74 protein-coding genes and 2 other annotated features (1 of these 76 only partly in view) are annotated in these 55,437 nt (G+C 40.1%); of the genes, 3 read left to right on the forward strand and 71 right to left on the reverse strand.

The genetic code is table 11. The features are described 5' to 3' along the window. On the forward strand, window positions 1-216 hold a 216-nt coding region (locus AC4BHA_RS17795; protein WP_490559018.1), incomplete at its 5' end, for a hypothetical protein. 8 nt (window positions 217-224) lie between these two features. Here AC4BHA_RS17795 and AC4BHA_RS17800 read toward each other — a convergent pair. Beyond that, window positions 225-467, reverse strand: coding sequence for a hypothetical protein (locus AC4BHA_RS17800; RefSeq protein ID WP_066102874.1), 243 nt, complete (start codon window positions 465-467; stop codon window positions 225-227). 144 nt (window positions 468-611) lie between these two features. Between AC4BHA_RS17800 and AC4BHA_RS17805 the strand changes: the two genes are divergently transcribed. Then, window positions 612-1,424 (forward strand): polysaccharide deacetylase family protein, encoded by an 813-nt coding sequence (locus tag AC4BHA_RS17805; protein ID WP_140462325.1) that lies wholly within the window; start codon window positions 612-614, stop codon window positions 1,422-1,424. A 15-nt stretch (window positions 1,425-1,439) separates the two neighbouring features. Here the strand turns inward: AC4BHA_RS17805 and AC4BHA_RS17810 are convergent, their stop codons facing one another. After that, window positions 1,440-2,081 (reverse strand): KinB-signaling pathway activation protein, encoded by a 642-nt coding sequence (locus tag AC4BHA_RS17810; RefSeq protein WP_066102880.1) that lies wholly within the window; start codon window positions 2,079-2,081, stop codon window positions 1,440-1,442. Window positions 2,082-2,220: 139 nt separating this feature from the next. On the opposite strand from AC4BHA_RS17810, the gene gerD reads away from it, so the two are divergent. Beyond that, on the forward strand, window positions 2,221-2,811 hold the full coding sequence (gene gerD, locus AC4BHA_RS17815; RefSeq protein WP_490553513.1) for a spore germination lipoprotein GerD: 591 nt from the start codon (window positions 2,221-2,223) through the stop codon (window positions 2,809-2,811). A gap of 32 nt (window positions 2,812-2,843) precedes the next feature. Here gerD and AC4BHA_RS17820 read toward each other — a convergent pair whose 3' ends face one another. From AC4BHA_RS17820 to radA, 69 genes are all read right to left on the reverse strand, one after another. After that, window positions 2,844-3,893 (reverse strand): Mrp/NBP35 family ATP-binding protein, encoded by a 1,050-nt coding sequence (locus tag AC4BHA_RS17820; RefSeq protein WP_066102886.1) that lies wholly within the window; start codon window positions 3,891-3,893, stop codon window positions 2,844-2,846. 86 nt (window positions 3,894-3,979) lie between these two features. After that, window positions 3,980-4,696 carry an N-acetylmuramoyl-L-alanine amidase CwlD gene (gene cwlD, locus AC4BHA_RS17825; RefSeq protein ID WP_066102889.1) on the reverse strand — a complete coding sequence of 239 codons (717 nt, stop codon included), beginning with the start codon at window positions 4,694-4,696 and terminating at the stop codon, window positions 3,980-3,982. 76 nt (window positions 4,697-4,772) lie between these two features. Then, window positions 4,773-5,213, reverse strand: coding sequence for a DUF2521 family protein (locus AC4BHA_RS17830; protein ID WP_066102892.1), 441 nt, complete (start codon window positions 5,211-5,213; stop codon window positions 4,773-4,775). Window positions 5,214-5,688: 475 nt separating this feature from the next. Further along, a complete protein-coding gene (gene rpsI, locus AC4BHA_RS17835) occupies window positions 5,689-6,081 on the reverse strand; it encodes a 30S ribosomal protein S9 (RefSeq protein WP_066102893.1) in 393 nt (130 codons plus the stop codon). A gap of 20 nt (window positions 6,082-6,101) precedes the next feature. Further along, complete coding sequence (rplM, locus tag AC4BHA_RS17840; protein WP_066102895.1) at window positions 6,102-6,539, reverse strand: 50S ribosomal protein L13; 438 nt, start codon at window positions 6,537-6,539, stop codon at window positions 6,102-6,104. A 186-nt stretch (window positions 6,540-6,725) separates the two neighbouring features. Next, a complete protein-coding gene (gene truA, locus AC4BHA_RS17845; RefSeq protein ID WP_066102898.1) occupies window positions 6,726-7,466 on the reverse strand; it encodes a tRNA pseudouridine(38-40) synthase TruA in 741 nt (246 codons plus the stop codon). Between the two features lie 17 nt (window positions 7,467-7,483). After that, on the reverse strand, window positions 7,484-8,281 hold the full coding sequence (locus tag AC4BHA_RS17850; protein WP_490553517.1) for an energy-coupling factor transporter transmembrane component T family protein: 798 nt from the start codon (window positions 8,279-8,281) through the stop codon (window positions 7,484-7,486). After that, window positions 8,278-9,144 carry an energy-coupling factor ABC transporter ATP-binding protein gene (locus tag AC4BHA_RS17855; protein ID WP_066102904.1) on the reverse strand — a complete coding sequence of 289 codons (867 nt, stop codon included), beginning with the start codon at window positions 9,142-9,144 and terminating at the stop codon, window positions 8,278-8,280. Before AC4BHA_RS17855 ends, AC4BHA_RS17850 begins: the two co-directional genes overlap by 4 nt. Further along, entirely contained in the window at window positions 9,120-9,956 is an 837-nt protein-coding gene (locus AC4BHA_RS17860; protein WP_066102907.1) for an energy-coupling factor ABC transporter ATP-binding protein, read from the reverse strand. The genes AC4BHA_RS17855 and AC4BHA_RS17860 overlap by 25 nt, the downstream gene beginning before the upstream one ends. A 371-nt stretch (window positions 9,957-10,327) precedes the next feature. Beyond that, window positions 10,328-10,690 carry a 50S ribosomal protein L17 gene (gene rplQ, locus AC4BHA_RS17865; protein WP_066102910.1) on the reverse strand — a complete coding sequence of 121 codons (363 nt, stop codon included), beginning with the start codon at window positions 10,688-10,690 and terminating at the stop codon, window positions 10,328-10,330. Window positions 10,691-10,738: 48 nt separating this feature from the next. Continuing rightward, on the reverse strand, window positions 10,739-11,683 hold the full coding sequence (locus AC4BHA_RS17870) for a DNA-directed RNA polymerase subunit alpha (protein ID WP_066102914.1): 945 nt from the start codon (window positions 11,681-11,683) through the stop codon (window positions 10,739-10,741). A gap of 182 nt (window positions 11,684-11,865) precedes the next feature. Then, window positions 11,866-12,255 (reverse strand): 30S ribosomal protein S11, encoded by a 390-nt coding sequence (gene rpsK, locus AC4BHA_RS17875; RefSeq protein ID WP_049672521.1) that lies wholly within the window; start codon window positions 12,253-12,255, stop codon window positions 11,866-11,868. A gap of 22 nt (window positions 12,256-12,277) precedes the next feature. After that, a complete protein-coding gene (gene rpsM / locus AC4BHA_RS17880) occupies window positions 12,278-12,643 on the reverse strand; it encodes a 30S ribosomal protein S13 (RefSeq protein WP_066102920.1) in 366 nt (121 codons plus the stop codon). A gap of 22 nt (window positions 12,644-12,665) precedes the next feature. After that, window positions 12,666-12,779, reverse strand: coding sequence for a 50S ribosomal protein L36 (rpmJ, locus tag AC4BHA_RS17885; protein WP_017473641.1), 114 nt, complete (start codon window positions 12,777-12,779; stop codon window positions 12,666-12,668). A gap of 38 nt (window positions 12,780-12,817) precedes the next feature. Then, window positions 12,818-13,036: a translation initiation factor IF-1 gene (infA, locus tag AC4BHA_RS17890; protein ID WP_040372572.1), complete on the reverse strand. Its 219-nt coding sequence runs from the start codon at window positions 13,034-13,036 to the stop codon at window positions 12,818-12,820. Then, a complete protein-coding gene (locus tag AC4BHA_RS17895) occupies window positions 13,036-13,341 on the reverse strand; it encodes a KOW domain-containing RNA-binding protein (protein ID WP_140462330.1) in 306 nt (101 codons plus the stop codon). Before AC4BHA_RS17895 ends, infA begins: the two co-directional genes overlap by 1 nt. Before the next feature lie 16 nt (window positions 13,342-13,357). Next, a complete protein-coding gene (gene map, locus AC4BHA_RS17900) occupies window positions 13,358-14,104 on the reverse strand; it encodes a type I methionyl aminopeptidase (protein WP_475597807.1) in 747 nt (248 codons plus the stop codon). After that, entirely contained in the window at window positions 14,101-14,754 is a 654-nt protein-coding gene (locus tag AC4BHA_RS17905) for an adenylate kinase (protein ID WP_066102927.1), read from the reverse strand. The genes map and AC4BHA_RS17905 overlap by 4 nt, the downstream gene beginning before the upstream one ends. A 56-nt stretch (window positions 14,755-14,810) precedes the next feature. After that, complete coding sequence (gene secY / locus AC4BHA_RS17910) at window positions 14,811-16,103, reverse strand: preprotein translocase subunit SecY (RefSeq protein ID WP_066102930.1); 1,293 nt, start codon at window positions 16,101-16,103, stop codon at window positions 14,811-14,813. Next, window positions 16,103-16,543: a 50S ribosomal protein L15 gene (gene rplO / locus AC4BHA_RS17915; protein WP_066102932.1), complete on the reverse strand. Its 441-nt coding sequence runs from the start codon at window positions 16,541-16,543 to the stop codon at window positions 16,103-16,105. The genes secY and rplO overlap by 1 nt, the downstream gene beginning before the upstream one ends. A 32-nt stretch (window positions 16,544-16,575) precedes the next feature. Then, a complete protein-coding gene (gene rpmD / locus AC4BHA_RS17920) occupies window positions 16,576-16,758 on the reverse strand; it encodes a 50S ribosomal protein L30 (protein ID WP_066102935.1) in 183 nt (60 codons plus the stop codon). A gap of 13 nt (window positions 16,759-16,771) precedes the next feature. Then, on the reverse strand, window positions 16,772-17,272 hold the full coding sequence (gene rpsE / locus AC4BHA_RS17925) for a 30S ribosomal protein S5 (RefSeq protein ID WP_066102939.1): 501 nt from the start codon (window positions 17,270-17,272) through the stop codon (window positions 16,772-16,774). A gap of 23 nt (window positions 17,273-17,295) precedes the next feature. Next, window positions 17,296-17,658 carry a 50S ribosomal protein L18 gene (gene rplR / locus AC4BHA_RS17930; protein ID WP_066102942.1) on the reverse strand — a complete coding sequence of 121 codons (363 nt, stop codon included), beginning with the start codon at window positions 17,656-17,658 and terminating at the stop codon, window positions 17,296-17,298. A gap of 32 nt (window positions 17,659-17,690) precedes the next feature. After that, the gene (gene rplF / locus AC4BHA_RS17935; RefSeq protein ID WP_066102944.1) at window positions 17,691-18,227 is read right to left on the reverse strand and encodes a 50S ribosomal protein L6; all 537 of its coding nucleotides are present in this window, start codon (window positions 18,225-18,227) and stop codon (window positions 17,691-17,693) included. A 33-nt stretch (window positions 18,228-18,260) separates the two neighbouring features. Beyond that, window positions 18,261-18,659: a 30S ribosomal protein S8 gene (rpsH, locus tag AC4BHA_RS17940; RefSeq protein ID WP_066102945.1), complete on the reverse strand. Its 399-nt coding sequence runs from the start codon at window positions 18,657-18,659 to the stop codon at window positions 18,261-18,263. Between the two features lie 29 nt (window positions 18,660-18,688). Then, window positions 18,689-18,874 carry a 30S ribosomal protein S14 gene (gene rpsN / locus AC4BHA_RS17945; RefSeq protein ID WP_490553529.1) on the reverse strand — a complete coding sequence of 62 codons (186 nt, stop codon included), beginning with the start codon at window positions 18,872-18,874 and terminating at the stop codon, window positions 18,689-18,691. Window positions 18,875-18,898: 24 nt separating this feature from the next. Then, window positions 18,899-19,438, reverse strand: coding sequence for a 50S ribosomal protein L5 (gene rplE, locus AC4BHA_RS17950; protein ID WP_066102948.1), 540 nt, complete (start codon window positions 19,436-19,438; stop codon window positions 18,899-18,901). A 26-nt stretch (window positions 19,439-19,464) separates the two neighbouring features. Next, window positions 19,465-19,776, reverse strand: coding sequence for a 50S ribosomal protein L24 (gene rplX, locus AC4BHA_RS17955; RefSeq protein WP_066102951.1), 312 nt, complete (start codon window positions 19,774-19,776; stop codon window positions 19,465-19,467). Window positions 19,777-19,815: 39 nt separating this feature from the next. Continuing rightward, entirely contained in the window at window positions 19,816-20,184 is a 369-nt protein-coding gene (gene rplN / locus AC4BHA_RS17960) for a 50S ribosomal protein L14 (protein WP_066102954.1), read from the reverse strand. A gap of 44 nt (window positions 20,185-20,228) precedes the next feature. Next, window positions 20,229-20,492, reverse strand: a complete 264-nt coding sequence (rpsQ, locus tag AC4BHA_RS17965; protein ID WP_066102957.1) for a 30S ribosomal protein S17 — start codon at window positions 20,490-20,492, stop codon at window positions 20,229-20,231. Window positions 20,493-20,513: 21 nt separating this feature from the next. Then, window positions 20,514-20,714, reverse strand: coding sequence for a 50S ribosomal protein L29 (rpmC, locus tag AC4BHA_RS17970; protein WP_066102959.1), 201 nt, complete (start codon window positions 20,712-20,714; stop codon window positions 20,514-20,516). Next, a complete protein-coding gene (gene rplP / locus AC4BHA_RS17975; protein ID WP_066102961.1) occupies window positions 20,704-21,138 on the reverse strand; it encodes a 50S ribosomal protein L16 in 435 nt (144 codons plus the stop codon). Before rplP ends, rpmC begins: the two co-directional genes overlap by 11 nt. Before the next feature lies 1 nt (window position 21,139). Beyond that, window positions 21,140-21,796, reverse strand: a complete 657-nt coding sequence (rpsC, locus tag AC4BHA_RS17980) for a 30S ribosomal protein S3 (RefSeq protein ID WP_066102964.1) — start codon at window positions 21,794-21,796, stop codon at window positions 21,140-21,142. A gap of 3 nt (window positions 21,797-21,799) precedes the next feature. Continuing rightward, window positions 21,800-22,141, reverse strand: coding sequence for a 50S ribosomal protein L22 (rplV, locus tag AC4BHA_RS17985; protein ID WP_066102967.1), 342 nt, complete (start codon window positions 22,139-22,141; stop codon window positions 21,800-21,802). 20 nt (window positions 22,142-22,161) lie between these two features. Continuing rightward, window positions 22,162-22,440 (reverse strand): 30S ribosomal protein S19, encoded by a 279-nt coding sequence (gene rpsS / locus AC4BHA_RS17990; protein ID WP_066102971.1) that lies wholly within the window; start codon window positions 22,438-22,440, stop codon window positions 22,162-22,164. A 60-nt stretch (window positions 22,441-22,500) separates the two neighbouring features. Beyond that, window positions 22,501-23,331, reverse strand: a complete 831-nt coding sequence (gene rplB / locus AC4BHA_RS17995) for a 50S ribosomal protein L2 (protein ID WP_066102974.1) — start codon at window positions 23,329-23,331, stop codon at window positions 22,501-22,503. 26 nt (window positions 23,332-23,357) lie between these two features. Then, window positions 23,358-23,642, reverse strand: coding sequence for a 50S ribosomal protein L23 (gene rplW, locus AC4BHA_RS18000; RefSeq protein WP_066102977.1), 285 nt, complete (start codon window positions 23,640-23,642; stop codon window positions 23,358-23,360). After that, a complete protein-coding gene (gene rplD / locus AC4BHA_RS18005) occupies window positions 23,642-24,268 on the reverse strand; it encodes a 50S ribosomal protein L4 (RefSeq protein WP_066102980.1) in 627 nt (208 codons plus the stop codon). Before rplD ends, rplW begins: the two co-directional genes overlap by 1 nt. 26 nt (window positions 24,269-24,294) lie before the next feature. Further along, a complete protein-coding gene (gene rplC, locus AC4BHA_RS18010) occupies window positions 24,295-24,924 on the reverse strand; it encodes a 50S ribosomal protein L3 (RefSeq protein ID WP_066102983.1) in 630 nt (209 codons plus the stop codon). Between the two features lie 44 nt (window positions 24,925-24,968). Further along, complete coding sequence (gene rpsJ, locus AC4BHA_RS18015) at window positions 24,969-25,277, reverse strand: 30S ribosomal protein S10 (RefSeq protein ID WP_066102989.1); 309 nt, start codon at window positions 25,275-25,277, stop codon at window positions 24,969-24,971. 324 nt (window positions 25,278-25,601) lie between these two features. Then, a complete protein-coding gene (locus AC4BHA_RS18020; RefSeq protein WP_490553537.1) occupies window positions 25,602-26,852 on the reverse strand; it encodes an efflux RND transporter periplasmic adaptor subunit in 1,251 nt (416 codons plus the stop codon). Continuing rightward, window positions 26,849-27,511, reverse strand: a complete 663-nt coding sequence (locus tag AC4BHA_RS18025; RefSeq protein WP_066102996.1) for a hypothetical protein — start codon at window positions 27,509-27,511, stop codon at window positions 26,849-26,851. The genes AC4BHA_RS18020 and AC4BHA_RS18025 overlap by 4 nt, the downstream gene beginning before the upstream one ends. Before the next feature lie 269 nt (window positions 27,512-27,780). After that, complete coding sequence (tuf, locus tag AC4BHA_RS18030) at window positions 27,781-28,968, reverse strand: elongation factor Tu (RefSeq protein ID WP_066102999.1); 1,188 nt, start codon at window positions 28,966-28,968, stop codon at window positions 27,781-27,783. 123 nt (window positions 28,969-29,091) lie between these two features. Continuing rightward, complete coding sequence (gene fusA / locus AC4BHA_RS18035; RefSeq protein ID WP_066103001.1) at window positions 29,092-31,170, reverse strand: elongation factor G; 2,079 nt, start codon at window positions 31,168-31,170, stop codon at window positions 29,092-29,094. Window positions 31,171-31,218: 48 nt separating this feature from the next. Continuing rightward, window positions 31,219-31,689, reverse strand: a complete 471-nt coding sequence (rpsG, locus tag AC4BHA_RS18040) for a 30S ribosomal protein S7 (RefSeq protein ID WP_066103004.1) — start codon at window positions 31,687-31,689, stop codon at window positions 31,219-31,221. 44 nt (window positions 31,690-31,733) lie between these two features. Next, on the reverse strand, window positions 31,734-32,156 hold the full coding sequence (gene rpsL, locus AC4BHA_RS18045) for a 30S ribosomal protein S12 (protein WP_049672552.1): 423 nt from the start codon (window positions 32,154-32,156) through the stop codon (window positions 31,734-31,736). Between the two features lie 102 nt (window positions 32,157-32,258). Then, window positions 32,259-32,507 carry a 50S ribosomal protein L7ae-like protein gene (locus AC4BHA_RS18050; RefSeq protein ID WP_066103006.1) on the reverse strand — a complete coding sequence of 83 codons (249 nt, stop codon included), beginning with the start codon at window positions 32,505-32,507 and terminating at the stop codon, window positions 32,259-32,261. A 175-nt stretch (window positions 32,508-32,682) separates the two neighbouring features. After that, window positions 32,683-36,279 (reverse strand): DNA-directed RNA polymerase subunit beta', encoded by a 3,597-nt coding sequence (gene rpoC / locus AC4BHA_RS18055; protein WP_066103009.1) that lies wholly within the window; start codon window positions 36,277-36,279, stop codon window positions 32,683-32,685. A 39-nt stretch (window positions 36,280-36,318) separates the two neighbouring features. Beyond that, complete coding sequence (rpoB, locus tag AC4BHA_RS18060; RefSeq protein ID WP_066103012.1) at window positions 36,319-39,882, reverse strand: DNA-directed RNA polymerase subunit beta; 3,564 nt, start codon at window positions 39,880-39,882, stop codon at window positions 36,319-36,321. Window positions 39,883-40,132: 250 nt separating this feature from the next. Next, window positions 40,133-40,741, reverse strand: coding sequence for a class I SAM-dependent methyltransferase (locus tag AC4BHA_RS18065; protein WP_490553541.1), 609 nt, complete (start codon window positions 40,739-40,741; stop codon window positions 40,133-40,135). A gap of 114 nt (window positions 40,742-40,855) precedes the next feature. Continuing rightward, window positions 40,856-41,218 carry a 50S ribosomal protein L7/L12 gene (rplL, locus tag AC4BHA_RS18070; RefSeq protein ID WP_066103019.1) on the reverse strand — a complete coding sequence of 121 codons (363 nt, stop codon included), beginning with the start codon at window positions 41,216-41,218 and terminating at the stop codon, window positions 40,856-40,858. A gap of 60 nt (window positions 41,219-41,278) precedes the next feature. Continuing rightward, the gene (rplJ, locus tag AC4BHA_RS18075) at window positions 41,279-41,785 is read right to left on the reverse strand and encodes a 50S ribosomal protein L10 (RefSeq protein ID WP_066103022.1); all 507 of its coding nucleotides are present in this window, start codon (window positions 41,783-41,785) and stop codon (window positions 41,279-41,281) included. Between the two features lie 30 nt (window positions 41,786-41,815). Next, window positions 41,816-41,960, reverse strand: a sequence feature (ribosomal protein L10 leader region). 60 nt (window positions 41,961-42,020) lie between these two features. Further along, window positions 42,021-42,710: a 50S ribosomal protein L1 gene (rplA, locus tag AC4BHA_RS18080; RefSeq protein WP_066103025.1), complete on the reverse strand. Its 690-nt coding sequence runs from the start codon at window positions 42,708-42,710 to the stop codon at window positions 42,021-42,023. Between the two features lie 93 nt (window positions 42,711-42,803). Further along, on the reverse strand, window positions 42,804-43,229 hold the full coding sequence (gene rplK, locus AC4BHA_RS18085) for a 50S ribosomal protein L11 (RefSeq protein WP_066103028.1): 426 nt from the start codon (window positions 43,227-43,229) through the stop codon (window positions 42,804-42,806). A 178-nt stretch (window positions 43,230-43,407) separates the two neighbouring features. Then, window positions 43,408-43,941: a transcription termination/antitermination protein NusG gene (gene nusG, locus AC4BHA_RS18090; protein WP_066103031.1), complete on the reverse strand. Its 534-nt coding sequence runs from the start codon at window positions 43,939-43,941 to the stop codon at window positions 43,408-43,410. 219 nt (window positions 43,942-44,160) lie between these two features. Then, window positions 44,161-44,343: a preprotein translocase subunit SecE gene (gene secE / locus AC4BHA_RS18095; protein ID WP_066103034.1), complete on the reverse strand. Its 183-nt coding sequence runs from the start codon at window positions 44,341-44,343 to the stop codon at window positions 44,161-44,163. A gap of 43 nt (window positions 44,344-44,386) precedes the next feature. Further along, on the reverse strand, window positions 44,387-44,539 hold the full coding sequence (gene rpmG, locus AC4BHA_RS18100) for a 50S ribosomal protein L33 (RefSeq protein WP_077248002.1): 153 nt from the start codon (window positions 44,537-44,539) through the stop codon (window positions 44,387-44,389). A 105-nt stretch (window positions 44,540-44,644) separates the two neighbouring features. Further along, window positions 44,645-45,262, reverse strand: a complete 618-nt coding sequence (gene sigH / locus AC4BHA_RS18105) for an RNA polymerase sporulation sigma factor SigH (RefSeq protein ID WP_066103081.1) — start codon at window positions 45,260-45,262, stop codon at window positions 44,645-44,647. Window positions 45,263-45,352: 90 nt separating this feature from the next. Further along, window positions 45,353-45,865, reverse strand: coding sequence for an NYN domain-containing protein (locus AC4BHA_RS18110; protein ID WP_490559019.1), 513 nt, complete (start codon window positions 45,863-45,865; stop codon window positions 45,353-45,355). A 2-nt stretch (window positions 45,866-45,867) separates the two neighbouring features. Continuing rightward, on the reverse strand, window positions 45,868-46,611 hold the full coding sequence (gene rlmB / locus AC4BHA_RS18115; RefSeq protein ID WP_490553546.1) for a 23S rRNA (guanosine(2251)-2'-O)-methyltransferase RlmB: 744 nt from the start codon (window positions 46,609-46,611) through the stop codon (window positions 45,868-45,870). After that, window positions 46,608-47,027 (reverse strand): Mini-ribonuclease 3, encoded by a 420-nt coding sequence (locus AC4BHA_RS18120; protein ID WP_066103044.1) that lies wholly within the window; start codon window positions 47,025-47,027, stop codon window positions 46,608-46,610. The genes rlmB and AC4BHA_RS18120 overlap by 4 nt, the downstream gene beginning before the upstream one ends. 5 nt (window positions 47,028-47,032) lie before the next feature. After that, a complete protein-coding gene (gene cysS / locus AC4BHA_RS18125) occupies window positions 47,033-48,430 on the reverse strand; it encodes a cysteine--tRNA ligase (RefSeq protein ID WP_066103047.1) in 1,398 nt (465 codons plus the stop codon). Beyond that, window positions 48,411-49,076, reverse strand: coding sequence for a serine O-acetyltransferase (gene cysE, locus AC4BHA_RS18130; protein WP_066103049.1), 666 nt, complete (start codon window positions 49,074-49,076; stop codon window positions 48,411-48,413). Before cysE ends, cysS begins: the two co-directional genes overlap by 20 nt. A 181-nt stretch (window positions 49,077-49,257) precedes the next feature. Then, window positions 49,258-49,499: a binding site (T-box leader), on the reverse strand. 42 nt (window positions 49,500-49,541) lie between these two features. After that, window positions 49,542-50,999 carry a glutamate--tRNA ligase gene (gltX, locus tag AC4BHA_RS18135; protein WP_066103052.1) on the reverse strand — a complete coding sequence of 486 codons (1,458 nt, stop codon included), beginning with the start codon at window positions 50,997-50,999 and terminating at the stop codon, window positions 49,542-49,544. Window positions 51,000-51,079: 80 nt separating this feature from the next. Beyond that, complete coding sequence (gene ispF / locus AC4BHA_RS18140) at window positions 51,080-51,556, reverse strand: 2-C-methyl-D-erythritol 2,4-cyclodiphosphate synthase (protein ID WP_066103055.1); 477 nt, start codon at window positions 51,554-51,556, stop codon at window positions 51,080-51,082. Then, on the reverse strand, window positions 51,549-52,250 hold the full coding sequence (gene ispD / locus AC4BHA_RS18145) for a 2-C-methyl-D-erythritol 4-phosphate cytidylyltransferase (RefSeq protein WP_140462333.1): 702 nt from the start codon (window positions 52,248-52,250) through the stop codon (window positions 51,549-51,551). The genes ispF and ispD overlap by 8 nt, the downstream gene beginning before the upstream one ends. Before the next feature lie 33 nt (window positions 52,251-52,283). Then, on the reverse strand, window positions 52,284-53,378 hold the full coding sequence (locus AC4BHA_RS18150) for a PIN/TRAM domain-containing protein (protein WP_066103060.1): 1,095 nt from the start codon (window positions 53,376-53,378) through the stop codon (window positions 52,284-52,286). A gap of 196 nt (window positions 53,379-53,574) precedes the next feature. Then, the gene (gene disA, locus AC4BHA_RS18155) at window positions 53,575-54,645 is read right to left on the reverse strand and encodes a DNA integrity scanning diadenylate cyclase DisA (RefSeq protein WP_066103063.1); all 1,071 of its coding nucleotides are present in this window, start codon (window positions 54,643-54,645) and stop codon (window positions 53,575-53,577) included. 4 nt (window positions 54,646-54,649) lie between these two features. Further along, window positions 54,650-55,437 carry the 3' portion of a DNA repair protein RadA gene (gene radA, locus AC4BHA_RS18160; RefSeq protein WP_066103066.1) on the reverse strand. 592 nt of this gene lie beyond the right edge of the window, so 788 of the gene's 1,380 nt are visible here — the last part of the coding sequence; the start codon falls outside the window, past its right edge; the stop codon is at window positions 54,650-54,652.

Below are 55,437 nucleotides of genomic sequence, written 5' to 3' on the forward strand. Positions count from 1 at the left end.
ATTGACGAGATTTTAAAAATCTCTTGTTTTTTAGACTTGCTTGGCGTTTCGTTTTGTTTAGTTTTCAAAGAACAATCTGTGTTGCTTGTTTCAGCGACTTTTATATATTATCAAATTCGCTTTTTGTTGTCAACAACTTTTTTAAAAGTTTTTTTAGTCGATTTCTTTCGTTTCGACTTCGTTCGTGACAACGTATATAAATATATCAGCATTTAAATTCCAAGTCAACACTTTTTATCAAAATTATTTTCTGTTTTTATAGGTGTATTCAAATACCTTAAATACTCGCTTTTCGGAGCAATTCTAATTAGGAGTTTTAACAAAAGCTTATATCTTTCTTCAATTGCTCTTTGAACAATTGGATGATGGATTTTTATTCTTTCATCCGTACGAATTTCATCCATTTCTCTCTTAATTAAAAACTCTAATTCCATACCTTCTTTTTCCGTCAGTAAAACCCCCAGCACGATATCCCTCCTACCTAATGATCAACAGGGATATGTTACATCATTCCTTTAAATTTTATACAAGCTATTTTTTTAACTGTAATATTTGTCCCACCCAGCAAATACATTACATTAAAAGCTGATTAATTAGATGAGGTGAATAACATGCCCTTTTTTTATGTAACAAATGCACGCAGAGGAAAGCAGCTAATATTATTACTAATTATTACATTCTTCACAGCCCTATTTTTTTATGTGGAATTCCTCGCAGTCTCACCCTCTTTCTCAATCAATGGGAAACCCAAGATTATATACAAAGGAGAAAAAGGAGTAGCTTTGACCTTTAATATAGGCTGGGGCGATGAAAAGGCTGAGGATATTCTAAAAGCTTTAAAACAGGAAAAAATTCATGCTGCCACGTTTTTCTTAGCAGGCTCTTGGGTTGAACGGCATCCCCATATTGTTAAGATGATTAAAGAACAGGGCTACGAGATTGGCCTTCTAGGATATTCCTATATCGATTACACGGAGCTTGAAGAGCCTGGCATCCAAAATGATATATCTAAAGGGCTTGAAGCCTTCCGAAAAGCTGGAATCGAAAAGCCGCTCCTATTACGGACTCCTACTGGGGATGTAGATAGACGAGTATTAAAAATTGCCGAGAAGTCGAACCTTACAATGGTTCATTGGAGTGTCAATTCTATGGATTGGAAAAACCCAGGGACAAAGATTATTGCCCAGAATGTCGCTCAGGCCAAAAAAGGGGATATCATCTTACTTCACGCTTCTGATGCCGCCATACAAACCGCTAAAGCGATCCCCCTCATTAAAGAGGAATTGACTAATAAAAATCTGAAACTACTCTCTGTCTCTGAAATGATATCCAACTCTAAATCAACCAGCCACGAAATTAGCAGGATACCCTATATGGTAAACAGTAGTCATTTAATGATTAGGGAGACTCTTCAATTAAACTAAAAAAGCCGCACTCCTTTACGAGTGTGCGGCTTTTTGCTGCGTGCGTTTCATACGTTCCTTCGCAGCTTCTTTTGATTTCTCATGGTATTTTGGCAAAATCAACAGCTGATAAGTGTTACAGATAAGCAAAGGGATTAACATGAAATACATATAACTTTCATCATTTACCCTAAGCACCGGGAACCATTCTATTACTGTTACTACAACCATAAAAAACAAGGTAGGTATAAAGGCACTTTTATTTGTTTGTTTAACTTTCAGCACACCTACTATTAACGCTACTACTAAAATTAAGATAGGGTACCATATATATGAAAAGGCACCTTCTGTTTTATTTCCAAAAAACACAAACCGTAAATAAGCTAGGTCAACTAATACAAATACAGTAAGCACCAATTGAATGGCATGCCAGACAAAAACAGATCTAAACATTTCCATTCCCAGTCTATGAACGGTTAAATACGCAAAAAAACACATCTGGCTAATAACACTGAATATTAACCCAACTCCAGCCATCCACAAAAAGCCAACTAGTAATTCAACTGGTGTCTTAAGTGAAAACTCATTCCATTTTGCAAATAAACCAACGACCCCCGCTGTAACACCACCTATCAGCAAGGTATTCATAAATAGCTTCACCCAATATCGACTGCTCATTTTTCCCCACCCTCTATGTATGTTCTACTAAATTGTACCAACCGTTGTCATGAAAATCTATTAATTCATTTAAACACGTATATTTTTTTATTCTCGATTCATATTATCAATGTAGATTTATTAGAGGAGGATTCAATAGATGACTACTATATTCAAGTGTGCTCTTGGTCTTATCTTATGCCTGTTCACTTTAACCAGCTGCAGTGAAACGAATACAGAATCAAGCGAAGAAAACTATAGTGAAACTAAAAAAATCATTGTAGATGTCTTAAAATCAGATGAAGGAAAGAAAGCAATAGAGGATATCCTTCAAGATGAATCAGTTAAAACCGAATTAATTATGAATCAGGAGGATATTTCAAATACCATTGAGACAGTATTAACTTCTGACAAAGAAAAAAAGTTCTGGGAGAATGCATTCAAGGATCCGAAGTTTGTAAAATCTCTTGCAAATGGACTGGAATCCTCTCATAAACAGATTCTTAAAGATTTAATGACTGATCCGGAATATATGGCATTATTAACAAATGTCCTAAAGGATTCGGATATGAGAAAAGAATTCACAGAAATTATGCAAGGTAAGGACTATCGCAAAGAGCTTCAATCCGTCTTAACAGAGGTCATTGATAGCCCGCTCTATAAGGCAAAGATAGAAGATATCCTACTAAAAGCGGCTGATGAAAAATCTAAAGAGAATAGTTCAAACAATAAGAAAGAAATTCAAACATAAATAAAACGCCTCCATTCAACGGAGGCGTTTACTCATTTATTAACCATTTCAGTTACTTTCTCAGCTATATCTGTAAACATCCTTCCGGTCGGGTGATCTTCTGCGTAGATTGATGGCGCAAACTCCTCATCATTCCAATCAGGCTGTCCAAGAGGAAGTTTGCCTAATAATTCTGTATTAAGCTCTTCCGCTAGCTTTTCTCCGCCACCTTTACCGAAGACGTATTCTCTTTCGCCGGTTGTTTTACTCTCAAAGTAAGACATGTTTTCAACAACACCAATTACCTCATGCTCTGTGCGAATTGCCATAGCACCCGCTCTAGCAGCAACAAACGCAGCTGTAGGGTGCGGAGTGGTAACGATGATTTCTTTACAGGTTGGCAGCATGGAATGAACATCCAAGGCTACATCTCCAGTTCCAGGAGGAAGGTCAAGCAACAAATAATCCAAATCTCCCCACTCTACTTCCTGGAAAAAGTTATTCAGCATCTTTCCAAGCATCGGACCTCTCCATATAATTGGTGCATTATCCTCAACGAACATCCCCATAGAGATCACTTTTACACCGAAACGATCAACTGGGTATATACGTTCCTCTTTAACAGTTGGACGCTTATCAATCCCCATCATATCCGGAACACTAAAACCATAAATATCAGCATCCACCAGGCCAACCTTTTTACCAAGGCGCGCCAAAGCCACTGCCAGATTTACAGAGACTGTAGATTTGCCGACTCCCCCTTTTCCACTCGCAATTGCAATAAAGGTAGTGTCACTATCGAGTAATCCTTTTTCTTCTTTCGGCAAAGACTCACGGAATTTAGCCAAGGCATCCTCTGGCAAGTCAGCAAAACGAATGCCAACTGTATCCGCCCCAGCCTCCTTTAATGTATTTACAACCATTTGTTGGATTTGCAGCTGTTCAGCCGTACCTGTTTTAGCAATGGCAATTTTCACGCTCACATGCCGCTTTTCCTCTTTAATCTTTATCTCTATAATACCGTTTGTTTCTTTAAGGGTTTTATTTAAAAATGGATCTTTTAATTCTTCAAGTAATTCCCGTACCTTTGCTTCTGTAAGCACGAACGACACCTACCTTGTATGTATTTGTAACCGCTATTAGTATAACATATTCAATAGGTATCATTTGCTAAATTGATTCTGTATTTTCAATCTTCTTCATGTTCCTTTAAAAAATATCTAATCACTCCCGTATAGATTGAGAGTGCGATATCATCCTGGTACACTTTGTTTTGTAAATTGCGTCTTTCTTCATCATTTGAAAGAAAGCCTACTTCTACCAGAACTCCCGGTTTATTCGCATGCTTGACTAAATATACACTTTCCATTGGTTTGGCATGCCTTTTCGTATTTTTTAAATTACGAATAAACTCCGCTTGGACCAATTTAGCTGCTTGCTTATTTTCAGAAAACTTAGGCGAATAAAATGTTTGGGCTCCTTTCGAATTTACCTGTGGAAAGGCATTGGCATGCACGCTAATATACAAATCCGCCTCAGAATTGTTTATAAATTTAGTTCGTGTAATTAAATCCGTCCGCTTCCTTTCCCGTATACTCCTGGAGTCAGAACCAGCAAGATCTACATCTTTTTCTCTTGTCATTAAAACAAGGGCACCTTGTTCCTGCAGGTAATCCCTTAGTCTTAACGAAATTGGCAATGTTACATTTTTCTCGATTACACCATTAAAGGTCGCCCCGCCATCTATCCCTCCATGTCCCGGGTCAATGACAATAACTTTTCCAGCCAAGGGCAGATTCCACTGCTGAAATGATACACGCTGGTTCATCCTGTATGACATCATTAAAAACAGAAGAACTACCCCAACCACAAAACAGGTCGTGAGAACCTTCTTATGAACATTCATATCTTATCCCCTTTACCCCATAATCCACTATTACTATATCTTATGGGACAAGGAGTTTAGATAGAACAAGCTAGATCTATTTCATCCTCATTTTATAGCGATTAATTCCTTTTGCGTATCCTTCCATCCACCATGCCGTTACATATTCATCCGTCAAACCGCGCAATGTTTCTTGTATAAAGGGAGAGCCATTTTCCTCCGATTGATAAAGGTAGTAAAACAATTGCTGTGAGAGCATATCAATTTCTTTTTTTGCTCTCTCTTTTATCCGCTCTGGCGACTCTCCATACCGATTAAACTTACTATAATATCCACCTAGAAGGAATCCCTCCACTGCAATATCATAGCAATGCTCTTCAGCAGGCTCAATCGAGTATCCCGGAAAGCATTTTAACCCTTTAGCAAGATGGCGATATTGCCTCCCTAAAAGTTCAAGCGAAAAATCCTTCAGTATCTCACGCTCATATTTCAACCGCTTTTCTTTACGAAAAGCAGCAAGATTTACAACTGTATTCATTAAACCACCTCTAAATCAAAATATAATCATCAATAGAACTTAGTTAAGATATACTCTATTGTTTGATGGATGGCATAGACTCATGCCATGGGATAAATGGGAAATGTAAGGAGAAGTTATAAAATATCGTATATAAGGAGGTGTTAATCGGATCGATATGTGATATCAGGGTCTCTTTTCGAGCCACTTTGTTTAGAATATACTCGTCTTCTTATTTAATTCTGCCAAATATCTAATGAATCCAGCCACTTTCTATTTGATCCGGCCAAACGGATTATTAATCCAGCCGAATTAGCTCATAATCCAGCCAATCCATCCCGAATATTAATCATACGTAACCGAGCTAATCTGGATCACTCCAGCCAAACCAAACTTCGCTTACACAACTAAGCCGTCTGTTGGTCAATATGTCCAAACATAACAAAAAAAGACCCCCAGACAAATGTCTGAGAGTCTTTTGAACGCAATTGTAATATTAACGTTTTGAGAACTGAGGTGCACGACGCGCGCCTTTAAGACCGTATTTTTTACGCTCTTTCATACGTGGGTCACGAGTTAACAATCCTGCACGTTTTAGTCCTGGACGGTATTCTGGATCTACTTCAAGTAATGCACGAGCGATACCGTGACGGATAGCGCCTGCTTGACCTGTGTAGCCTCCACCTTTAACGTTTACTAAAATGTCATAGCTGTTTGTTGTTTCAGTAACAACTAGAGGTTGTCTTACTACTTCACGAAGTGCTGCGAATGGAATGTAGTCATCGATTTGACGATCATTGATAATGATGCGGCCTTCACCTGGAATCAAACGCACACGAGCAACGGAGCTCTTACGTCGACCAGTACCGTAATATTGTACTTGTGCCAATGTTATATCCTCCTTTAATATTAACCGCGAAGCTCAAGAACTTCAGGTTTTTGTGCTTGATGTGGATGCTCAGCTCCAGCATATACGTTTAATTTTTTACCCATTTGACGACCAAGAGATCCTTTTGGAAGCATACCTTTGATAGCTTGCTCCAACATTTTCTCTGGGTAGTTAGTTCTCATTTCAAGAGCAGTTCTTGTTTTCAAACCACCTGGGTGCATGGAGTGACGGTAGTAAATTTTATCAGTTAATTTCTTACCAGTCAGTTCGATTTTAGATGCATTGATAATAATCACATGGTCACCAGTGTCAACATGTGGAGTATAAGTTGGTTTGTGTTTACCTCTAAGAATTGAGGCTACTTGTGATGCTAGACGACCTAAAGTTTGACCTTCGGCATCTACAACGTACCATTTACGTTCTACATCACTAGCTTTCGCCATATACGTCGTACGCATTGATTTACCCTCCTAAAAATAGTTCATTGTTTCATTTTTTTGATAAAATTTGTGGCTCTATCTAAACACGAAATAGTTTCCGGGGCTATTCTCGTGGTTTTAACATACCAAAGGATATGATATACCGTTTTTCGGCCATTGTCAAGAAAATGTTACACCTGGATTAGTTGTCATGGAATTTAGATTTTATTTATAATCTACTTTCCATAAATATAGCCCGTGTCCTGGTGCGGTTCTCCCCGCTTTCGTGCGATCTTGGGCAGCTATGATATCCTTCATATCCTCCGGACGACGTTTACCAATTCCAACGTCCAATAAAGTACCTACCATAATCCGTACCATATTATACAGAAAGCCATCTCCAACAAAACGTATGACCAATTGTTGATCATCTTTAAGAAAATTAATTGACTTGACCGTTCTTACTTTATCCACCACTTCTGTTTTAGCGGAGCAAAAACTGGTAAAATCGTGGGTCCCGGTTAAATACTCTGTCGCTCTCTCCATCATAGCTAAATCGAGTTTATAAGGATAGTGATAGGCATAATTTCGTATAAAGGGATCTTTTACTTCAGCCAACGAAATACTATAACGGTATTCTTTACCAACCGCATTAAACCTGGCATGAAATTCAGGATCTGCCTTCTCGATATCTACGATGGCTATATCTGCAGGCAGCATAGTTCCCAGTGCTTTTTTCCATCTTTCCGCAGGCAGCTCAAGTGGAGAGTCAAAATGAATGACTTGCCCTTTGGCATGAACACCGGCATCTGTACGCCCTGAAGCAGCCACCTTGACCTCTCTTCCCTTATGCATGGTCATTAGGACCTTTTCCAATTCCAATTGAACCGTACGCTTGTCAGGCTGAATTTGGTAGCCGGCAAAATTTGTCCCATCATAAGCTATTGTACATTTGTAACGTATCATTCCAGTACTCTCCCTATTTAGTTTCTAGTGAGGATAAGAGCGATTGATAAGAGGATGAGAGAGATGATTAAGATCATGTCAGGAAATTCCCACTTAAGAGCACGATATTTGGTCCTGCCTTCTCCGCCCCTGTATCCCCTTGCTTCCATCGCTGTAGCCAGCTCCTCAGCACGTTTAAAAGAACCTACAAATAATGGAACAAGGAGCGGGACGACTGCACTCAATCTTTCCTTCAGCGGGCCCGATGAAAAATCGACGCCTCTTGAGGTTTGTGCCTTCATAATTTTATCCGTCTCTTCAATCAACGTTGGAATAAAGCGTAATGAGATAGAAATCATTAATGCAAGCTCATGAACCGGGAATTTAATTTTCCTTAAAGGGTTCAATAGATATTCCATTCCATCCGTTATCTCAATCGGCGTTGTCGTAAGCGTCAGGATAGAAGTAACTAAGATTAATAATGTAAAACGCAAGGATATAAAGATCCCCATCTTAATTCCTTCATCATAAATATCAATACCGGCGAGCGAGAAGACAACCTCTCCTCTTTTTGTGAAAAACAGTTGTATAAGCAATGTTAGAATGATTAAAAAGATTACCGGCTTTAATCCCTGTAATAGGAATAGCGGTTTAATTTTTGTTAATCCTAGCAATACTAAGGTAAAAGTAATTAAAATGGCGTACGATATCCAGTTATTAGCCAGGAATACGATGCATACATAGAAAAAGACTAATAATAATTTTACCCTTGGGTCCATTCTGTGGACAACTGAATCAGTTGGAACATAGCGCCCCATTATAAATTTATCCATCATTGTTGTCCACCTCCCAGGAGATTTGATATCTCGCTAATCAAATCATCCAATGACAGATGCTTCTTGGAGAGGACTAAACCGCTCTTTTGTTCAAATTCCATCTGGAATCGAATGGTATCAGGCACTGCCAGTCCTAAATCCATTAACGCCTCTGGATCAGAGAATACTTCATTTGGAGAGGCTTTTTTGACAATCGTTCCTCTATGCATGATAATCAGTTCGTCTGCGTATCTTGCTGCATCTTCCATGCTATGTGTAACCAATATGGTTGTAAGAGCCTTTTCCTTATGAAGGGCATGAAACATATCCATAATTTCTTTTCGCCCTCTTGGATCCAACCCGGCTGTAGGTTCATCCAGAACAATAACTTCCGGTTCCATGGCCAGTACTCCTGCTATAGCTACTCTTCGCATTTGACCGCCGGATAAATCGAATGGAGAAGACTCCATAATCGAATCGTCCAGACCCACTAATTTGATCGCTGCATACGCACGTTTTTTGGCATCTTCCTCACTCACACCAAAATTCATGGGTCCAAAGCAGATATCTTTTAATACGGTTTCCTCAAAAAGCTGGTGTTCAGGGAACTGAAAGACAATTCCTACTTTTTGACGGATGGCTTTCAAATTCTTTTCTTTCTTATCTGCGGAGATAACTCTTTCTCCAATGGTGACTTTCCCTTTTGTTGGCTTTAACAAGGCATTTAAATGCTGTAAGAGAGTAGATTTGCCTGAGCCAGTATGACCAATTACACCTATAAAAGAATTAGTTGGAAAACGAACATTAATATCATATAAAGCGCGATGCTCAAATGGCGTCCCCAGTTGATAGGTATGCTCTACTTCTTCAAGTGATATTTGCATAGTTCATTCACCAGCCCTTCTTCGGTGATTTGATCAGAAACCTGGATACCATTTTCTCTTAATGATTTAGAAAGTTTTATAGAAAACGGGATATCAAGTCCTAATTTCACAAGTTCTTCCTCTAACTTAAATATCTCAGCCGGACTGCCTTCCGCAAATATTTTCCCCTGATTCAATACAATCATCCGGTCAGCTCGGGCAGCTTCCTCCAAGTCATGAGTGATCGATATTACTGTCAATTGTTTGTCTTCCTTCAATTCTCTAATAATGCCAAGTACTTCTGATCTACCCAAAGGATCAAGCATGGAGGTGGCTTCATCCAGAATAATAATAGATGGGCGCAAGGCCAGTACACCTGCTATTGCAACACGTTGCTTTTGTCCACCTGATAAATGGTGCGGCTCTTGATCGAGAAACTCATCCATGCGAACTTTCCTTAATGCATCCTGGACACGGTTTATCATATCCTCTCTCTCAATGCCGGCGTTTTCTAAACCAAAAGCCACATCATCCTGCACAGTTGTACCTACAAACTGATTATCAGGATTTTGAAAGACCATTCCAATATGCTGTCGGATATCCCAAACAGTGCCTTCGCTCATGACCATATCATTGACCATGATCGTTCCTTCATTAGCAAAATAGAGCCCTATTAATAGCTTGGCCAATGTTGATTTGCCGGAACCATTATGCCCAACAATAGCGAGCCATTCACCTTCCTGGACTTTAAACGATACATTATCCAGAGCTTTATTCGTCTTCGCTTCATATTGAAAGGATATATTACTAACTTCAGCCAACGGTTTACTCATAGCTTCCTCCCTGTGCTGCTCTATTCTCTGCTTAGCTCAACTATTTTTGGATATAAAAAAACGCTGCACCCCTTCCGGATTATCCCAATGGATTTCCTGAATTAAGAGCAGCATTCACTTATCTTAATGTCAGACAACGTACGTTTTGTCTGTACAAGGGGTGCGAGAGCTAGACAAACATCAATTGGATCGTCACCCAATTCATGCCTATCGTAACGCTCTATCGTTTTTTGGATTATTCAGTAAAATAAGAGTAAAGCACATGCGTAAACGCATGATGCTTTAGTTAGCTTATACCAGAATCATTGGATTAAGGTATTTAATATAGGATATGGGTGTCAGATACTCTGTCCACCCCTACCCTTACATCATTAAACTAACTCGATAATTACCATTGGTGCTGCGTCTCCACGACGTGGACCAATTTTCATGATTCTAGTGTATCCACCTTGACGCTCTTCGTAACGAGGCGCGATATCAGCAAATAATTTTTGAACTGCATCTTGCCCAGTTTCAGCGTTTGCTACTTCGTGACGGATGTATGCAGCAGCTTGACGGCGTGCATGTAAATCTCCGCGTTTACCTAAAGTAATCATTTTTTCGACTACGGAACGTAATTCTTTCGCACGAGTTTCAGTCGTTTCGATACGCTCGTTGATAATTAAATCAGTAGCCAAATCGCGAAGCATTGCTTTACGCTGTGCGCTTGTACGTCCTAACTTTCTGTATGCCATGAAAGTTTCCCTCCTTTGTTGAAATAACTGATTCTATCTATTCATTCATTAATCGTCTTTACGTAGGGAAAGACCTAGTTCTTCTAGCTTAGCTTTCACTTCTTCAAGTGATTTACGGCCAAGATTACGAACTTTCATCATATCTTCTTCAGTCTTATTAGCAAGCTCTTGTACTGTATTAATACCAGCACGCTTTAAACAGTTGTAAGAACGAACAGAAAGATCAAGCTCTTCAATTGTCATTTCCAAAACTTTTTCTTTTTGGTCTTCTTCTTTTTCAACCATAATTTCAGCATTTTGAGCTTCGTCTGTTAAACCAACAAAGATATTCAGATGTTCTGTTACAATCTTCGCACCTAAAGCTATAGCTTCTTTTGGACCAGTGCTTCCATCAGTCCATACATCGATTGTAAGTTTATCATAGTTTGTCAGTTGACCTACACGAGTGTTTTCAACTTGATATGTCATCCGAGATACTGGTGTGTAAATGGAATCAATAGGGATTACACCGATTGGTTGATCATCACGTTTGTTTTGATCAGCTGGCGTGTAGCCTCTTCCTCTTCTAGCTACCAAGCGCATACGCAAGTGAGCTTTTTTAGAAAGGTGAGCTATCAGTAAATCCGGGTTTAGGATTTCCACATCGCTATCATGTGTAATATCTGCAGCCGTTACTGCCCCTTCCCCCTGAACATCAATTTCAAGAGTCTTTTCTTCATCAGAATAAATCTTTAATGCGAGTTTCTTAATATTTAGGATAATAGCAGTTACATCTTCTTCTACACCCTCAATAGTAGAGAACTCATGGAGCACACCATCTATTTGAATAGATGTAACGGCAGCACCAGGCAATGAGGATAGTAGGATACGACGTAAGGAGTTACCCAAAGTTGTTCCATATCCACGCTCAAGTGGTTCAACGATGAACTTACCATATTTTCCGTCTTCGCTGATTTGAACCGTTTCAATTTTTGGTTTTTCTATCTCGATCATTCAACAATACCCTCCTTCGTAACGTCGAAACCCCGGCTAGAAGAAGGTAGTGGTTTGCATCTAACCGAAATTCCCCAATATATACTCCCAATGTGCGCAACATATTTGTGATTTCCTTGAGAAAAGAAAAATCACTATATTACCCCATTATAGACAGGGAAATAAATTCTATTCAAACAATATTATACACGACGGCGTTTAGGCGGGCGGCAACCATTATGAGGTACTGGAGTTACGTCTTTAATTGCAGTAACTTCAAGACCAGCTGCTTGTAATGCACGAATAGCTGCTTCACGACCAGATCCTGGGCCTTTAACAGTAACTTCTAAAGTTTTCATACCATGTTCCATAGAAGTTTTAGCTGCAGTTTCTGCTGCCATTTGCGCTGCAAATGGTGTAGATTTACGGGAACCTCTGAAACCAAGTGCACCAGCACTTGACCAAGAAATAGCATTTCCGTGTGCATCAGTAATTGTAACAATTGTGTTGTTGAAAGTAGAACGAATGTGAGCAATACCTGACTCTACATTCTTTTTCACGCGGCGTTTGCGTGTGTTCGTTTTGCGTGCCATATCGACAAAACCTCCTTACTTATTATTTTTTCTTGTTAGCAACAGTTTTACGTGGGCCTTTACGAGTACGTGCGTTGTTTTTAGTGTTTTGTCCACGAACAGGAAGTCCTCTTCTGTGGCGTAATCCACGGTAGCAACCGATTTCCATTAAACGTTTGATGTTTAAGGAAACTTCACGTCGAAGGTCACCTTCTACTTTGTATCCATCGATAATATCACGGATTTTGTTCAATTCATCTTCAGTAAGATCGCGTACGCGAGTATCTTGAGAAACTCCAGCTTCTGCAAGTACTTTTTCAGCAGTTGGTCTACCAATACCGAAAATATAAGTTAAAGAAATAACAACTCGTTTTTCACGAGGAATATCTACACCTGCAATACGTGCCATTTATGTGCACCTCCTTCAAATATTACCCTTGTTTTTGCTTATGTTTTGGGTTTTCACAAATAACCATTACTTTACCGTTTCTACGGATAACTTTACATTTTTCGCAGATTGGTTTTACTGATGGTCTGACTTTCATTGTTTTCCCTCCTTATAAAATGCGGAGTGCAACCGAGATTATTTAAAACGATACGTAATTCTTCCGCGGGTCAAGTCATAAGGAGATAGCTCTACCGTCACTTTATCACCTGGCAGAATACGAATGAAATGCATTCTGATTTTGCCTGATACATGGGCAAGGACAGTATGGCCATTCTCTAATTCAACTTTAAACATAGCGTTTGGTAAAGTCTCAGTAACTGTACCCTCAACTTCAATAACATCATCTTTTGCCATTACAGTTCTTCTCCCTTCTTCTCTTGGCTTTTCATAAAATAAGTCAAAGCGAAACGGAGCTTTCCGTTCGTTACGCGACCTGTTTCCCCTAAACTGCTCTCCACTTCCTGAGACCAGTCTTCGTACAAATGAAGATGAAGTATGTTTTTACGCTTGGCAGAATCAAACTTACGCTTGTCTCCGTCAGCAATACAAACAAACTTTTCATCTATAATTTTTACAATTATGGCATATTGATCGGTATCCCTGCCTTGAGTGACCCGAACAAATTGTCCCAACCGGGGAGATCTATCCTTTTGGACCAATCAAGATCACCTACATTTAAACTAATGTTAAGATTTCATAGCCTTCTTCGGTAATCGCAATGGTATGCTCAAAATGAGCACAGTTCTTCCCATCAACTGTAACAACTGTCCAGTTGTCGGCTAATGTTTGAACATAGCGGCTTCCTGCATTCACCATTGGCTCAACACACAGCACCATTCCCTGCTTCAATCTTGGGCCTTTATTCGGCGGACCAAAGTGAGGCAATTGCGGTGCTTCATGTAAGTCTTGACCGATACCGTGTCCGACATACTCTCTTACTATAGAAAAGCCGTTTTCCTCGACATATGTTTGAATAGCATGTGAGATATTAGAGAGACGTTGGCCTGGCTTTATTTCCGAAATCCCCTTATAGAGGGATGTTTCTGTTACTTGAAGCAGTCTCCTGGTTTCATCATCAATGTCTCCAACTGGATAGGTCCATGCTGAATCGCCGTGATAGCCATTAAGTTGTGCACCAATATCAATGCTGATAATGTCGCCGTTTTTTAATGTCTTATCCCCAGGAATGCCATGTACAAGTTCGTTGTTAACGGATGTACAAACACTGCCACGAAAACCATTATACCCTTTAAAGGACGGAATTGCATTATGTTTGCGTATAAACTTTTCCGCAATAGCATCCAGTTCCTTTGTTGAAACACCGGGTTTAATGTATTTTTGCAGTTCCTGATGTGTCAGAGCAACAATACGCCCAGCTTCACGCATGATTTCAATCTCGCGTTGGGTTTTACAAATGATCATCGAGACAAGCTCCCGAGAAGCTCTTCTATATCCGCGAAGACTTTATCAATCGGTTGTTGTCCGTCAAGATTTCGTAAATATCCTTTTCCTTCATAGAAGGTAATCAGTGGCTGCGACTGTTGAATGTTTACTTCGAGACGGGTTTGCACCGTATCGATGTTATCATCAGCTCTTTGGTACAACTCTCCACCACAGCGGTCGCACACGCCTTCTTTGGCAGGAGGATTAAATACTAGGTGGTAGGTAGCTCCGCAATCTTTACAGATGCGGCGGCCTGTCAATCGTTCTAACAAGCTATCTTTATTGACTTGTATATTAATGACATAGTCTAATTGACGATCCATTTCAGCTAAAAGCTGTTCAAGTGCTTCAGCCTGAGCAACTGTGCGTGGAAATCCATCTAGCAAAAAGCCTTTTTGGCAATCATCTTTAGCTAAACGTTCACGTACGATACCGATTGTAACTGCATCCGGTACCAGTTCACCTTTATCCATATATGATTTAGCTTCTAAACCAAGTGGTGTTTCCTCTTTCATAGCTGCCCGAAACATATCTCCAGTAGAGATATGAGGGATGTTGTATTCTTCTACTATTCTTTCTGCCTGAGTACCTTTACCGGCTCCTGGCAGTCCCATTAATACAAGATTCACACTTTTTCCCCCTAAACAATAATAGGCTTGGGGAGCATAATAGTCCCCGAAACCTTTTATTTAATAAAACCTTTGTAATGTCTTTTTACAAGTTGCGATTCTAATTGCTTCATTGTATCCAAGGCTACCCCAACTATAATCAAGAGACTCGTTCCACCTATTTGGGCAGATGATGGAAGATTGCCTAGCTTGATAAATATTACAGGAAGCACTGCGATGAATGAAAGGAATAGAGCCCCAACAAAAGTCAATCGGTATAATACTCTCGTGAAGTATTCCTGAGTGGCTTTGCCTGGACGTATTCCTGGTACATATCCACCTTGCTTCTTCAGATTTTCAGACAATTGCTCCGGATTAACCTGAATAAAAGCATAGAAATAGGAGAATGCAATAATCAAAGCAACGTAAAGGATCATTCCAACGGGTTGTGTGTAATCAAATGTTTTAGTAATCCATGTTGTTACACTATTCTCACCGAAAAATGATGCAATTGTTGGCGGAGTAATAATAAAGGAAACTGCAAAGATAACCGGAATAACACCAGCAGAGTTTACTTTTAAAGGTAAATGTGTGTTGTGTCCACCGACTGGACTTTTACCTGAAACCTGCTTAGCGTATTGAATAGGTACTTTTCTGTTTGCCTGTTGAATAAATATTACACCAACAACTACAGCGATGATTGCAAGTACAATCAATACAGCAATTGCTATATTAAGGAATAATGCATCTCCAGCATCTTCGAACATGGATGCATAAACCTGGTTGAGCGTAGAAGGAATTGCCGATACGATACCCGCGAAGATAAGGATCGAAATTCCGTTTCCTACTCCCTTAGAAGTGATTTGTTCACCGAGCCACAATAGAAATGCGGTACCGGCTGTTAATACAGTAGCTATTAACAGATATGTCGTAATTCCTGGATTATCAATCAAAGCTCCATTAGCCATGTTATTAAAACCATATGACATTCCAAGTGCTTGAATAAATCCAAGAACTATGGTTCCATAGCGGGTAAACTGAGCTAATTTACGCCTTCCAACTTCACCTTGCTTTGCCCATTCTGCAAATTTAGGAACTACATCCATTTGCAATAGCTGGATGATGATCGAAGCCGTAATATATGGCATGATCCCCATTGCAAGGATAGAGAAGTTACTTAAAGCTCCACCACCGAAGAAGTTCAAAACTCCAAATACACTTAACTCATCGTTCATTGCAAGAATGTCTGCATTCACACCGGGAACAGGTATAAAGCACCCGATGCGATAGATAACCAGCATTGCAAGAGTAAAGAGAATTTTATTCCTGATATCTTTCACTCGCATGAAATTACGCAATGTACGGAACATTAAATCACCTCAGTTTTACCGCCTGCGGCTTCAATCGCTTCTTTAGCAGCTGCAGAGAATTTGTGTGCTTTAACTGTTAATTTTTTCTCTACGTTACCCTTTGCAAGAATTTTGATTCCTGCTTTTTCGCTTTTCACAACACCTGTTTCGATTAACAATTCAGGTGTTACTTCAGTACCATCTTCAAAGCGATTTAATTTTTCAAGGTTAACTGCTGCGTATTCTTTACGATGAATGTTTGTAAATCCGCGTTTAGGTAAACGTCTGAATAAAGGAGTTTGACCCCCTTCAAATCCTGGTCTTACTCCACCGCCGGAACGGGCGTTTTGACCTTTGTGTCCTTTAGTGGCAGTTTTACCATGACCTGAACCAATACCGCGGCCTACGCGTTTGCGTTCTTTACGAGAACCTTCTGCAGGTTTTAATTCATGAAGTTTCATGCTGGCACCTCCTTATATAAACGTTAGTAAGCTTAGATTTCTTTAACAGTAACAAGGTGAGATACCTTGTTAATCATACCGCGAATAGCGTCATTGTCGTTATGCACTACAGTTTGGTGCATTTTTTTAAGACCAAGAGTATTTACTGTTACGCGTTGATCTTCAGGACGACCGATTAAGCTACGCGTGAGGGTAATTTCTAATTTGTTAGCCATTTGATTTCCCTCCTTATCCTAACAGTTCCTCTACAGATTTACCGCGCAATTTTGCAACTTCTTCCGCACTTTTCATTTGTTTAATGCCATCAATAGTAGCACGTACCATATTGATAGGTGTGTTAGAGCCTAGAGATTTGGAAAGGATATCAGCGATACCTGCTAATTCAAGCACGGCACGAACTGGTCCACCAGCGATAACTCCAGTACCTTCAGAAGCTGGCTTCATTAAGATTTCACCAGATCCGAAACGTCCGATTACTTCATGAGGAATTGTAACTCCAACCATTGGTACAGTAACCAGGTTTTTCTTCGCATCCTCAACAGCTTTACGGATTGCATCTGGCACCTCTTGTGCTTTACCAGTACCGAATCCTACATGCCCATTTTTATCTCCGACAACCACTAGCGCTGTGAAACGGAAACGACGTCCGCCTTTAACAACTTTCGCTACGCGGTTGACTGTAACTACGCGTTCTTCAAGTTCTAATTTATTTGGATCAATACGACGCATCTAATATGTCCCTCCTTTGTCTATTAGAATTGTAATCCGTTTTCACGTGCAGCATCTGCAAGTGCTTGTATACGTCCGTGATATAAGTATCCTCCACGGTCAAAAACAACTTCGGAAACACCTTTTTCTACAGCACGTTTAGCGATTACTTCGCCAACTTTTTTAGCTGCATCCACGTTACTAGTGGACTCAAGGCTAATTTCTTTATCAAGTGTTGATGCACTAGCTAAAGTAACACCATTAGCATCATCAATAAGCTGTGCATAAATGTGCTTATTGGATCGGAAAACATTTAAACGCGGACGAGACGGTGTACCCGCTAATTTAGCGCGGACACGTGCATGTCTTTTCTTACGAGTAGCGTTTTTGTTAGCCTTCGTGATCATTTACGACACTCCTTTCCTAAGCTTTAGGGCCTTTACTTACCAGTTTTACCTTCTTTACGACGAACTTGTTCGCCAGCATAACGGATACCTTTACCTTTGTAAGGTTCAGGAGGACGTACATCGCGGATGTTAGCAGCTAAAGCTCCAACGCGCTCCTTGTCAGTACCCTTGATTGTGATTTTTGTGTTAGCAGGAACTTCAATTTCAATTCCTTCTTCTGGTTCGATCTCAACTGGGTGAGAGTATCCTACATTCAATACAAGTTTCTTACCTTGTTTTTGAGCACGATAACCAACCCCGATTAACTCAAGATTTCTTTCGAAGCCTTGGGAGACACCTTCAACCATGTTAGCGATGATAGCGCGTGTAGTACCGTGCAATGAACGATGAAGTTTTTCATCAGTTGGACGGGATACATTTACGATATTATCTTCAACTTTGATTTCGATATCAGAGTGAAAAGTACGAGTCAATTCACCTTTTGGTCCTTTAACAGTTACTGTATTTCCGTTCAAAGTAACTGTAACTCCAGCTGGAATTTCTACAGGTTTTTTACCTACGCGGGACATTTCGTGCACCTCCATTCATCAGTGAAATGTTTATTACCATACGTACGCGATTACTTCTCCGCCAATTTTCTTAGCGCGTGCTTCTTTATCAGAGATAACACCTTGAGAAGTAGATACGATTGCGATTCCAAGACCGTTTAATACGCGAGGAACATCTCCTGCTTTTGCGTATACACGAAGACCTGGTTTACTGATACGTTTGATACCAGTAATTACGCGCTCGTTGTTAGCACCATATTTTAAGAAGATACGCAAGATACCTTGTTTATTATCTTCAATAAATTCTACGTCACGGATGAAACCTTCACGTTTCAAGATATCAGCTACATCCTTTTTCATTTTGGAAGCTGGAACTTCCAATTTATCGTGACGAACCATGTTCGCATTACGAATGCGAGTTAGCAAATCTGCAATTGGATCTGTCATTACCACAATGATAACCTCCTTCCCGTTTTCGGGTTTTACCAGCTAGCTTTTTTAATGCCTGGAATTTGTCCTTTATATGCTAGTTCACGGAAACAAATACGGCAAAGTTTAAATTTGCGGTATACAGAATGCGGACGGCCGCAGCGTTCGCAACGTGTGTACTCTTGTACTTTAAACTTTGGTGTACGTTGTTGTTTCACGATCATTGATTTCTTAGCCACTTTTTCGCCTCCCTTATTTAGCGATTACTTTTGGAATGGCATTCCGAATTGAGTTAGAAGCTCACGAGCTTCTTCGTCAGTATTAGCTGTCGTTACGATAACAATGTCCATGCCGCGGACTTTGTTTACTTTATCGTAGTCGATTTCAGGGAAAATCAACTGTTCCTTAACACCTAATGTGTAGTTACCACGACCGTCGAATGCTTTTTTGGAGATTCCACGGAAGTCACGTACACGTGGTAGGGAAACTGCAATCAATTTATCAAGGAACTCATACATACGCTCTCCGCGTAGAGTTACTTTACAACCGATTGCCATGCCTTCACGAAGACGGAAACCAGCGATAGATTTCTTAGCTTTAGTTACAACTGGTTTTTGACCAGTGATAGTTGCTAATTCTTCTACAGCAGTGTCCAATGCTTTCGCGTTTGAAACGGCATCGCCGACACCCATGTTCACAACGATTTTTTCAAGTTTAGGAACTTGCATTACTGAATTGTATTCAAACTTGCTCATTAGAGCAGGAGTAATTTCTTTTTGATATTTTTCCTTAAGGCGGTTCACTTGTTGTACCTCCCTTCGTTTATGACTTATTTATCTAAAGATTCACCTGATTTTTTTGCTACACGTACTTTTTTGCCGTCGACTGTTTGATAGCCTACACGAGTAGGGTTACCAGTCTTAGGATCAATAATCATAACGTTAGAAACATGAATCGCTGCTTCTTGTTCGAAAATACCACCTTGTGGGTTCGCTTGAGAAGGCTTAGCGTGTTTCTTTACAATATTTACACCTTCAACAAGAACACGATCTTTCTTAGGGAATGCTTCAAGAACTACGCCTTGTTTCCCTTTATCCTTGCCGGAGATGACTACTACTTTATCACCTTTTTTTACATGCACGAGATTCGCACCTCCTTGAAAAGTCTATATCACTGTTTATTAAAGAACTTCAGGAGCTAGTGAAACGATTTTCATGAAGTTGCTGTCGCGAAGTTCACGAGCAACAGGTCCAAAAATACGTGTTCCACGAGGGCTCTTGTCATCACGAATAATCACGCATGCATTTTCGTCGAATCGAATGTATGAACCATCTGTACGACGAACGCCGCGTTTAGTACGAACAACAACTGCCTTCACAACGTCACCTTTTTTAACAACGCCTCCTGGTGTTGCTTGTTTGACCGTACATACGATTACATCACCAATATTAGCTGTTTTTCTACCGGAACCGCCAAGAACTTTGATTGTAAGTACTTCACGAGCACCAGAGTTGTCAGCTACTTTCAAACGAGATTCCTGTTGAATCATCTGCGTAACCTCCCTTCGGAATTACTAAATCCGAAACATTTATATTAAATGATAACCGCTTTTTCTACAACTTCTACTAAACGGAAGCGTTTAGTTGCGGATAATGGGCGAGTTTCCATAATCTTAACGATATCGCCAACTTTTGCTTCATTCATTTCATCATGAGCTTTATATTTTTTGGAGTATTTCACGCGTTTGCCATACAAAGGATGTGTTTTCTTTGTTTCAACGACAACAGAGATTGTTTTATCCATTTTGTCAGAAACAACACGGCCAGTGTATACTTTGCGCTGGTTGCGTTCACTCATTGTGTGAACCTCCTCTCATTATCAATTGTTTACGTTGAGCTCTCTTTCACGTACAACTGTTTTCATACGTGCAATCGCTTTGCGAACTTCACGAATACGTGCAGGATTTTCTAATTGTCCTGTAGCAAGCTGGAAGCGAAGGTTAAAAAGCTCTTCTTTAAGTGCTTTAAGTTTTTGTTCTATTTCGGCAGTGGTTAAATCACGGATCTCATTAGATTTCATTTGCTTCACCACCAATTTCTTCACGTTTTACAAACTTGCATTTTACTGGAAGTTTGTGAGCTGCAAGACGAAGGGCTTCACGTGCTACCTCTTCAGATACTCCAGCGATTTCGAACATAATTTTACCAGGTTTTACTACTGCTACCCAACCTTCAGGTGCCCCTTTACCGGAACCCATACGTACTTCTAAAGGTTTTGCAGTGTATGGTTTGTGAGGGAAAATTTTAATCCAAACTTTACCGCCACGTTTCATATAACGAGTCATTGCGATACGAGCTGCTTCGATTTGACGGTTTGTGATCCAAGAAGCCTCAAGAGCTTGTAGACCGTATTCACCGAATGCTACTTCTGTACCGCCTTTTGCACGGCCTCTCATCTTTCCGCGGTGTTCACGGCGATGTTTTACGCGTTTAGGCAATAACATATTATTTTCCTCCTTCCACAGACTTCTTCTTGGTAGGAAGGACTTCTCCACGATAGATCCATACTTTTACTCCAAGCTTTCCGTAAGTAGTGTCCGCTTCTGCTGTAGCATAGTCGATGTCAGCGCGAAGAGTATGAAGTGGAACAGTTCCTTCACTGTAGTGTTCAGCACGAGCGATATCAGCTCCACCTAAACGTCCAGATACTTGAGTTTTGATACCTTTTGCACCAGCGCGCATTGCACGTTGGATAGTTTGTTTTTGTGCACGACGGAAAGATACACGGTTTTCTAATTGACGCGCGATATTTTCCGCTACTAATTTAGCGTCCAAATCAGCTCTCTTGATTTCAATGATGTTGATGTGAACACGTTTTTCAGTTAATTGATTAAGTGCTTTACGAAGCGCTTCAACTTCTGTACCACCTTTACCGATAACCATACCAGGTTTTGCAGTGTGGATAGAAATGTTCACGCGGTTTGCAGCACGTTCGATTTCGATTTTAGAAACAGATGCATCGTGAAGACGTTTCATAATGTACTCACGTACTTTAATGTCTTCGTGCAAAAGTTTAGCGTAGTCCTTTTCTGCGAACCATTTGGATTCCCAATCACGGATGATCCCGATACGCATACCGACCGGATTTACCTTTTGACCCACGGATTATCCCTCCTTCTTTTCTGATACAACGATTGTGATGTGGCTTGTGCGTTTGTTAATCGCGCTTGCACGACCCATTGCACGTGGACGGAAACGTTTAAGTGTTGGTCCTTCGTTAGCATAGGCTTCAGAAATGACAAGCGAGTTAACGTCCATATCGTAGTTGTGTTCTGCGTTTGCAACAGCAGATTTTAATACTTTTTCGATAACAGGGGAAGCTGCTTTCGGAGTTAAGTTAAGAATAGCAACTGCTTCGCCTACTTGCTTACCTCGGATTAGATCTAATACTAAACGAGCTTTACGAGGAGCAATACGAACTGTTCTAGCAACAGCTTTTGCTTGCATATTTATGCCCTCCTCTCTGATTAACGTCTTGTTTTCTTATCGTCTCCGGCATGACCTTTGTAAGCGCGAGTTGGTGCGAATTCACCGAACTTGTGGCCTACCATGTCTTCCGTTACATAAACTGGTACGTGTTTGCGTCCATCGTATACAGCAACTGTGTGTCCGATGAATTGTGGGAAGATTGTAGAACGTCTTGACCAAGTTTTGATAACTTGTTTCTTGTCAGCTTCATTCAATGCTTCAACCTTCTTGATGAGATGATCGTCAACAAATGGTCCTTTTTTTAGGCTGCGACCCATGTTTGTGCCTCCCTTCGTGATTGCTCTACGGTTCTACACGCGAACCGTAGTACAACCGCGTTATTTTTTACGACGACGAACAATAAATTTGTCTGATTTGTTTTTCTTTTTACGAGTCTTGAATCCAAGAGCTGGTTTGCCCCATGGAGTCATTGGAGACTTACGTCCGATAGGTGCTCTACCTTCACCACCACCGTGTGGGTGATCTACTGGGTTCATTACAGAACCACGTACAGTAGGGCGTTTACCTAACCAACGAGAACGTCCCGCTTTACCGATGTTGATAAGTTCGTGTTGCTCGTTACCAACTTGACCGATTGTTGCACGGCAAGTAGCAAGTATCATACGAACCTCTCCGGAATTAAGACGTACTAGTACGTAGCGTCCTTCTTTACCTAGAACTTGAGCAGAAGTACCTGCAGAACGAACTAATTGTCCTCCCTTGCCAGGTTTCAACTCGATATTGTGGATAACAGTACCCACTGGGATATTAATTAATGGAAGAGCATTACCTACTTTGATATCCGCTTCTGGTCCAGACATGATTTCCATGCCTACCACCAAGTTTTTCGGAGCAAGAATGTAACGTTTTTCCCCATCAACATAATTGATTAGTGCAATGTTAGCAGAACGGTTTGGATCGTACTCGATAGTAGCAACGCGTCCTGGAATGCCATCTTTATCACGTTTGAAATCAATGATACGGTATTGGCGCTTGTGACCGCCACCTTGATGACGAACAGTTAACTTACCTTGGTTGTTACGGCCACCTTTTCTGTGTAAAGGTGCTAATAATGATTTTTCCGGTTGATCCGTTGTAATTTCAGCGAAATCGGAAACAGTCATTCCGCGACGACCATTACTGGTAGGTTTATACTTTTTAATCGCCATGTTGTGTCCCTCCTTTTCTTTAGAAATTATGCTTCAAAGAATTCGATTTCTTTGCTATCAGCAGTTAGTTTAACAATCGCTTTACGGCGTTTGTTTGTATATCCAGCATGTTTACCCATGCGTTTGAATTTACCTTTGTAGTTCATAACGTTAACTTTTTCAACTTTAACTTCAAAGATTTCTTCAACAGCATCTTTGATTTGAGTTTTATTAGCTCTTACGTCAACTTCAAAAGTGTATTTTTTATCGGCCATGATGTCAGCTGAGCTTTCAGTAATGACGGGGCGCTTAATAATATCACGTGCTTCCATTATCCAAGCACCTCCTCTATTTTTTCAACAGCTGTTTTAGTCATGATTAACTTCTCATGCCCTACAACATCCAATACGTTAATAGCGTTAGCTTCAACGATTGTTACTCCCGGAATGTTACGACCGGAAAGTGCAACGTTTTCGTCTACATCCGCAGTTACGATCAACGCTTTTTTGTTTTCAGTATTCAAGCCTTTTAATACAGCTGTGAATTCTTTAGTTTTTGGTGCTTCAAAAGTTAAAGCATCAAGAACGATTACGTTTTCTTCGTTCACTTTAGCGGAAAGTACAGATTTAATAGCTAAACGACGTACTTTCTTAGGAAGTTTGTAAGAGTAGCTTCTTGGTGTTGGTCCGAATACCACACCACCACCACGCCATTGTGGGGAACGGATAGAACCTTGACGAGCACGTCCAGTTCCTTTTTGACGCCATGGTTTACGGCCACCGCCACTTACTTCAGAACGATTTTTAACTTTATGAGTTCCTTGGCGCAAAGACGCTCTTTGCATAAGGATTGCTTCAGTTACAACACTCTCATTTGGTTCAATACCAAATACTGATTCGTTAAGCTCGATATCGCCTACTTGAGAACCAGCTTGGTTTAAAAGAGCAATTTTCGGCATTGCGATTTTCCTCCTTTCTCGATAGATTAGTTCGCTTTAACCGCGCTTTTGATTTTAAGTAAAGCTTTTTTAGGTCCAGGAACGTTACCTTTGATAAGGATTACGTTACGTTCTGCATCAACCTTAACGATTTCAAGGTTTTGTACAGTGATTTGAGTTCCACCCATACGTCCAGCAAGTTTTTTGCCTTTGAATACGCGGTTTGGAGCAACTGGTCCCATTGAACCAGGACGACGATGGTAACGAGATCCGTGAGACATTGGGCCACGAGATTGGTTGTGACGCTTAATTGGTCCTTGGAAACCTTTACCTTTTGAGATTCCTGTTACATCAACGATTTCGCCTTCAGCGAAAAGATCTACCTTGACTTCTTGACCTACCTCATAGTTATTGAGATCTGCATCGCGAATTTCGCGAGCGAAGCGCTTAGGAGCAGTGTTCGCTTTAGCAGCGTGTCCTTGTTGTGGTTTGTTGTAAAGCATTTCGCGAAGATCTTCGTAACCTAGTTGGATAGCTTCGTAGCCATCATTTTCAACAGATTTCTTTTGAAGAACAACGTTTGGTACTGCTTCAACAACTGTTACCGGGATAAGTTCACCGTTCTCAGCGAATACTTGAGTCATACCGATTTTTCTACCTAAGATTCCTTTGGTCATGAGTCACACCTCCTAGTGTTTTCTTTTTTATTTTTATAGAACGATTATAATTTGATTTCGATATCTACGCCAGACGGCAAATCTAAACGCATTAGTGAATCTACAGTTTGTGGTGTAGGATTTACAATGTCGATTAGACGTTTGTGTGTGCGCATTTCGAATTGCTCACGAGAATCTTTGTATTTATGAACCGCACGTAGGATCGTGTACACGTTTTTCTCAGTCGGAAGTGGAATCGGACCGGAAACAGCTGCACCAGAACGTTTTGCAGTTTCTACAATTTTCTCAGCAGATTGATCAAGAATTCTGTGATCATATGCTTTTAAACGAATGCGAATCTTTTGTTTTGCCATTATTTTCCCTCCTTTATCGCCTATTTTGTAATAGACATTCTCCGTGGAAATCTCCTTACACACGCGCCATGGCAAAGCGGCCGGGTGTGTCAGCAACCTTCCACATCATCGCAATGAAAAGACCAACATTGTCTATTATACATTATACTTTCTGGGTATGCAACAGTTAAAAATAATTTCTTCTATCACACGAATATTAGTATACAATCTCACTTCTACTTTTTCAAGTTATCGTTCTTCTTTCCATAAATATACTAGCTTTCTCTTACATGTAAATAACAAAAGAGAGGGAAGCTTGTTCCTCTCTCACCACTCACCAACTGATTATTGTATGAGACCTCGTGCCAGTAACCACAATCTCTCTTCATTATTAAATTGTTTATAAGCCTTCTTATTTATGTGATCAAAGTCCACGAATTTTATGTACCTTGTATCACCCTTAATGCTCGCATCAGCTGCAGGAAGTATACGTTGTTTTTCTTTAAGCCCTTTGGTTACGGCTACCTTTTCATCGAATTCTAATCCTGCCGTAATCTTTTTTTGTTTCAGCTTTCCCTTTTCAAGAAGCACCACATGATTTCCTGCCAAAGTTTTCTTTGGAAGAACTACTACATTGTTAAGTTCCTTCAATGTGATATCAGCAGCCACATGTGATCCGATTAAAATCTGACTCTCTGTACTTTCTTCTGATGATTCACTTAGATTTTCTGGTTGAATCGATATATTATAGAAGCTTTTATCTTTCTTATGATCCTCACTAAACGGAACATCACTTATTTTTATTACCTTGCCAGTAATCAATTTTGAATCCAAATGCTTTGGTTTAATGATGACCTCCTGATCCAGTTTTATTCGCTGGATGTCATCTTCCCCAACCAAAACGTCCACTACTAAAGAGGCTTGATTCATAATAGTCAATAACGGATTATCTGCTGTTCTGCTAAAATCATTCCTATGCACAATAGTTCCATCAATTTTACTTTCTATTGTAATTTGATCTTCAGCACTGTTGGCCATATCTATCTGTGTTTGATTATCCTCAATTTGCAGCTCGATCATCTTAATTTCATATTCTATGTTTTTTATCTCATACTCCAATATTCGTGTGTTATCTAAATCCGGTTCTTTCTCCTCTTCTTCAACAGTCTGCAAGCTTTCATACTCTTGGACTTCTGACTGGAGCACGGATATATCTTCATTTAATTTATCTATTTTCATAGAGAGACGTTTGTTAGCATTTTCTAATTGTTTTATAACATCGCTGCTATCGTTATCTATAATGTAGGTTAGCAATGGCGTTCCTACTTGGACATCCTCTCCCTCTTCCACCAGGATCTCATCGAGCATCCCTCTAGGTTCTTCATAATAAATCTTATATATCTCAGAAGGCTCAGCCTTCCCTTCCGTTTGAAGCGTTTCCTTTAATGTACCTTTTTTCGTGATATAAGGGTCTGTAATAAGGACTGTACGATCAATTTTATCTATTTTGTAAATAATAATGGTATTTGTAAGTATAAATAAAAATACAGCTAAGGATACAAGAGACCATTTTTTCTCCCTAAGGCTAAAATTCATATAATCACCTTCATGATTCTAAATAATGTATCCGTTGCACCATCCAGCAATATATATATTATCCAGGATAATGATACAGTTATAATCACTCTCTTTTTACTATAATCAAGTGACTTGTGGAAAATTCGATATTGAAGATAGCCTGCCAACAGTACAAATATAGTAATATTTGCAGCTAATTCTACCCAAAAGATCTGTGGTGTTAGCATTTGCGTCATGATCCCTAGACTAAATGGTGATGAGTGTTCAGGTACCCTGAGTAACAGCATAAATATTAGTTCTATTGTTTTCGCTATGAGCATCACTATTAAAGGAATAAGCTGAAGCTTCCACACTCCTCGAAATGAGAGGTCCTCAAATACGATCCAAAATAGTACTGTAAAATATAGTGTGAATAATAACGGATATAAGAGACCAGCAGCTAGTTTGCCAATGAAGTATAAAACCTTGGTCATTTCCCATCTGTTTTCTTTTACAGTCTCCATATATACTGACAAGTTTTCGCTGCCCAACCCTAGATATCCATAGACCCCAAATAAAATCGTACTAAATAGAAGTAATCCACCAAACCAAAGTATGTAATGAGTTTTTGTCATTACGCTTCTCATCTCGATGTTTGTTTCTCGAGGGTGAAGCATAGATTTTAACGTTCCTATCATCCTTTGTCCCCCACTAAAAATTTGCATATATCTATTGTATCTGATTTTTTACATCGTAGGAAGTTTATGGGTGTTAAATAATTTCAATTTTTTGTAAACAGCGTGGAGAATTGTGTATATGAGGTTGTATTAATAGATAAGGGTAGATATTTGCTGGGGAATGAATCCTAATATGAACAAATTAACGTATCCAACTTCCCACATTTCGCAGGAAAAAACAAAACAAAAAAACAGGCGGTTGTACACCCGCCTGTTTTAATAAGTAAGAATTATTCAGTAATGCTAGCAACTACGCCTGCGCCTACTGTACGTCCGCCTTCACGAATAGAGAACTTAGTTCCTTCTTCGATCGCAACTGGAGCAATTAGTTCAACAGACATTTCGATGTTGTCTCCAGGCATAACCATTTCAGTTCCTTCTGGAAGGTTTACAACACCAGTTACGTCAGTTGTACGGAAGTAGAATTGTGGACGGTAGTTAGAGAAGAATGGAGTGTGACGTCCGCCTTCTTCTTTAGACAATACGTAAACTTCTGCTTTGAATTTTGTGTGTGGGTTGATAGTACCTGGTTTAGCAAGTACTTGTCCACGTTGGATTTCTTCACGTGCTACACCACGAAGAAGAGCTCCGATGTTGTCACCAGCTTCAGCGTAATCAAGAAGCTTACGGAACATTTCTACACCTGTTACAGTTGTAGATTTTGGTTCTTCAGCAAGACCGATGATTTCGATAACGTCACCAACTTTAACTTGACCACGTTCAACACGGCCAGTAGCAACTGTTCCACGACCAGTGATAGAGAAAACGTCCTCTACTGGCATCATGAATGGTTTGTCAGTGTCACGAGTTGGAGTTGGGATGTATTCGTCAACAGCAGCCATAAGCTCGTTGATTTTTTCTTCCCACTCAGCTTCTCCTTCAAGAGCTTTAAGAGCAGAACCTTTGATTACTGGGATATCATCGCCAGGGAATTCGTATTCAGAAAGAAGGTCACGAATTTCCATTTCAACTAGTTCAAGAAGTTCTTCGTCATCAACCATGTCACATTTGTTCATGAATACAACAAGGTAAGGTACACCTACTTGACGAGAAAGAAGGATGTGCTCACGAGTTTGTGGCATTGGGCCGTCAGCAGCAGATACTACTAAGATACCGCCGTCCATTTGTGCTGCACCAGTGATCATGTTTTTAACATAGTCAGCGTGTCCTGGGCAGTCAACGTGTGCATAGTGACGAGTTTCAGTTTCATACTCAACGTGTGCAGTAGAGATTGTGATACCACGTTCTCTTTCTTCTGGAGCACCATCGATTTGGTCGTAAGCGCGAGCTTCAGCTCCACCTACTTTTGCAAGTACAGAAGTGATTGCAGCTGTTAAAGTTGTTTTACCATGGTCAACGTGACCGATTGTTCCGATATTAACATGTGGTTTAGAACGATCAAATTTAGCTTTTGCCATTTTAGGAATTTCCTCCTTTAATATAAGAAAATTGTTATTTTATACTATGTGCCAAGACAGTTGACAATGTCTTCTATCTTGGCTTACATAAGTAGTTATACTTTAATAAAGAATGAAAATCAATTATTCACCTTTATTTTTTTTGATAATCTCTTCAGCGATGCTCTTAGGAACTTCTTCGTAGTGATCGAAAGTCATAGAGAACACGCCACGTCCTTGAGTGTTGGAACGCAATGTTGTTGCGTAACCGAACATTTCAGATAGAGGTACCATAGCACGTACAACTTGTGCGTTACCGCGTGCTTCCATACCTTCTACACGTCCACGACGAGCTGTGATATTACCCATGATGTCACCCATGTACTCTTCAGGGATAACAACTTCAACGCTCATCATTGGCTCAAGGATAACGGGATTACATTTTTTCGCTGCATTTTTAAGTGCTAAAGATGCTGCTACTTTAAATGCCATCTCAGAGGAGTCAACGTCATGGTAAGAACCATCAAATAGTTTTGCTTTAATATCGATTAATGGGTAGCCAGCAAGTACACCGCGGTCAAGAGCGTCTTCTAGACCAGCTTGTACAGCAGGAACGTATTCACGTGGTACTACACCACCAACGATAGCATTTTCAAATTCGAAGCCTTTACCTTCTTCATTAGGTGAGAACTCGATCCAAACGTGACCGTATTGTCCACGTCCACCGGATTGACGAGCAAACTTACCTTCAACCTGTGCAGGTGTACGGAAAGTCTCACGGTAAGCAACCTGAGGTGCACCAACATTAGCTTCTACTTTAAACTCACGACGCATACGGTCAACAAGAATATCTAAGTGAAGCTCACCCATACCTTCGATGATAGTTTGACCAGTTTCTTGGTCAGTATGAGCGCGGAAAGTTGGATCTTCCTCTTGAAGCTTTTGAAGAGCAGTAGACATTTTGTCTTGGTCTGCTTTAGATTTAGGTTCAATTGAAAGAGAGATAACTGGCTCAGGGAATTCCATGGATTCCAAGATAACCAGGTTCTTTTCTTCACATAGAGTATCTCCAGTTGTAGTATCTTTTAGACCTACAGCAGCGGCGATATCCCCAGCGTGTACTTCTGAGATCTCTTGACGGGAGTTCGCATGCATTTGCAGGATACGTCCTACACGCTCGCGTTTTCCTTTAGTAGAGTTTTGTACGTATGAACCGGAGCTCAAAGTACCAGAGTATACACGGAAGAATGTTAATTTACCAACATAAGGGTCAGTCATAACTTTGAAAGCAAGCGCAGAGAATGGCTCGCTGTCATCAGCATGACGTTCAACTTCCTCATCTGTATCCGGTAGAATACCTTTGATTGCAGGTACATCTAATGGAGATGGAAGGTAGTCGATTACAGCATCTAGCATTAACTGAACACCTTTGTTTTTGAATGCAGAACCACAGATAACTGGGTAGAATTCAACGTTTACAGTACCTTTACGGATAGCTGCTTTCAATTCCTCTTTAGTGATTTCTTCACCGCCAAGGTATTTTTCCATTAATTCTTCGTCAAGTTCTGCTACTGCTTCTATTAACTTCTCACGGTATTCTTCTGCTATTGCCATGTGCTCTTCAGGAATTTCACGAACTTCGATATCAGTACCAAGGTCGTTACCATAGAATACTGCGTTCATTTCCACTAGGTCAATGATTGCTTCGAAGTCATCTTCAGCACCGATTGGTATCTGAATTGGGTGTGCATTCGCTTGAAGGCGTTCATGTAAAGTTTTTACGGAGTATAAGAAATCCGCACCGATTTTGTCCATTTTGTTAACAAAAACAACACGTGGTACTCCGTAAGTTGTAGCTTGGCGCCAAACTGTTTCAGTTTGTGGTTCAACACCGGATTGTGCATCTAGTACTGCTACCGCACCATCAAGTACACGAAGGGAACGTTCAACTTCAACTGTGAAGTCTACGTGTCCTGGTGTGTCGATGATATTTACACGGTGTTCTTTCCAAGCTGCTGTTGTTGCAGCAGATGTGATCGTGATTCCACGCTCTTGTTCTTGCTCCATCCAGTCCATTTGTGATGCACCTTCATGAGTTTCTCCAATTTTGTGGATACGACCTGTGTAGTAAAGAACGCGCTCAGTAGTCGTCGTTTTACCAGCATCGATATGAGCCATGATACCAATATTACGAGTTTTTTCTAAGGAGAACTCTCTAGCCATTGGGTCTTTCTCCTTCCTTGTGGATATAGATTTTTAGTAGTTTTGATTTTACCAACGATAGTGAGCGAAAGCTTTGTTAGCTTCAGCCATTTTATGTGTATCTTCGCGTTTCTTAACAGAAGCGCCAGTGTTATTAGCTGCATCCATGATTTCGTTAGCTAAGCGCTCTTCCATAGTTTTTTCACCACGAAGACGAGCATAGTTTACTAACCAACGAAGTCCTAGAGTAGTACGTCTGTCAGGGCGAACCTCAACTGGTACTTGGTAGTTAGCTCCACCTACACGGCGTGCTCTAACTTCTAGAACTGGCATGATATTTTTTAAAGCTTGATCGAAAACTTCCATTGGATCGTTACCAGTACGCTCTCTTACGATATCGAAAGAAGCATAAAGGATTTTTTGGGAAGTCCCTCTTTTTCCATCGATCATCATTTTGTTGATCAATTTTGTTACAAGCTTGGAATTATATATCGGATCAGGTAATACATCTCTTTTTGAAACAGGTCCTTTACGAGGCATATTTTGTTCCTCCTTTCAAAGAAGTAATTATTTTGATTTTAAAATTATTTTTTAGCTGCTTTAGGTTTTTTCGTACCGTATTTAGAACGACCTTGCATACGGTTGTTAACGCCTGCAGTATCAAGAGCGCCACGCACGATGTGGTAACGTACCCCTGGAAGGTCTTTTACACGTCCTCCACGGATTAATACAACACTGTGCTCTTGCAAGTTGTGGCCGATACCAGGAATGTAAGCAGTAACCTCGATTCCATTAGTCAAACGTACACGCGCATATTTACGTAACGCGGAGTTTGGTTTCTTTGGAGTCATTGTACCAACACGAGTACATACCCCACGTTTTTGTGGAGATGATACGTTTGTTTGGGATTTCTTGAAGCTGTTGTAACCTTTATTCAAAGCTGGAGACTTTGATTTTTCTTCTTTAGATTTACGTGGCTTACGTACCAATTGGTTAATAGTTGGCATGATGTTTCCTCCCTTCAAAATTGGTTCCCCTAGTCCCACACATCCAGGTGGTTCATAAAAGGGTAAAAACAAAGTTTTTGCATCAACTGCAAAAACAGTTTTCTATTTCATAATGACAACAGCTGCTGCTCCAACATCTATTTTGCATGCTTTTCCGAGCAACCTCATCGAGTCTACATAATCGATTGGAACGGAATACTCTTTAGCAGCATCAATTACTTTTGATGTGATTGTTGAATCAGCATCAAGAGCAATAATAACTGTTTCGGCATTTCCTGTTCGGAGAGCTTTCACTGTTTGTTTCGTCCCTATTATCAGGTTCTTTGCCTGAGATACTTTTTCATAAGACATCATTAATATCCTCCAAAGTAACAGGTTAATAGGAGCACCTTTGCTATAGTACCATTTATAAAACATAAATGTCAACAATCGCACGAAAAAAATTAATTTGTTACCCTTATTTACTTTATATATACAGAAGATTAGCCGGATTGATCATCCGGCTACCTCTTCTGATGTAGATTGGTTACTCAGCTGGAACCGTTTCTTCCTTTTGTTCAGTTAGAACCGGAACAGCTTTACGGTAACGATGCATACCTGTACCAGCAGGTATTAACTTACCGATAATAACGTTCTCTTTAAGTCCAAGCAATTCATCACGTTTTCCTTTAATCGCTGCATCTGTAAGGACACGAGTAGTTTCCTGGAAGGATGCGGCGGACAGGAAGGAATCCGTTTCAAGAGATGCTTTTGTAATACCAAGCAATAGCGGGCGTCCCGTAGCAGGATTTTTACCTTGAAGCAACGCCTCATGGTTTGCTTTTGTGAACTGATGAATATCCAGTAATGTTCCTGGCAATACATCGGTTTCTCCGGCATCGATAACACGAATTTTCTTAAGCATTTGACGAACCATAACCTCTACGTGTTTATCGCCAATTTCTACCCCTTGCATGCGGTATACTTTTTGCACTTCTTTTAACAGGTATTCCTGTACAGAACGTACATTTGTAACTTTAAGAAGTTCTTTTGGATCAATAGAACCTTCTGTAAGTTCCTGACCAGGAACAACTGTGTCATTTACATTCACTTTCAAGCGCGCAGAGTACGGAGCTGTATAAGAGCGGCTTTCCACTGCACCTTGAATTGTGATTTCCTGTTGTTTGTCACGGACTTCGTTAATCGCTGTAACCGTACCTTCGATTTCAGCAATAACTGCCTGCCCTTTAGGGTTACGTGCTTCAAACAACTCCTGAATACGCGGAAGACCTTGTGTAATATCGTCTCCGGCAACCCCACCTGTATGGAAAGTACGCATTGTCAACTGTGTACCAGGTTCACCGATGGATTGAGCAGCGATGATTCCGACTGCTTCACCAACTTCAACCTCTTGACCAGTTGCAAGGTTACGTCCGTAACATTTCTTACATACACCATGGCGAGTGTTACATGTAAATGCAGAGCGAATTGTTACTTCTTCAATACCAAGTTCTTCAATTTTTTGAGCAAGATCTTCAGTGAAGATTTCGTTCTCATTAATCAGAACTTCGCCTGTTTCAGGGTGTTTAACTTTCTTCCTTGCATAACGTCCTACCAGACGTTCTTCAAGGCTTTCGATCGTTTCTGTACCATCTTTCAAAGCTCTTACTTCTAAGCCGCGGTCTGTTCCACAGTCATCTTCTCTAACGATAACATCCTGTGCAACATCAACCAGACGTCTTGTTAAGTAACCGGAATCGGCTGTTTTCAATGCTGTATCGGCAAGACCTTTACGCGCACCATGAGTGGAGATGAAGTACTCCAATACCGTTAAGCCTTCACGGAAACTTGATTTGATTGGGAGCTCAATAATACGACCAGCCGGGTTGGCCATCAATCCACGCATACCCGCAAGCTGCGTAAAGTTAGATGCGTTACCACGGGCTCCGGAATCACTCATCATAAAGATTGGATTCAAGTGATGTAAGGATGCCATTAGCTTACTTTGGATATCATCCTTCGCTTCACTCCAAATTGAGATAACACGGTCATAACGTTCTTCTTCTGTGATTAAACCACGTCTGAATTGTTTCATGACACTGTCTACTTTACCTTGAGCTTTTTCAAGAATTTCTTGTTTTTCAGGTAAAACGACGATATCTGCAACCCCTACAGTAATACCTGCACGAGTCGAATATTTAAATCCTAAATCCTTCATGCGATCAAGCATTTTGGATGTTTCAGTTATTTTAAAACGTTTAAAGACTTCAGCAATAATGTTACCAAGAATTTTCTTCTTAAATGGTTGGATTCTTTCGCGATTCGCCAAGATCTCCTTCACATTTGCTCCCTTTTCAACAAAATATTTCTCTGGTGTTTTTTCTTCCAGATTGGATCTTGTTGGTTCGTTAATATAAGGGAAAGTTTCAGGAAGAATTTCATTGAATATCAATTTACCAACAGTAGTAAGCAATAATTGCTTATTCTGTTCTTCCGTAAACGTTTCGTTATTTAAAGAGCTAGCATGAACAGCTACACGAGTGTGTAAGTGAACATATCCGTTTTGATAGGCAAGTACTGCTTCATTAGTGTCGTTGAAGATCATACCTTCTCCAACTGCTCCTGGTCTTTCCATTGTCAGATAATAGTTACCAAGAACCATATCCTGTGATGGAGTTACAACCGGTTTACCATCCTTAGGGTTAAGGATGTTTTGCGCAGCTAGCATCAATAGACGGGCTTCCGCTTGTGCTTCTGCAGATAAAGGTACGTGAACAGCCATTTGGTCACCGTCAAAGTCAGCGTTATACGCTGTACATACTAACGGGTGAAGTCGAATAGCTCTACCTTCAACTAATGTTGGTTCGAACGCCTGGATTCCTAGACGGTGAAGTGTCGGGGCACGGTTTAATAGAACCGGATGCTCCTTAATTACTTCTTCAAGCACATCCCAAATATCAGGAGAATGTCTTTCGATCTTTCTCTTAGCTGATTTGATGTTATGAGCCAATCCTTTTTCAACAAGTTCTTTCATTACGAAAGGCTTGAATAGTTCGATTGCCATTTCCTTCGGCAAACCACATTGGTACATTTTCAAGTTTGGTCCTACAACGATAACGGAACGACCAGAATAGTCAACACGTTTACCGAGTAAGTTTTGACGGAAACGACCTTGTTTACCTTTAAGCATATGAGACAAAGACTTAAGCGGACGGTTACCAGGTCCTGTTACAGGACGGCCACGTCTACCGTTATCAATCAATGCGTCAACTGCTTCCTGAAGCATACGCTTTTCATTTTGAACAATGATGCTTGGAGCACCTAAATCAAGCAGACGTTTCAAACGATTGTTACGGTTGATTACTCTGCGATACAGGTCATTCAAGTCAGATGTTGCAAAACGGCCGCCATCCAATTGAACCATTGGACGAAGCTCAGGAGGAATAACCGGAAGTACATCCAGAATCATCCAAGAAGGTTCGTTACCTGAATGACGGAATGCTTCCAATACTTCAAGACGTTTAATCGCACGTGTACGGCGTTGTCCCTGAGCTGTTTTAAGCTCTTCTTTCAAGGATTCTACCTCTTTGTTAAGATCGATATCCTGAAGAAGCTTTTTAATGGATTCTGCACCCATCCCAGCTTGGAACTTGTTGCCGTATTTATCACGGTATGCACGGTATTCTTTTTCAGATAGAAGCTGCTTTCTCTCTAAAGCAGTATCTCCTGCTTCTGTAACAACGTAAGAAGCAAAATAAATTACTTCTTCCAAGGCACGCGGAGACATGTCAAGCAAAAGACCCATACGGCTTGGAATTCCTTTAAAGTACCAAATATGAGAAACCGGAGCAGCCAATTCAATATGGCCCATACGCTCACGTCTCACTTTAGCTCTAGTTACTTCAACACCACAACGGTCACAAACTACACCTTTGTAGCGTACTCTTTTATATTTACCGCAGTGGCATTCCCAGTCCTTTGTAGGACCGAAAATGCGCTCACAGAACAACCCATCTTTTTCAGGTTTAAGTGTACGGTAGTTTATAGTTTCTGGCTTTTTCACTTCTCCGAAAGACCAAGAGCGAATCTTATCCGGTGAAGCAAGGCCTATTTTCATATATTCAAAATTGTTTACATCCAACAAGGGGCCTACCTCCCTTTCCGTATCCCAATATCACTAAGGTTACTCGATTGTACCAACTGTTTCTGATTCGGGACTTTTCACATCAGGATCTATGGTTAATGTATCTGCTTGGTGAATATCGTCATCATCTTCCAGATCACGCATTTCAATTTCTTTATCATCACCAGAAAGAATCTTAACATCCATACCTAAACTTTGAAGTTCCTTGATTAAAACCTTGAAAGATTCCGGAACGCCCGGTTCAGGTACATTGTCACCTTTTACAATTGCTTCATAAGTTTTCACACGACCAACAACATCATCAGATTTAACTGTAAGGATTTCTTGAAGTGTGTATGCAGCACCATATGCTTCAAGTGCCCATACCTCCATCTCACCAAAACGCTGACCACCGAATTGAGCTTTACCACCCAATGGTTGTTGCGTAACAAGTGAGTAAGGTCCTGTTGAACGGGCATGAAGTTTATCATCAACCATGTGTGCCAGTTTGATCATATACATGACACCAACGGAAACACGGTTATCAAATGGTTCTCCAGTTCTGCCGTCATAAAGAATTGTTTTCGCATCGCGAGACATACCAGCCTCTTCGATTGTATCCCAAACATCTTCTTCACGCGCACCGTCAAATACAGGAGTTGCCACATGGATTCCAAGCTGTCTTGCAGCCATACCTAAGTGCAATTCCAATACCTGACCGATATTCATACGTGATGGTACCCCTAATGGGTTCAACATGATATCGACAGGTGTTCCATCCGGAAGGAAAGGCATATCTTCTTCAGGTAAAATTCGGGAGATAACCCCTTTGTTACCGTGACGACCGGCCATTTTATCTCCTTCATGGATCTTACGTTTCTGAACGATGTATACACGTACCAACTGGTTCACACCTGGTGGCAGTTCATCACCGTCTTCACGTGTAAAGACTTTAACATCATGGACAATTCCTCCACCGCCATGCGGTACACGGAGAGATGTGTCACGAACTTCACGAGCCTTCTCACCAAAGATTGCATGTAACAATCTTTCTTCTGCAGTCAGCTCCGTAACCCCTTTAGGAGTTACCTTACCAACTAGAAGGTCACCGTCTTTAACTTCGGCACCGATGCGAATGATTCCACGGTCATCCAAGTTGCGCAGGGCATCTTCCCCAACGTTTGGAATGTCACGTGTAATTTCTTCCGGTCCAAGTTTAGTATCACGAGCTTCAGATTCATATTCTTCGATATGAATAGAAGTATATACATCGTCTTTAACAAGACGTTCACTCATAATGATGGCATCCTCATAGTTATAACCATCCCATGTCATGAAGGCAACAAGTACGTTTTGGCCTAATGCCAATTCGCCAAGCTCCATGGACGGACCATCTGCAAGAATTTCTCCTTTAACAACACGGTCACCCGATTTAACGATCGGACGTTGGTTATAACATGTTCCTTGGTTAGAACGGATGAATTTAAGGGTACGGTATTTATCAAGATTACCTTTTACCTCTTCACCATCTACTTCACTAACACGTCTTACCCAGATTTCTCTGGCTTCCACGTGTTCTACGATTCCATCGTGCTTACAAATTACAGCAGCACCGGAATCTTTACCGGATACATATTCCATACCTGTACCAACAATTGGAGCCTGCGGACGAATAAGCGGAACCGCTTGACGTTGCATGTTCGCTCCCATAAGGGCACGGTTGGAGTCATCGTTTTCAAGGAACGGGATACAAGCTGTTGCAGCTGATACAACCTGTTTAGGTGATACGTCCATATAGTCAACGCGATCACGTTTAACAACTGTATTTTCACCACGGAAACGAGCTACAACTTCCTCGTTCATAAATCCACCATCTTCAGTTAGCGGGGCATTTGCCTGTGCCACTACATAAAGATCCTCTTCATCAGCAGTCAAGTAATCCATTCGATCAGTTACTTTGCCTGTCGCAGGGTCTACCCTTCTATATGGCGTTTCAATGAAACCGTATGGGTTTACTTTTGCGAATGTAGATAGTGAGTTAATCAAACCAATGTTTGGTCCCTCAGGTGTTTCAATTGGGCACATACGTCCATAGTGGGAATAGTGAACGTCACGAACTTCCATTCCGGCACGTTCCCTTGTTAAACCACCAGGTCCAAGTGCAGACAATCTCCGTTTATGTGTCAATTCAGCAAGTGGATTTGTTTGATCCATAAACTGAGACAACTGGGAGCTTCCAAAGAATTCTTTAATAGAAGCTATAACCGGGCGAATGTTAATAAGCTGCTGCGGTGTAATTGTGTTTGTATCCTGGATGGACATTCTCTCACGAACCACACGCTCCATACGGGATAAACCAATTCTGAATTGGTTTTGCAATAGCTCACCAACTGAACGCAGACGTCGGTTACCTAAATGATCGATATCATCTGTGTCGCCAACACCATGCAGTAAGTTAAAGAAGTAACTGATAGTAGATACAATATCAGCAGGTGTAATGTTTTTAACTTTCTTTTCTACATAAGCATTGCCGATAACATTAATTACTTTTTCACCTTCAGCATCGCTCGGTGCATAGATTTTTACATTTTGAACCAGTACATCTTCTTCCACGACTCCCCCAACAGGGTTGTACGTTTTGAAGCCAATCCCATTTTCTAAGTAAGGGATGATTTTATCGAGAGTACGGCGATCCAACAAAGTATCTTTTTCAACTAAGATTTCTCCTGTTTCAGGGTCCACCAAAGTTTCAGCTACTTTTTGGTTGAAAAGACGATTTTTTATATGAAGTTTCTTGTTAATTTTATAGCGTCCTACATTTGCCAAATCATATCTCTTCGGATCAAAGAAACGTGATACAAGCAAACTTTTCGCATTTTCGACCGTAGGTGGTTCACCTGGGCGAAGACGCTCATAGATTTCAAGCAAAGCTTTTTCTGTACTTTCAGTATTATCTTTTTCCAATGTGTTACGGATGTACTCGTTATCACCGATTAGATCGATGATTTCTTGATCAGAGCCGAATCCAAGAGCACGCAAAAGAACCGTTACCGGCAACTTCCTTGTACGATCGATTCTTACGTAAACTACATCTTTCGCGTCAGTTTCATATTCCAACCATGCTCCGCGGTTTGGAATTACGGTAGCTGTGAATCCACGCTTTCCGTTTTTATCAACCTTCCCGCTGTAGTATACACTCGGGGATCGTACTAATTGGGATACGATAACACGTTCGGCACCGTTTATAACAAACGTTCCCGTTTCCGTCATGAGAGGGAAATCACCCATAAAGACATCTTGGTCTTTAACTTCTCCCGTCTCTTTGTTTACAAGTCTTACTTTAACCCGTAATGGGGCGGAGTAGGTTACATCCCGCTCCTTAGATTCTTCCACAGGATATTTCGGGTCTCCGAGGCTATAATCGATAAACTCAAGAGACAGATTTCCTGTAAAATCCTCGATAGGGGAAATGTCCTGGAACATTTCTCTTAAGCCCTCATCAAGAAACCATTGATAGGAAGAGGTTTGAATTTCAATTAAATTCGGTAATTCGAGCACTTCGCTAATGCGCGCATAGCTCCGGCGTTGGCGATGTCGTCCATACTGAACAAGTTGACCTGTCAACTGATTCACCCCTCAAATAAAGCGTTTATGATAGAATTTATATTCTAACAGCCATATACAAGCTGATAGAACAAAAAAAGAAAAAGGGTTTCAATCTGAAAACCTCAATTTCAAAAACGCATAGTATTGGTTTATTTTTTCCATATTTTCCAGAACATATACACATTTATTTGTTTCTTTACCAAAATGTGCAGGGTGTCCCAAATTATATATATGCATTTTTTAATATTAACATAGGCATATTGTCAAGTCAAACTTTTTTAGACTTCAAAATATAGTACCCTTTTTTCTTTATAATGACCTCAACGTTTCCAAAAACATCTTCCATTTTAGCCATTGCGGATGGAGCTCCCTGTTTCTTTTGAATGACAATCCACAACTCGCCGCCATCCTGTAAAACACTCTTACTTCTTTCAAGTATTTCGTGAACCACTTTTTTTCCGGCTCTGATGGGCGGATTCGAAACAACCGCCGCAAATTCAGCTTCCGTAACATTTTGATAAACAGAACTCTCATAAATCTTAACATTTTTGATCTCATTGATTCGAGCATTTTCCCCTGACAAATGGAGAGCTCTTTCATTCACGTCTACCATATGAATTGTTCTGTCAGAAAAAGAATCAGCCAAAGATAAACCTATCGGTCCATAGCCGCAGCCGACATCAATGATTGGCTGTTTGCCGGAAGCCGCAGGTTCCACGAAGGCCTCGATTAACAATCTTGAGCCAAAATCAACCTCACGTTTAGAAAAAACACCAGCATCTGTTTTAAAACGAAATGTCTTCCCTCTTAAAGTATAGCTCCATTCATCAGGATTACTATCAACCTGAGGATTGCGGGAATAATAATGATCTGACAACCCAGATCCCTCCTGACCAATTGCATTTCGGATCATTTTAACGAAAACCTATTTCTAAAGTCAGAAAAAGCCCGCTGTATTTGCAGCGAGCCTTTTCATATGATGTGTGTAAAATTACTTAACTTCTACACCAGCGCCAACTTCTTCAAGTTTAGCTTTGATTTCTTCAGCTTCGTCTTTAGAAACGCCTTCTTTGATAGCTTTAGGAGTGTTATCAACAACTTCTTTAGCTTCTTTAAGACCAAGGCCAGTGATTTCACGTACTACTTTGATAACTTTGATTTTTTGATCTCCAGCGCTAGCTAGAACAACATCAAATTCAGTTTTTTCAGCTGCAGCTTCTCCGCCAGCAGCACCAACCATAGCTACAGGAGCAGCTGCAGTTACGCCAAATTCTTCTTCAATTGCTTTTACAAGATCGTTAAGTTCTAAAACAGTCATATTTTTAACTGCTTCAATGATTTGTTCTTTAGTCATTATAAGTTCCTCCTTAGTTTTTAATAAATCGTTGTATACGTATTTCTAATCAAGAAGCAATTAAGCTCCTTGTTCTTCTTTTTGTTCTGCCACTGCTTTTGTAGCAAGTGCCAAGTTGCGGATAGGTGCTTGAAGCACGCTGAGCAACATAGAAAGCAAACCTTCGCGAGATGGAAGTTCTGCAAGAGCTTTAACTTCTTCAACAGTTGCAACGTTTCCTTCGATTACACCTGCTTTAATTTCTAGAGCTTCGTGTTTTTTAGCGAAGTCGTTCAAGATTTTAGCCGGAGCTACAACGTCCTCAGTACTGAATGCAATCGCATTTGGTCCAGTAAGAGCTTCGTTAAGGTCAGAAAGTTCAACTTGATCAGCAGCACGGCGAGTCATGGAGTTTTTGTAAACTTTGAACTCGATGCCAGCTTCACGTAATTGTTTACGAAGTTCTGTAACTTCAGCAACGTTTAAACCACGGTAGTCAACAACAACTGTGGATACACTGTCTTTCAGTTTACCAGCGATTTCATCAACAATTTGTTTCTTTGCATTAACATTATTCGCATTGCTCATATTAACACCTCCTGTAGAATGTTACCATTCACACCCGTAAAAAAACCTCCATATCATGACAGACATGGAGGTACGATGATAGTCCGAACAAAATAGTTCTATTATGATCGAATACCTCGGCAGGAAATTAAGCTTTAACCGCACCTGCTGTCTATGGCATAAATGTTAAATTATTTATAACAACATTTGTAATTATATTAAATAACTACCCTGTTGTCAAATTTTATTTTTTAGCTTAGAAAGAAGATGGATCTACCTTGATTCCAGGTCCCATAGTTGTAGTAACAGCTACATTCTTCATGTAAGTTCCTTTAGCTGCTGCTGGCTTCGCTTTTTGAAGAGTTTCAAAAATTGTAGTGAAGTTTTCAACTAGCTTGCTATCTTCGAAGGAAACTTTTCCGATAGGAACATGAATGTTACCCGCTTTATCAACACGGTATTCTACTTTACCAGCTTTAATTTCATTGATTGCTTTTTCAACATCAAATGTAACAGTTCCTGTTTTAGGGTTTGGCATTAAACCTTTAGGTCCTAATACACGACCTAATTTACCAACTTCACCCATCATATCAGGTGTTGCTACGATAACATCAAAGTCAAACCAACCTTGTTGGATTTTGTTGATGTAGTCAGTATCTCCAACATAATCAGCACCTGCAGCTTCAGCTTCTTTAAGCTTTTCACCTTTAGCAAATACTAATACACGTTGTGTTTTACCAGTACCGTTTGGAAGTACAACCGCTCCACGGATTTGTTGATCAGCTTTCTTAGGATCAACTCCAAGACGGAATGCTACTTCTACAGTTGCATCAAATTTAGTGAAGCTTGTTTTCTTCGCTAATTCAATTGCTTCTGTTACGGAATAAGCTTTTGTACGATCGATAAGCTGAATAGCTTCAGCGTATTTTTTAGTTTTCTTAGCCATTATTATATCCTCCTAATATTGTGGTTTTAACGGAATTGACCTCCCACGAAAAAGGTTGCGATGTACCGTACATTCGCAACCTCCATACAACAATTAGTCTTCGATGACAATTCCCATACTGCGTGCAGTACCTTCTACCATACGCATAGCTGATTCAACACTTGCTGCATTTAAGTCAGGCATTTTGGATTCAGCGATTTCACGTACTTTGTCACGCTTAACTGTTGCCACTTTATTACGGTTTGGTTCACCAGAACCAGACTCAATTCCTGCTGCTTTCTTAAGAAGAACAGCTGCTGGAGGAGTTTTTGTAATAAAAGTGAAAGAACGGTCTTCAAATACTGTGATTTCAACAGGAATGATTAGACCTGCTTGTTCTGCTGTACGAGCATTAAACTCTTTACAGAAACCCATGATGTTAACACCTGCTTGACCCAATGCTGGACCAACCGGTGGAGCTGGATTAGCTTTAGCTGCAGGAATCTGCAATTTCACGATTTTAATTACTTTTTTAGCCACGAGACACACCTCCTTATCGTCCGTGATGTGGTAATTGGGCTTTGCCCTCCCACTCAAATATACAATCATTCTTTATTTCACTCATAAAGAATTTACCATTAGTTCAGGTCTCTGTCTTGAGACATACTGACCCTAGAAATATTATCACTTTTTAATATGAAAGGCAAGTTTTTCAGGATTATAATTTTTCCACCTGGTCAAAATCCAATTCAACCGGGGTATCGCGGCCAAACATATTAACAAGAACTTTCAGTTTACCCTTAGCCTTGTCCAACTCTTCTATTGTACCAGCAAATTCAGCGAAGGGACCTTCCTTAACTTTAACTGAATCGCCAATAAACAAATCGATTTCAATTCTTTTTTCGTCCATACCCATTCTTTTCAGAATCACTGCTGCTTCTTCAGGCATTAACGCAACCGGCTTAGAACCTGATCCAGTCGAACCTACAAACCCAGTTACACCTGGTGTATTGCGGACAACATACCAAGAATCGTCTGTCATAACAATTTCCACGAGTACATATCCTGGGAATACCTTTTTCTTAACTACTTTCTTCTTACCATTTTTGAAATCAGTTTCTTCTTCTTCCGGAACAATGACACGGAAGATCTTATCTTGCATACCCATTGACTCTACACGTTTTTCTAAGTTCGCTTTAACTTTATTTTCATATCCGGAATACGTATGAACAACATACCAATTTTTCTCCATATTCTATTAGGACTAAACGTCCTTCCCTCCTTGCAAACAGTGATATTCAAATATATCTTGTCAGCTGTTATTTTTTAATTTTTGCGCAAATTTTAAATCCAGCAGATTCCTGCTAAGTATCGAATCTATTTTTTAGACAAATTAAAAAACCCGTTTCCGGGCTTTCAAGTCTTTTCTTATGCTAGTTTTCATTATACCATGTTTTGTGCTGTTTATTCACTATTTAAGAATGACACGTATAAGTTCGGATAACCCTAGATCAATAACCGCAAAAAACACTGCCATAATGATGACTGTTGATAAAACAGTTATCGTATAGGTTGTAAGCTCTTTTTTCTTAGGCCAGCTTACCTTTTTCATTTCTCGAGAAACGCCTCGGAAGAATTCTAGAATGCGTCGCATTAATTTGAAACCTCCAGCCAATACAGTTTTACAATCCAAATCATTAGATTGTTTGTTTATGAGGTGTGTGCGTATTACAAGTTTTACAAAATTTATTTAGCTCCAGTCGCACCTTTTCTTGGTTAGACTGGTTATGATTCGTTGAATAGTTCCTTGAACCGCATTTTGTACATGCGATGATAACTTTTTTATTCATAAAAATGCACCTTTATTTTAATTAACAAGTCCACTACAAATTTATCATGTAGGAAATTGTCTGTCAATAAGCGGGTTAAAGATATAACCCTATGAATATACTAAACTAGCGAACTTCTAGATACCGTTCCAATTTACGCTTTACTCTTTGCAATGCATTATCAATTGATTTAACATGTCTATCCAATTCCTCTGATATCTCTTGATAGGATTGTCCATCTAAATACAGAGACAGGACTTTTCGTTCCAGATCACTTAGCAGCTCGCTCATTTTAAGCTCAATATAATCAAATTCTTCTTGATTAATAATTAATTCCTCTGGATCCATAACTTTAACACCTGTTATAACATCCATCAATGTGCGATCTGACTCTTCATCATAGATAGGCTTATCCAAAGAGACATAGGAATTGAGCGGTATATGTTTCTGCCTTGTCGCAGTTTTAATAGCAGTAATAATTTGCCTGGTAATACAGAGCTCAGCAAACGCTTTAAAGGATGTAAGCTTGTCCTCCTTATAATCTCGGATGGCCTTGAATAAACCAATCATACCTTCCTGAACAATATCTTCTTTATCTGCACCTATTAAAAAATAGGTTCTCGCTTTAGCCCTTACAAAGTTTCTGTATTTGTGGATCAAAAAATCCAGGGCCCCGCTGTCCCCTTGATGAACCCGGTCGACTAACAGTTCATCTTCCATATGACCATAATCATCATCCAGCATTACCCCGATAGAAATTGCCACACCGATCCCTCCGTAAGATACCAAAGATAGCAATATTATACAGTAAGCGCTTTTATAGCGTCAATGCCCTCACAGATTTCCTCTCCTCCATTTTTCGAACATTTCCGACACTTCTCGACTTAACGGGATCCTTGATACAGGCTGTTCATCCTTTGTTTGCACGACCTTTTTTTCAATCTCTTTTTCTACATATTCCATCTCCTGCAACAGTTCACGGGCAGATTTCCGATAAGCCCCCTGCGCAAAGATGGTTCGCTGCTCCGTGTAATCTGATGTCGCAACATACACACGAGTATTTATTTTTATTAATTTAGAAGCCAGCCTTTCGATACATTCATCAGCTGTTTCATTTTCCTTTGTAAAAATAACATCAACTTTTGAATTTCTATACTTTTTCTCCATTCCCTGTACGAAGTAAGCATCAAATACAATTATAACCCGGTGTCCGGAAAAACCTTGAAATTCAGCCATCATTTCAATTAAACAGTCTCTAGCGGCAGCAAGGTCCTGATCGCGCAGCTTGCGCAAATCAGGCCATGCACCTATGATATTATAGCCATCTACCACCAGTATGGTTTCCATCTTTATCCCTCTAACGGATATCGCTTTCGATATACTTCATACATTAGCAAGCTGGCTGCCACACTTGCATTGAGAGAGGTAACATGCCCCACCATTGGCAAGTGATATAAGAAATCGCATTTTTCCTTGATTACCCGGCTGATTCCTTTCCCTTCACTACCAATTACAATCCCAAGAGGCATCGTTCCATCCATCAACCGATAATCCTGGCTTCCCTTCGCATCTGTACCAGCAATCCATACACCGCGTTCCTTTAAATCTTCTATCGTGCGTGATAAATTCGTTACGCGTGCAACCGGGATATGCTCAATTGCCCCGGTCGATGATTTAGCAACTGTAGCTGTTAACCCAACCGCTCTCCGCTTAGGAATGATGATACCATGAACACCGGATGCATCAGCTGTCCTTAAGATAGAACCCAGATTGTGCGGATCCTCCAGTTCATCAAGCAATAGAATGAATGGGTCTTCCTGTCTGGATTCCGCCAGCTTAAACATGTCGTCAATTTCTGCATATTGATAGGCCGCCACCTGAGCAATAACTCCCTGGTGATTCCCCTCAATCATTTGATCCAGTTTTTTCTTTGGTGCTGTTTGTATCATAACTTTATTTTCTTTTGCAACCGCGATTACCTGCTGAATCTGCCCTTTCGTAGCTCCTTCTGCAATCCAAATCTTATGAATATCGCGTTTCGATCGCAATGCCTCTAAGACGGTATTACGTCCCATAATTAAATCATCGCTCATCTCTGCACTTCACTCCTCTCTTTAAATTGAATCGCCAACTCTATAATTTCATCAAGACGTTCCTGTTTCTTGCTCCCATATAGATAACCAATTAATGCTTCAAAAGCTGTGCTGTATCTATATGTTTGCACATCTGTATTTTTTGGGATTGTGCCTGACTTAGCATTCCTCCCTCTGCGGATAACAGCTTCTTCCTCTTCAGTTAGAAGATGCTCATTTAATAAATAATGTACGACTGCACTCTGTGATTTAGCAGATACATACTTCGTTGCTTCTTTATGAAGCCTGTTTGGTTTTACTTGTCCAATAGATAGCAGATGATGGCGAATATATACTTCATATACCGCATCTCCAATATAGGCCAGAGCCAGACTTCCCAAAGCCGTTACATCTAATTCCTTTAAGTCCTCAAGCATTCTTTTTATCCCCGTTTCCAGCGTGTACCTTGGGCAGTATCTTCCAAAATAATATTCATTGCTTTTAGCTCATCTCTAATCTCGTCAGAGCGAGTAAAATTACGTTCTTTTCTTGCCCGATTACGTTCTTCAATTAATTTTTCTACCATAGCATCAAGCGATTGTTCAACCTCAAGCTTAATACCGAGTACATCAAATAAAATACGAAACTCATTTAAAAATGCTTCAATAACTGCATCGGAGGTCACTTTTTCTAACAGATAATAATTTCCTTGCCTTGATAGTTCAAACAATACCGAAATAGCATTTGCGGTATTGAAATCATCATCCATTGCTTCTTCAAACATTGCATGTAATTCTCCGATTTTCTCGAACCATTCCGCATCGTTATGAGTAATATTGGTGCTTGCCGTTTGGCGGTGTTTTAAGTTTTCGTAAGTAGTTCGCAAGCGGTCCAATGAAATCTTCGTTGACTCTAATAACTCTTCACTGTAATTAATTGGATTTCTGTAATGAACGGACAGGATAAAGAATCTTAATACTGCCGGATCATGATGCTTAATAATATCATGTACCATTACAAAATTACCGAGAGATTTAGACATTTTTTCATTATCAATATTAATATAGCCATTATGCATCCAATAATTTGCGAATGGCTTTTCGGTTAAAGCTTCTGTCTGTGCAATTTCATTTTCATGGTGAGGGAATGCTAAGTCCTGTCCTCCAGCATGAATATCAATCGTATCACCTAAGTATTCTTTAGCCATCGCAGAACATTCTATATGCCAACCCGGTCTTCCTTTGCCCCATGGGCTATCCCAAGAAATTTCACCATCTTTAGCCGCTTTCCACAAAGTGAAATCAAGTGCATCCTGTTTCCGCTCATCTACTTCTATTCTCGCGCCTACCCGCAGCTCATCAATGGACTGGTGCGAAAGCTTTCCATAATCTTTAAAATCTCTTGTACGGTAGTACACATCCCCACTGGATTCATAAGCCATTCCTTTATCTATTAGGGCCTGAATAAATTCAATGATTAAGTCCATATTTTCCATTACCCTTGGATGCACATCAGCTTTTTTGCATCCAAGTGCTCCAACATCCTCAAAATAAGCTTTAATGAACCGGTCAGCTGTAGCCGGTACATCTTCTCCCAGTTCACGAGCTGCTTTGATTAACTTGTCATCAACATCTGTAAAATTAGAAACAAACTTTACATCATAGCCTTTATATTGTAAGTAATTGCGGACCGTATCAAATACAATCGCCGGTCTCGCATTCCCTATATGAATATAGTTGTATACAGTCGGACCGCACACATACATCTTAACCTTTCCCTCTTCAATCGGCTGAAAGGTTTCCTTTTTTCTTGTCAGTGTATTATAAATTTGAACGCTCACGTTTATTTAACTCCTTTCGCAAATCCATTATCTCTTTCTTTAATATATCAATTTCCTGTTCCATTCGATTGCAATGATCTTCTACAGGGTCAGGAAGGTCCCGATGATTTAAATCTTGTTTTAATCGTACGCCATCTTTGATAACTACCTTACCGGGAATGCCGACTACCGTTGAGTTGGCAGGGACATTTTTTAAAACCACTGAACCCGCTCCAACCTTCGAGTTTTCCCCTATGACGATGGAGCCGAGCACTTTAGCCCCCGTTGCAATCAATACATTATCCTCAACTGTTGGATGACGTTTGCCTGACTCTTTACCTGTACCTCCAAGTGTAACCCCCTGGTATACAGTCACATTATCACCAATCTCGCAAGTTTCTCCAATAACGACACCCATGCCATGATCAATAAAAAAGCGCCTGCCGATTGTCGCTCCCGGATGTATCTCTATACCGGTTAAAAATCGGCTAAACTGGGAGATGACCTTGGCAATAAATTTGAAATTTCTCTTATAAAAAAAATGTGCAATTCGATGATTCCAGATAGCATGTAAACCTGAATACGTCAGGATGATTTCAATTGTCGATCTTGCTGCAGGATCCTGTTCAAATATAACGTCTATATCTTCTTTTAACCGTTTCCACATGATGTTACCCCTCCTTAAACGCATAAAAGCAAAAACAAGCAGTACTTTTCTCTTCTCTAGAGATGTACTTTACGAAAGATGGAAACACGGTAACTTATCCTTCCTAAAGATCGTATAATAAACATCCTGTTTCTCCCATCATCGGCCATTTTTCTGCATAAAAAAAGCGCCCTGTCCAAAAGACAGAGACGCTTATAGGCGCGGTTCCACTCTGTTTGAGCTTAAGTATCGAGCTCCAACTTTCCCCTTTTTAACGACAGTGGGTATGCCGCCTTCCTCTACTGACCTAAATTACCAGGCGTTCAAAGAAGGGCTCAGGGGTGCATTCAGATTAAGAGAGGTTATAACCATTTCCAGCCAATGATGGTTATTCTCTAATAAACATCTTCTTTAATCCTACTTATCCCCATTCATCACTTTAAGTATGAATGTTTAATTATACTATATTATATTACGGTTAAAATGTTAACGTAAAAGTTCTTCTAATTGAGAAATCACTCGATTGCGGCCGAAAAGCTCGATTGCTTTTGGCAGATCAGGACCGTGAGCTTGTCCGGTTACCGCTACACGGATAGGCATAAATAATTTTTTGCCTTTATGGCCTGTTTCTTTTTGCACTCGTTTAATTGCTGCCTTAATCTCACTGTCAACAAATTCAGGCATACTCTTTACTTCATCAAGGAAGGCCTTCAATACCTCAGGAACCTGTTCTTCTCCCAGTATTTCCTTCGCTTCATCATTATAAACAATCTCTTTCTTAAAGAAGATGCTTGATAGGTCCACGATTTCTGCTCCGTAGCTCATTTGATCCTGATATAAAGCTATAAGCTTTTGTACCCAATGATGTTCTTCCTCAGACATTTCAGTTGGTACAAGACCTGCTTGCTGTAAATGAGGCAACGCCAATTCAAGCACTCGTTCCGTATCAACCTTTTTCATGTATTGATTATTCATCCACGTAAGCTTTTGTTTATCAAACAAAGCTGGTGATTTAGATAATCGGTCTGCATCAAAGATTGAGATAAATTCTTCCTTCGAGAAGATTTCTTCCTCACCGCTTGGAGACCATCCTAAAAGCGCAATAAAATTAAACAGAGCCTCAGGCAAATAGCCAAGTTCTTCATATTGCTCGATAAACTGAATAATGGATTCATCACGCTTACTTAATTTTTTACGGCTCTCATTGACAATCAATGTCATATGGCCAAAAACAGGAGGATCCCATTCAAAGGCTTCATAAACCATCAATTGCTTAGGCGTATTGGTGATATGGTCATCTCCGCGAAGTACATGAGATATTTCCATTAAATGATCATCAATTGCTACTGCAAAGTTATACGTAGGAATTCCATCTTTTTTAATAATGACAAAGTCTCCAATGCCATCAGATTCAAACGATACATCACCTTTAACCATATCATTGAATGTGTATACTTTACCTTTTGGAACAACAAAGCGAATGCTTGGCTTTCTGCCTTCCGCTTCGAGCCTTGCATGGTCTTCTTCTGTCAGATGGCGACATTTACCCGAATAAGCCGGAGTTTCATTACGTTCCATCTGTTCCGCACGTTCTTGTTCTAGTTCTTCTTCTGTGCAATAGCATTTATAAGCCATATCTCTTTTAATAAGATCACGATAATATTCCTCATAAATATGAGTACGTTCTGATTGGCGATAAGGTCCATATGCACCAGGTACATCGACACTTTCGTCCCAATCCATGCCCAGCCATTTCAAATACTTTAATTGGCTTTCTTCTCCACCGGCAATATTTCTTTTTTGGTCTGTATCTTCAATCCTTATAACAAAGCTGCCACCCTGGCTGCGTGCAAATAAATAGTTAAATAAAGCTGTTCTGGCATTACCGATATGAAGATGTCCAGTTGGACTTGGAGCGTACCGAACACGTATACTGCTAGTCATTAATATTTCCTCCCAAATGATAAAGTACCTAAGTAGGATTCATTTTACCACTATTTTAATCTGGTTTAAAACCACCAGTTCTATTCTTTTATTAAAAGAACCGTAGCTTGAGCCGCTATGCCCTCACCTCTGCCTGGAAATCCAAGCTTTTCAGTTGTAGTAGCTTTTACGTTTACTTGTTCCATGTCACCTTCAAGTAGACCGGCTATCACTTCACGCATTTGATCGATATAAGGGCGCATTTTCGGCCGCTCTGCAATGATTGTGCAATCAATATTGCCTAGCTTATATCCCTTTTGCTTTACAAGTTTCCATACATGAGTTAAAAGCTTTTTAGAATCGGCATCTTTAAAAGCCGGGTCAGTATCCGGAAAATGCTTTCCGATATCTCCCTCTGCGACAGCACCCAGACATGCATCTGCTACAGTATGGAGCAGAACATCCGCATCAGAATGCCCAAGCAATCCTTTATCATTAGGAATAGTAATACCCCCAATAATCAATGGTCGTCCTTCTACTAATTGATGTACATCAAAACCTTGTCCTATTCTAAACATGACGGTCTCCTTTTAAGTTTTTCTCCAGAATCGCTTCAGCAAAATATAGATCCTCTGGTGTGGTAATTTTAATATTATCGTAATTTCCTTCTGTTATGGCTACTCTCTTCCCAATCTGCTCAACCAAACTCGCATCATCTGTTCCAAGGTAATTTGCGCTAACCGCTGCCTCATGTGCCTCTTTTAACAGAGACACACGAAAAGCTTGCGGGGTTTGAATTGCCCACAAGCTTGATCGATCGATTGTTTTCTCTACCATGGTATCTCTGACTTGTTTAATCGTATCCTTAACAGGTACAGCTAACACACTTGCACCGAACTCTTTTGCATCAGCAATTAAATTTCTTAACATAGAATGATTAATAAACGGTCTTGCTCCATCATGCACGAGGACGATTTCTGCCTCGTCACTTAAGGCTTTCAACCCATTACTGACACTATATTGCCGCTCGCTGCCGCCATTTATCAATACAATAGGAGTCGGTAGTGACAATGTTTTGATCAGCCTATTAAATTCTTCTTTTTCAGCAGGATTGATTGGCAAAATAATTTGTTTACAATGCTTATCCGTGCCAAACACAGACAAGGTATGTGCGATAATCGGGCTATTTTTCAGTTCAATCCAAAGCTTATTTTTACTTGCCTTCATTCTTTTCCCTTGCCCAGCTGCAGGGATAATCACTTCATAATCCATCTTCTACTCCTATATCATCGATAGCTATTTCTCTTATAATGCTTTTTCCAATAATTTTGGTTTCGCAAATATCATACGTCCAGCCGAAGTCTGTAAAACGGATGTAACAATGACCTCAATCTTCTTACCGATATAATTTCGGCCTTCTTCAACCACAATCATCGTTCCGTCATCCAGATACGCTACACCCTGATTTTGCTCTTTCCCATCCTTGATAACTTGGACGAGCATTTCTTCACCAGGAATAACCACCGGTTTAACTGCATTTGCTAAATCATTAATATTTAATACCTGGACATTTTGGAACTCACAGACTTTATTCAAATTGAAGTCATTTGTTACAACAATACCGTCCAATACCTTGGCTAATTTGACCAACTTACTATCTACTTCCTGTACGTCTTCAAAGTCACCTTCATACATCTCAACTTCAATTGGAAGCTCTTTTTGGATTTTATTCAGAATATCGAGCCCTCTTCTTCCCCTTGTTCTTTTCAATGCATCAGAAGAATCAGCAATATGCTGCAATTCACCAAGCACAAATTGCGGAATAACGATAGGTCCCTCCAAAAAGCCAGTTTTACAAATATCTGCAATACGTCCGTCGATAATTACACTTGTATCGAGAACTTTCCTTTTTATATTGGATGGAGCAGCTTCTGTATCGCCATCTTGCTCTGTACCTTTTTTCCTTGTTTTAACCGAGTTAGTCACAAGGTTGGTTAGCTCATCCCGTTTTTTAAAGCCCACCTGGAAGCCTAAATAACCAAATATTAAAGTCAAGAGAATTGGAGCGACTGTGTTGATGATCGGTAACTGAATTGAATTCAGCGGAAGACCAATAAGGAAGGCCAATAGAAGGCCAAGTAAAAGCCCCATACTTCCAAATATAATATCCGTGATGGGAGCAATAATTAATTGTTCTTCCACCCATTTAATGAAATGTACTACATGATCAACCATCCAGAAAGTAATGATATAAAAAATAATTGCACCTGCGAAACCAGTAAAAATAGGATTAGTAATAAATGAATTATCAGTAATTAATGAAAATAAATCTGGCAATACGATGATTCCTATAGCTCCTCCTACGATTAAGAAACACAGTTGTATAATTCTTTTTAACATTCCTTCACCTCCCATTAATAATTATAAACGAGGACTTTCCTGCTTTAATAGTTTTTACCCATTAATTAACTTGCTGTAAAGAAGATGTAATTACACTGTAACAAAAAGCATATATCAGCCTTTTTTATGCATTATCTATTATTATAACCTGATTATACGTCAGACAGATGTCAGAACTTCCATATTTTATCTTATCTTATAAGCTGTGCTGCCCAATTTCTGTTTTTATATGTCTCAGCCCATGGTGGATTTTTTTAGCTCTTACTTCTCCTATACCCTCTACGTCATCCAAATCCGCTACGCTTGCATTCAACAAATTAGATAGCTTGCCAAACCTCTTTACGAGATTATGGATGATACTAAAGGGCAGCCTTGGTATCTTATGAAGGGCCCGATACCCACAGGGTGAGACGATCTGTTCCATCGGTACAAACCCTGTATATCCAAGAGTTTTCATAATAGCTGTGTCCTCAACAGATTCTGAATAGGATAAATCAACAAATGCCTGAAAAACCTGTTCTGGCTTAAGGCCCTCCGAATCAATTGTGTAATCCTTTAAGACAAGCATTACCTCCTGTTCCACCACATGCAGCATTTCATGTAATTGCAAACGCAGCAGCCTTCCTTCAACACCTAATTCATTCATATAAATCAAAAGCTCGGTTTTAATTCTCATAACCATTATAAGCCTCTGCATTACATATAGAATATCCGCATATGTTACCATCTCTTCAAATTCCAGCTTACTTAAATTATGAATACTTTCCTGCAAAACAGAACGATATCGTTCAAGTGTTTGCATCGCTTGATTAGCCTTTGTTAATATCACAGACAATTCCCTCAGCACGTATCGAAAGTTTCCTTGATAAAGAGTAATGATATTTCTTCGTTGAGAAATGGCTATTACCAATGCCTTCGTCTCTTTAGCAATTCTCTCGGCTGTTCGATGTCTCATTCCGGTTTCCATTGAAGGTATCGTTTTATCTGGTACAAGATGGGCATTCGCAAGCATAATGGTCTCTACTTTCTCATTAAGGATAATGGCTCCATCCATTTTAGCTAATTCATATAGATAACTGGGTGAAAAAGGGCAGCCGATTTTAAATCCTCCATCTACAAGGGCTTTAACTTTATCGTTATATCCAACCACAATTAATCCACCCGTATTGGCACGCAAAACATTATCGAGGCCCTCTCTAAAGGGTGTGCCTGGGGATACCAATTGAATGATTTGCGCCTTGGCTTTTTCTGCTGCCTTTTTATCCATTACCTTAACCCCCTAATGCATATTTTAAAGCTTCGCTTACCGAATTGACTCCAATCACTTTGATTTCTGACGGAGGTTTCCAGCCACCCAAATTATTGGCAGGCACGATAATACGCTCAAATCCAAGCTTCGCTGCTTCCTTTACTCTTTGCTCTATCCGCGATACCCTTCTAACTTCACCGGTTAATCCAACTTCACCAACAATACAATCCGTTGCTCTAGTAGGTACGTCTTTAAAGCCTGAAGCTATACTGACAATTACAGCCAAATCTACAGCAGGCTCACCCAACTTTACTCCACCGGTGACCTTTAAATATGCATCTTGGTTTTGAAGTAAGAGACCAACTCTTTTCTCCAGAACAGCCATTAACAAAGAGACACGATTATGGTCAATTCCTGTTGCCATCCTTCTTGGATTAGGGAAGATAGATGGAGAAATGAGGGCTTGTATTTCTACAAGTATGGGCCGTGTTCCTTCCATCGAAGCTACGACAGTTGAACCCGCTGCGCCCTGAGAACGTTCTTCGAGGAATATCTCCGAAGGATTCAAAACTTCCTCTAATCCTTCTTCCTTCATTTCAAAAATACCCATTTCATTTGTAGAACCAAATCTGTTCTTGACTGCCCTTAAAATACGATAAGTATGATGACGTTCCCCTTCAAAATAGAGCACGGTATCCACCATATGTTCCAATAGTCTCGGTCCGGCAATATTACCCTCTTTTGTAACATGGCCAACAATAAATATTGCAATTCCCTTTGTCTTAGCCAGTCTCATTAATTCAGCTGTAC

The organism is Pradoshia sp. Z3_51 (assembly GCF_058215915.1).

What these genes read in the sequence shown, in the direction of transcription:
- AC4BHA_RS17805 (WP_140462325.1), top strand. Translation starts at nt 612, where the DNA reads ATGCCCTTTTTTTATGTAACAAATGCACGCAGAGGAAAGCAGCTAATA.
- AC4BHA_RS17810 (WP_066102880.1), bottom strand. Translation starts at nt 2,081, where the DNA reads ATGAGCAGTCGATATTGGGTGAAGCTATTTATGAATACCTTGCTGATA.
- gerD (WP_490553513.1), top strand. Translation starts at nt 2,221, where the DNA reads ATGACTACTATATTCAAGTGTGCTCTTGGTCTTATCTTATGCCTGTTC.
- cwlD (WP_066102889.1), bottom strand. Translation starts at nt 4,696, where the DNA reads ATGAATGTTCATAAGAAGGTTCTCACGACCTGTTTTGTGGTTGGGGTA.
- AC4BHA_RS17830 (WP_066102892.1), bottom strand. Translation starts at nt 5,213, where the DNA reads ATGAATACAGTTGTAAATCTTGCTGCTTTTCGTAAAGAAAAGCGGTTG.
- rplM (WP_066102895.1), bottom strand. Translation starts at nt 6,539, where the DNA reads ATGCGTACGACGTATATGGCGAAAGCTAGTGATGTAGAACGTAAATGG.
- truA (WP_066102898.1), bottom strand. Translation starts at nt 7,466, where the DNA reads ATGATACGTTACAAATGTACAATAGCTTATGATGGGACAAATTTTGCC.
- AC4BHA_RS17850 (WP_490553517.1), bottom strand. Translation starts at nt 8,281, where the DNA reads ATGATGGATAAATTTATAATGGGGCGCTATGTTCCAACTGATTCAGTT.
- AC4BHA_RS17855 (WP_066102904.1), bottom strand. Translation starts at nt 9,144, where the DNA reads ATGCAAATATCACTTGAAGAAGTAGAGCATACCTATCAACTGGGGACG.
- AC4BHA_RS17860 (WP_066102907.1), bottom strand. Translation starts at nt 9,956, where the DNA reads ATGAGTAAACCGTTGGCTGAAGTTAGTAATATATCCTTTCAATATGAA.
- rplQ (WP_066102910.1), bottom strand. Translation starts at nt 10,690, where the DNA reads ATGGCATACAGAAAGTTAGGACGTACAAGCGCACAGCGTAAAGCAATG.
- AC4BHA_RS17870 (WP_066102914.1), bottom strand. Translation starts at nt 11,683, where the DNA reads ATGATCGAGATAGAAAAACCAAAAATTGAAACGGTTCAAATCAGCGAA.
- rpsK (WP_049672521.1), bottom strand. Translation starts at nt 12,255, where the DNA reads ATGGCACGCAAAACGAACACACGCAAACGCCGCGTGAAAAAGAATGTA.
- rpsM (WP_066102920.1), bottom strand. Translation starts at nt 12,643, where the DNA reads ATGGCACGTATTGCAGGTGTAGATATTCCTCGTGAAAAACGAGTTGTT.
- rpmJ (WP_017473641.1), bottom strand. Translation starts at nt 12,779, where the DNA reads ATGAAAGTCAGACCATCAGTAAAACCAATCTGCGAAAAATGTAAAGTT.
- infA (WP_040372572.1), bottom strand. Translation starts at nt 13,036, where the DNA reads ATGGCAAAAGATGATGTTATTGAAGTTGAGGGTACAGTTACTGAGACT.
- map (WP_475597807.1), bottom strand. Translation starts at nt 14,104, where the DNA reads ATGATCATTTGTAAAACCCAACGCGAGATTGAAATCATGCGTGAAGCT.
- secY (WP_066102930.1), bottom strand. Translation starts at nt 16,103, where the DNA reads ATGTTCCGTACATTGCGTAATTTCATGCGAGTGAAAGATATCAGGAAT.
- rplO (WP_066102932.1), bottom strand. Translation starts at nt 16,543, where the DNA reads ATGAAACTTCATGAATTAAAACCTGCAGAAGGTTCTCGTAAAGAACGC.
- rpmD (WP_066102935.1), bottom strand. Translation starts at nt 16,758, where the DNA reads ATGGCTAACAAATTAGAAATTACCCTCACGCGTAGCTTAATCGGTCGT.
- rpsE (WP_066102939.1), bottom strand. Translation starts at nt 17,272, where the DNA reads ATGCGTCGTATTGATCCAAATAAATTAGAACTTGAAGAACGCGTAGTT.
- rplR (WP_066102942.1), bottom strand. Translation starts at nt 17,658, where the DNA reads ATGATCACGAAGGCTAACAAAAACGCTACTCGTAAGAAAAGACATGCA.
- rplF (WP_066102944.1), bottom strand. Translation starts at nt 18,227, where the DNA reads ATGTCCCGCGTAGGTAAAAAACCTGTAGAAATTCCAGCTGGAGTTACA.
- rplN (WP_066102954.1), bottom strand. Translation starts at nt 20,184, where the DNA reads ATGATTCAACAGGAATCTCGTTTGAAAGTAGCTGACAACTCTGGTGCT.
- rpsQ (WP_066102957.1), bottom strand. Translation starts at nt 20,492, where the DNA reads ATGAGTGAACGCAACCAGCGCAAAGTATACACTGGCCGTGTTGTTTCT.
- rpmC (WP_066102959.1), bottom strand. Translation starts at nt 20,714, where the DNA reads ATGAAATCTAATGAGATCCGTGATTTAACCACTGCCGAAATAGAACAA.
- rplP (WP_066102961.1), bottom strand. Translation starts at nt 21,138, where the DNA reads ATGTTATTGCCTAAACGCGTAAAACATCGCCGTGAACACCGCGGAAAG.
- rplV (WP_066102967.1), bottom strand. Translation starts at nt 22,141, where the DNA reads ATGCAAGCAAAAGCTGTTGCTAGAACAGTTCGTATTGCTCCTCGTAAA.
- rpsS (WP_066102971.1), bottom strand. Translation starts at nt 22,440, where the DNA reads ATGGGTCGCAGCCTAAAAAAAGGACCATTTGTTGACGATCATCTCATC.
- rplB (WP_066102974.1), bottom strand. Translation starts at nt 23,331, where the DNA reads ATGGCGATTAAAAAGTATAAACCTACCAGTAATGGTCGTCGCGGAATG.
- rplW (WP_066102977.1), bottom strand. Translation starts at nt 23,642, where the DNA reads ATGGAAGCACGTGATATTATTAAGCGCCCCGTCATTACTGAAAGCTCA.
- rplD (WP_066102980.1), bottom strand. Translation starts at nt 24,268, where the DNA reads ATGCCGAAAATTGCTCTTTTAAACCAAGCTGGTTCTCAAGTAGGCGAT.
- rplC (WP_066102983.1), bottom strand. Translation starts at nt 24,924, where the DNA reads ATGACCAAAGGAATCTTAGGTAGAAAAATCGGTATGACTCAAGTATTC.
- rpsJ (WP_066102989.1), bottom strand. Translation starts at nt 25,277, where the DNA reads ATGGCAAAACAAAAGATTCGCATTCGTTTAAAAGCATATGATCACAGA.
- AC4BHA_RS18020 (WP_490553537.1), bottom strand. Translation starts at nt 26,852, where the DNA reads ATGAATTTTAGCCTTAGGGAGAAAAAATGGTCTCTTGTATCCTTAGCT.
- AC4BHA_RS18025 (WP_066102996.1), bottom strand. Translation starts at nt 27,511, where the DNA reads ATGATAGGAACGTTAAAATCTATGCTTCACCCTCGAGAAACAAACATC.
- tuf (WP_066102999.1), bottom strand. Translation starts at nt 28,968, where the DNA reads ATGGCAAAAGCTAAATTTGATCGTTCTAAACCACATGTTAATATCGGA.
- fusA (WP_066103001.1), bottom strand. Translation starts at nt 31,170, where the DNA reads ATGGCTAGAGAGTTCTCCTTAGAAAAAACTCGTAATATTGGTATCATG.
- rpsG (WP_066103004.1), bottom strand. Translation starts at nt 31,689, where the DNA reads ATGCCTCGTAAAGGACCTGTTTCAAAAAGAGATGTATTACCTGATCCG.
- rpsL (WP_049672552.1), bottom strand. Translation starts at nt 32,156, where the DNA reads ATGCCAACTATTAACCAATTGGTACGTAAGCCACGTAAATCTAAAGAA.
- AC4BHA_RS18050 (WP_066103006.1), bottom strand. Translation starts at nt 32,507, where the DNA reads ATGTCTTATGAAAAAGTATCTCAGGCAAAGAACCTGATAATAGGGACG.
- rplL (WP_066103019.1), bottom strand. Translation starts at nt 41,218, where the DNA reads ATGACTAAAGAACAAATCATTGAAGCAGTTAAAAATATGACTGTTTTA.
- rplJ (WP_066103022.1), bottom strand. Translation starts at nt 41,785, where the DNA reads ATGAGCAATGCGAATAATGTTAATGCAAAGAAACAAATTGTTGATGAA.
- rplA (WP_066103025.1), bottom strand. Translation starts at nt 42,710, where the DNA reads ATGGCTAAGAAAACTAAAAAATACGCTGAAGCTATTCAGCTTATCGAT.
- nusG (WP_066103031.1), bottom strand. Translation starts at nt 43,941, where the DNA reads ATGGAGAAAAATTGGTATGTTGTTCATACGTATTCCGGATATGAAAAT.
- secE (WP_066103034.1), bottom strand. Translation starts at nt 44,343, where the DNA reads ATGCGACGCATTCTAGAATTCTTCCGAGGCGTTTCTCGAGAAATGAAA.
- rpmG (WP_077248002.1), bottom strand. Translation starts at nt 44,539, where the DNA reads ATGAATAAAAAAGTTATCATCGCATGTACAAAATGCGGTTCAAGGAAC.
- sigH (WP_066103081.1), bottom strand. Translation starts at nt 45,262, where the DNA reads ATGCTGGATGATGATTATGGTCATATGGAAGATGAACTGTTAGTCGAC.
- AC4BHA_RS18110 (WP_490559019.1), bottom strand. Translation starts at nt 45,865, where the DNA reads ATGGAAACCATACTGGTGGTAGATGGCTATAATATCATAGGTGCATGG.
- rlmB (WP_490553546.1), bottom strand. Translation starts at nt 46,611, where the DNA reads ATGAGCGATGATTTAATTATGGGACGTAATACCGTCTTAGAGGCATTG.
- AC4BHA_RS18120 (WP_066103044.1), bottom strand. Translation starts at nt 47,027, where the DNA reads ATGCTTGAGGACTTAAAGGAATTAGATGTAACGGCTTTGGGAAGTCTG.
- cysE (WP_066103049.1), bottom strand. Translation starts at nt 49,076, where the DNA reads ATGTGGAAACGGTTAAAAGAAGATATAGACGTTATATTTGAACAGGAT.
- gltX (WP_066103052.1), bottom strand. Translation starts at nt 50,999, where the DNA reads ATGACTAGCAGTATACGTGTTCGGTACGCTCCAAGTCCAACTGGACAT.
- ispF (WP_066103055.1), bottom strand. Translation starts at nt 51,556, where the DNA reads ATGTTTAGAATAGGACAAGGTTTTGATGTACATCAATTAGTAGAAGGA.
- ispD (WP_140462333.1), bottom strand. Translation starts at nt 52,250, where the DNA reads ATGGATTATGAAGTGATTATCCCTGCAGCTGGGCAAGGGAAAAGAATG.
- AC4BHA_RS18150 (WP_066103060.1), bottom strand. Translation starts at nt 53,378, where the DNA reads ATGTTAAAAAGAATTATACAACTGTGTTTCTTAATCGTAGGAGGAGCT.
- disA (WP_066103063.1), bottom strand. Translation starts at nt 54,645, where the DNA reads ATGGATAAAAAGGCAGCAGAAAAAGCCAAGGCGCAAATCATTCAATTG.